The 57,671-nt window shown below is 66.8% G+C and carries 48 protein-coding genes (2 of these 48 only partly in view); 14 read left to right on the top strand and 34 right to left on the bottom strand.

The genetic code is table 11. The features are described 5' to 3' along the window. The 3 genes from AC1DYS_RS19650 to AC1DYS_RS19640 all read left to right on the top strand — a co-directional run. On the top strand, nt 1-424 hold the 3' portion of the coding sequence (locus tag AC1DYS_RS19650) for a hypothetical protein (RefSeq protein WP_477902217.1). Its footprint begins 263 nt before the window's first position; 424 of the gene's 687 nt are visible here — the last part of the coding sequence; the start codon falls outside the window, past its left edge; its stop codon occupies nt 422-424. Then, nucleotides 421-810: a putative quinol monooxygenase gene (locus AC1DYS_RS19645; RefSeq protein WP_477902215.1), complete on the top strand. Its 390-nt coding sequence runs from the start codon at nt 421-423 to the stop codon at nt 808-810. The genes AC1DYS_RS19650 and AC1DYS_RS19645 overlap by 4 nt, the downstream gene beginning before the upstream one ends. A 73-nt stretch (nt 811-883) precedes the next feature. Then, entirely contained in the window at nt 884-1,171 is a 288-nt protein-coding gene (locus tag AC1DYS_RS19640; protein WP_477902213.1) for an immunity protein Imm33 domain-containing protein, read from the top strand. A 54-nt stretch (nt 1,172-1,225) separates the two neighbouring features. On the opposite strand, the gene AC1DYS_RS19635 is transcribed toward AC1DYS_RS19640, so the two are convergent. The 5 genes from AC1DYS_RS19635 to AC1DYS_RS19615 all read right to left on the bottom strand — a co-directional run bounded on the left by AC1DYS_RS19635 (nt 1,226) and on the right by AC1DYS_RS19615 (nt 7,186). After that, entirely contained in the window at nt 1,226-1,894 is a 669-nt protein-coding gene (locus AC1DYS_RS19635; RefSeq protein ID WP_477902211.1) for a Type 1 glutamine amidotransferase-like domain-containing protein, read from the bottom strand. A 276-nt stretch (nt 1,895-2,170) separates the two neighbouring features. Continuing rightward, a complete protein-coding gene (locus AC1DYS_RS19630) occupies nt 2,171-4,300 on the bottom strand; it encodes an alpha/beta hydrolase domain-containing protein (RefSeq protein ID WP_477902698.1) in 2,130 nt (709 codons plus the stop codon). 128 nt (nt 4,301-4,428) lie between these two features. Then, nucleotides 4,429-5,403, bottom strand: a complete 975-nt coding sequence (locus AC1DYS_RS19625) for a Bug family tripartite tricarboxylate transporter substrate binding protein (RefSeq protein WP_477902209.1) — start codon at nt 5,401-5,403, stop codon at nt 4,429-4,431. 29 nt (nt 5,404-5,432) lie between these two features. Then, nucleotides 5,433-5,807, bottom strand: a complete 375-nt coding sequence (locus tag AC1DYS_RS19620; protein ID WP_477902207.1) for an AtuA-related protein — start codon at nt 5,805-5,807, stop codon at nt 5,433-5,435. A 20-nt stretch (nt 5,808-5,827) separates the two neighbouring features. Further along, nucleotides 5,828-7,186: an acyclic terpene utilization AtuA family protein gene (locus AC1DYS_RS19615; RefSeq protein ID WP_477902205.1), complete on the bottom strand. Its 1,359-nt coding sequence runs from the start codon at nt 7,184-7,186 to the stop codon at nt 5,828-5,830. A gap of 123 nt (nt 7,187-7,309) precedes the next feature. On the opposite strand from AC1DYS_RS19615, the gene AC1DYS_RS19610 reads away from it, so the two are divergent. Continuing rightward, a complete protein-coding gene (locus AC1DYS_RS19610) occupies nt 7,310-8,260 on the top strand; it encodes a LysR family transcriptional regulator (protein WP_477902203.1) in 951 nt (316 codons plus the stop codon). A 13-nt stretch (nt 8,261-8,273) separates the two neighbouring features. Here the strand turns inward: AC1DYS_RS19610 and AC1DYS_RS19605 are convergent, their stop codons facing one another. The 11 genes from AC1DYS_RS19605 to AC1DYS_RS19555 all read right to left on the bottom strand — a co-directional run bounded on the left by AC1DYS_RS19605 (nt 8,274) and on the right by AC1DYS_RS19555 (nt 20,657). Next, entirely contained in the window at nt 8,274-10,388 is a 2,115-nt protein-coding gene (locus AC1DYS_RS19605; RefSeq protein ID WP_477902201.1) for a DUF2868 domain-containing protein, read from the bottom strand. A 14-nt stretch (nt 10,389-10,402) separates the two neighbouring features. Further along, entirely contained in the window at nt 10,403-11,533 is a 1,131-nt protein-coding gene (locus AC1DYS_RS19600) for an acyl-CoA dehydrogenase family protein (RefSeq protein ID WP_477902199.1), read from the bottom strand. 11 nt (nt 11,534-11,544) lie between these two features. After that, nucleotides 11,545-12,615, bottom strand: coding sequence for a histidinol-phosphate transaminase (gene hisC, locus AC1DYS_RS19595; RefSeq protein WP_477902197.1), 1,071 nt, complete (start codon nt 12,613-12,615; stop codon nt 11,545-11,547). 3 nt (nt 12,616-12,618) lie between these two features. Then, nucleotides 12,619-13,284 (bottom strand): SDR family oxidoreductase, encoded by a 666-nt coding sequence (locus tag AC1DYS_RS19590; RefSeq protein WP_477902195.1) that lies wholly within the window; start codon nt 13,282-13,284, stop codon nt 12,619-12,621. Next, nucleotides 13,281-13,742 (bottom strand): MaoC family dehydratase, encoded by a 462-nt coding sequence (locus AC1DYS_RS19585; protein ID WP_477902193.1) that lies wholly within the window; start codon nt 13,740-13,742, stop codon nt 13,281-13,283. Before AC1DYS_RS19585 ends, AC1DYS_RS19590 begins: the two co-directional genes overlap by 4 nt. Further along, nucleotides 13,743-14,921: an acetyl-CoA C-acyltransferase gene (locus AC1DYS_RS19580; RefSeq protein WP_477902191.1), complete on the bottom strand. Its 1,179-nt coding sequence runs from the start codon at nt 14,919-14,921 to the stop codon at nt 13,743-13,745. It abuts the gene before it with no gap. Nucleotides 14,922-14,972: 51 nt separating this feature from the next. Further along, nucleotides 14,973-16,895, bottom strand: a complete 1,923-nt coding sequence (gene aceK / locus AC1DYS_RS19575; protein ID WP_477902696.1) for a bifunctional isocitrate dehydrogenase kinase/phosphatase — start codon at nt 16,893-16,895, stop codon at nt 14,973-14,975. Nucleotides 16,896-16,906: 11 nt separating this feature from the next. Continuing rightward, complete coding sequence (can, locus tag AC1DYS_RS19570) at nt 16,907-17,590, bottom strand: carbonate dehydratase (RefSeq protein ID WP_477902189.1); 684 nt, start codon at nt 17,588-17,590, stop codon at nt 16,907-16,909. 136 nt (nt 17,591-17,726) lie between these two features. Continuing rightward, a complete protein-coding gene (locus AC1DYS_RS19565; RefSeq protein ID WP_477902187.1) occupies nt 17,727-18,878 on the bottom strand; it encodes an ABC transporter substrate-binding protein in 1,152 nt (383 codons plus the stop codon). A gap of 162 nt (nt 18,879-19,040) precedes the next feature. Next, nucleotides 19,041-20,219, bottom strand: coding sequence for an isovaleryl-CoA dehydrogenase (locus AC1DYS_RS19560; protein ID WP_477902185.1), 1,179 nt, complete (start codon nt 20,217-20,219; stop codon nt 19,041-19,043). A gap of 12 nt (nt 20,220-20,231) precedes the next feature. After that, nucleotides 20,232-20,657: a MerR family transcriptional regulator gene (locus AC1DYS_RS19555; RefSeq protein ID WP_477902183.1), complete on the bottom strand. Its 426-nt coding sequence runs from the start codon at nt 20,655-20,657 to the stop codon at nt 20,232-20,234. 47 nt (nt 20,658-20,704) lie between these two features. Here AC1DYS_RS19555 and AC1DYS_RS19550 point away from each other — a divergent pair, with 47 nt between their 5' ends. Beyond that, on the top strand, nt 20,705-21,784 hold the full coding sequence (locus tag AC1DYS_RS19550) for an MBL fold metallo-hydrolase (RefSeq protein WP_477902181.1): 1,080 nt from the start codon (nt 20,705-20,707) through the stop codon (nt 21,782-21,784). Here the strand turns inward: AC1DYS_RS19550 and AC1DYS_RS19545 are convergent. The 11 genes from AC1DYS_RS19545 to AC1DYS_RS19495 form a co-directional block, all read right to left on the bottom strand. Then, nucleotides 21,763-23,193, bottom strand: coding sequence for an efflux transporter outer membrane subunit (locus tag AC1DYS_RS19545; RefSeq protein WP_477902179.1), 1,431 nt, complete (start codon nt 23,191-23,193; stop codon nt 21,763-21,765). The two genes, AC1DYS_RS19550 and AC1DYS_RS19545, sit on opposite strands and share 22 nt — an antisense overlap. Next, nucleotides 23,190-26,462: an efflux RND transporter permease subunit gene (locus AC1DYS_RS19540; RefSeq protein ID WP_477902177.1), complete on the bottom strand. Its 3,273-nt coding sequence runs from the start codon at nt 26,460-26,462 to the stop codon at nt 23,190-23,192. The genes AC1DYS_RS19545 and AC1DYS_RS19540 overlap by 4 nt, the downstream gene beginning before the upstream one ends. Nucleotides 26,463-26,610: 148 nt before the next feature. Continuing rightward, nucleotides 26,611-29,739, bottom strand: coding sequence for an efflux RND transporter permease subunit (locus AC1DYS_RS19535; protein ID WP_477902175.1), 3,129 nt, complete (start codon nt 29,737-29,739; stop codon nt 26,611-26,613). A gap of 2 nt (nt 29,740-29,741) precedes the next feature. After that, complete coding sequence (locus tag AC1DYS_RS19530) at nt 29,742-31,142, bottom strand: efflux RND transporter periplasmic adaptor subunit (RefSeq protein WP_477902173.1); 1,401 nt, start codon at nt 31,140-31,142, stop codon at nt 29,742-29,744. Nucleotides 31,143-31,277: 135 nt separating this feature from the next. Continuing rightward, a complete protein-coding gene (locus AC1DYS_RS19525) occupies nt 31,278-31,910 on the bottom strand; it encodes a flavin reductase family protein (RefSeq protein WP_477902171.1) in 633 nt (210 codons plus the stop codon). 635 nt (nt 31,911-32,545) lie between these two features. Continuing rightward, a complete protein-coding gene (locus tag AC1DYS_RS19520) occupies nt 32,546-33,451 on the bottom strand; it encodes a polysaccharide deacetylase family protein (RefSeq protein ID WP_477902169.1) in 906 nt (301 codons plus the stop codon). Beyond that, nucleotides 33,448-34,176: a GntR family transcriptional regulator gene (locus tag AC1DYS_RS19515; RefSeq protein WP_477902167.1), complete on the bottom strand. Its 729-nt coding sequence runs from the start codon at nt 34,174-34,176 to the stop codon at nt 33,448-33,450. The genes AC1DYS_RS19520 and AC1DYS_RS19515 overlap by 4 nt, the downstream gene beginning before the upstream one ends. A 34-nt stretch (nt 34,177-34,210) precedes the next feature. Next, nucleotides 34,211-35,092 (bottom strand): ABC transporter permease, encoded by an 882-nt coding sequence (locus AC1DYS_RS19510; RefSeq protein ID WP_477902165.1) that lies wholly within the window; start codon nt 35,090-35,092, stop codon nt 34,211-34,213. Between the two features lie 13 nt (nt 35,093-35,105). Then, nucleotides 35,106-35,987 (bottom strand): ABC transporter permease, encoded by an 882-nt coding sequence (locus tag AC1DYS_RS19505; protein ID WP_477902163.1) that lies wholly within the window; start codon nt 35,985-35,987, stop codon nt 35,106-35,108. A gap of 161 nt (nt 35,988-36,148) precedes the next feature. After that, on the bottom strand, nt 36,149-37,414 hold the full coding sequence (locus AC1DYS_RS19500) for an ABC transporter substrate-binding protein (protein WP_477902161.1): 1,266 nt from the start codon (nt 37,412-37,414) through the stop codon (nt 36,149-36,151). Nucleotides 37,415-37,473: 59 nt separating this feature from the next. Then, nucleotides 37,474-38,475, bottom strand: coding sequence for an ABC transporter ATP-binding protein (locus tag AC1DYS_RS19495; RefSeq protein WP_477902159.1), 1,002 nt, complete (start codon nt 38,473-38,475; stop codon nt 37,474-37,476). Between the two features lie 225 nt (nt 38,476-38,700). Here AC1DYS_RS19495 and AC1DYS_RS19490 point away from each other — a divergent pair, with 225 nt between their 5' ends. Beyond that, nucleotides 38,701-39,435: an aspartate/glutamate racemase family protein gene (locus AC1DYS_RS19490; RefSeq protein WP_477902157.1), complete on the top strand. Its 735-nt coding sequence runs from the start codon at nt 38,701-38,703 to the stop codon at nt 39,433-39,435. 19 nt (nt 39,436-39,454) lie between these two features. On the opposite strand, the gene AC1DYS_RS19485 is transcribed toward AC1DYS_RS19490, so the two are convergent. From AC1DYS_RS19485 to AC1DYS_RS19475, 3 genes are all read right to left on the bottom strand, one after another. Continuing rightward, complete coding sequence (locus tag AC1DYS_RS19485; protein ID WP_477902155.1) at nt 39,455-42,667, bottom strand: efflux RND transporter permease subunit; 3,213 nt, start codon at nt 42,665-42,667, stop codon at nt 39,455-39,457. 2 nt (nt 42,668-42,669) lie between these two features. Further along, nucleotides 42,670-43,836, bottom strand: coding sequence for an efflux RND transporter periplasmic adaptor subunit (locus tag AC1DYS_RS19480; protein WP_477902153.1), 1,167 nt, complete (start codon nt 43,834-43,836; stop codon nt 42,670-42,672). 118 nt (nt 43,837-43,954) lie between these two features. After that, entirely contained in the window at nt 43,955-45,370 is a 1,416-nt protein-coding gene (locus AC1DYS_RS19475; RefSeq protein ID WP_477902151.1) for a wax ester/triacylglycerol synthase family O-acyltransferase, read from the bottom strand. Between the two features lie 92 nt (nt 45,371-45,462). On the opposite strand from AC1DYS_RS19475, the gene AC1DYS_RS19470 reads away from it, so the two are divergent. Beyond that, nucleotides 45,463-45,720, top strand: a complete 258-nt coding sequence (locus AC1DYS_RS19470; RefSeq protein WP_477902149.1) for an acyl-CoA-binding protein — start codon at nt 45,463-45,465, stop codon at nt 45,718-45,720. A gap of 124 nt (nt 45,721-45,844) precedes the next feature. Here the strand turns inward: AC1DYS_RS19470 and AC1DYS_RS19465 are convergent, their stop codons facing one another. The 3 genes from AC1DYS_RS19465 to AC1DYS_RS19455 are packed head-to-tail and all read right to left on the bottom strand — an operon-like array spanning nt 45,845 to nt 49,310. Then, nucleotides 45,845-46,180, bottom strand: coding sequence for a polyhydroxyalkanoic acid system family protein (locus tag AC1DYS_RS19465; protein ID WP_477902147.1), 336 nt, complete (start codon nt 46,178-46,180; stop codon nt 45,845-45,847). Between the two features lie 17 nt (nt 46,181-46,197). Further along, the gene (locus tag AC1DYS_RS19460) at nt 46,198-47,259 is read right to left on the bottom strand and encodes an aminopeptidase (RefSeq protein WP_477902694.1); all 1,062 of its coding nucleotides are present in this window, start codon (nt 47,257-47,259) and stop codon (nt 46,198-46,200) included. A 20-nt stretch (nt 47,260-47,279) separates the two neighbouring features. Then, nucleotides 47,280-49,310 (bottom strand): molybdopterin-containing oxidoreductase family protein, encoded by a 2,031-nt coding sequence (locus tag AC1DYS_RS19455; protein ID WP_477902145.1) that lies wholly within the window; start codon nt 49,308-49,310, stop codon nt 47,280-47,282. A 131-nt stretch (nt 49,311-49,441) separates the two neighbouring features. Between AC1DYS_RS19455 and AC1DYS_RS19450 the strand changes: the two genes are divergently transcribed. The 7 genes from AC1DYS_RS19450 to AC1DYS_RS19420 all read left to right on the top strand — a co-directional run bounded on the left by AC1DYS_RS19450 (nt 49,442) and on the right by AC1DYS_RS19420 (nt 56,265). After that, nucleotides 49,442-50,566 carry an ABC transporter substrate-binding protein gene (locus AC1DYS_RS19450; RefSeq protein WP_477902143.1) on the top strand — a complete coding sequence of 375 codons (1,125 nt, stop codon included), beginning with the start codon at nt 49,442-49,444 and terminating at the stop codon, nt 50,564-50,566. 128 nt (nt 50,567-50,694) lie between these two features. Then, nucleotides 50,695-51,825, top strand: coding sequence for an ABC transporter substrate-binding protein (locus tag AC1DYS_RS19445; RefSeq protein ID WP_477902141.1), 1,131 nt, complete (start codon nt 50,695-50,697; stop codon nt 51,823-51,825). A 153-nt stretch (nt 51,826-51,978) separates the two neighbouring features. Then, nucleotides 51,979-53,187, top strand: a complete 1,209-nt coding sequence (locus AC1DYS_RS19440; protein ID WP_477902139.1) for a M20 aminoacylase family protein — start codon at nt 51,979-51,981, stop codon at nt 53,185-53,187. Nucleotides 53,188-53,197: 10 nt separating this feature from the next. Continuing rightward, the gene (locus tag AC1DYS_RS19435; RefSeq protein ID WP_477902137.1) at nt 53,198-54,301 is read left to right on the top strand and encodes a M14 family metallopeptidase; all 1,104 of its coding nucleotides are present in this window, start codon (nt 53,198-53,200) and stop codon (nt 54,299-54,301) included. Between the two features lie 82 nt (nt 54,302-54,383). Next, complete coding sequence (locus AC1DYS_RS19430) at nt 54,384-54,692, top strand: DUF1272 domain-containing protein (protein WP_477902135.1); 309 nt, start codon at nt 54,384-54,386, stop codon at nt 54,690-54,692. 3 nt (nt 54,693-54,695) lie between these two features. After that, entirely contained in the window at nt 54,696-55,250 is a 555-nt protein-coding gene (locus AC1DYS_RS19425) for a cysteine hydrolase family protein (protein WP_477902133.1), read from the top strand. Further along, entirely contained in the window at nt 55,228-56,265 is a 1,038-nt protein-coding gene (locus tag AC1DYS_RS19420; protein ID WP_477902132.1) for a GlxA family transcriptional regulator, read from the top strand. The genes AC1DYS_RS19425 and AC1DYS_RS19420 overlap by 23 nt, the downstream gene beginning before the upstream one ends. Before the next feature lie 26 nt (nt 56,266-56,291). Here AC1DYS_RS19420 and mdoH read toward each other — a convergent pair whose 3' ends face one another. Beyond that, nucleotides 56,292-57,671, bottom strand: the 3' portion of a protein-coding gene (gene mdoH, locus AC1DYS_RS19415; protein ID WP_477902130.1) for a glucans biosynthesis glucosyltransferase MdoH. 804 nt of this gene lie beyond the right edge of the window; the window shows 1,380 of its 2,184 coding nt (coding positions 805-2,184); the start codon falls outside the window, past its right edge — the gene reads right to left on this strand; it ends in the stop codon at nt 56,292-56,294.

The raw sequence follows: 57,671 nt of genomic DNA, 5'->3' as shown, positions 1-57,671 counted from the left end.
GGCATGGGCGTGCGCCGGCGCTGCAGGCGGTGAGCCCTCGGCGATTCAGTCGTACTACTACTTCGTGCACTGGATAAGCATGAGCCGCCCCGATCTGGCGCTGGAACAGTTCGCAGACAACGCCCTGGTCGTTGCGGGGCCGGCTTGCACGCCATCCAGCCCCTGCGTCGGGAAGGAGGCAATCCAGACGGGCTACTTCAAGGCATTGAAGAAAGGTCGCGTGTCCTTGCCTGTCTATGACCAGCGGTTCGACGGGCAGAAGCTGCGAGCACTCGGCGAGCTGACCGGTCAGGACGGCTACCCGCTTCGCCGCGCCTATGTGTTCGAGTTTCAGGGAGGGCGGATTGCATCGCTGAAAGCGGTACCTGATCCGCGCAATCCTGATACCGCGCTTGACTTGGTTCAACTCACGGAGAAGCCATGAAGCTCCCTAAATTTCCGATGGCGATCGCATTGCCTGCCGCGATGCTGTTTGCGGGCGCACAGTCCCCGGCCATAGCGGCCGAGGAGCCGATCACCGTCATCGCCCGGTACTGGATCACTCCCGGTAGAGAGGCGGAAGCCGAACCGCGATTTAGGCAAGCCCTCGAGTTCATGCGCAGGGTTGAGCCAGATTCATCGTTCAAGATGTACCGGTCCGAGAAGGACCCGACGCTGTTCGTGTATGTGGAGGTCTATCCCTCCCAGGCGGCGCTCGACGACCACAGAAGGATCACGAACCCCGCGAGAGCGAAGGAGCTCGGTCCGACACCCGCGGGGCTTCTGGCCAGACCGCCGGAGATTCAGGAGTTCCGGCCGATTGGAGACTAGGCATGGGTCTCGTGCATCGCTTCGGGATAATCTCTCCCTCCGGGCTCACTCGCCCCTCCTTGCGCCCACCTCCATGATCTCTCTCACCTGCGTTGCCACCGAGGTAATCACCACCCACCAGAAGCCTGTCGGCTACGCCTATCGCACCGCCCCGGCTACGCCCAGCGACAGCGGCTGGCGCTTCCTCAGCGGCAGCGAAAGCGAGAAGTACATGAACCAGCCCACGCACTACATCACCTGCGTGTTGGCGGAGTTCGCCGTCGAGCACCCCGAGGTAGCGCCACTGCTGGACCACCCGGCTGGCTCGGCCTTCGAGCGCGCCGGTGCGAGCGAGGCGTTCGAAGCGGTGCCGCTGGACTAGGAGCACAGCGAACGCGCAAGGCTGTGACGACGAGACGCTGAGCCCTTTTCGGTATCAGCGGTCAAAGCGCTTCCAGTGCCCCTCCGAGATGACCTCGACCTTGCCGTCGACCACCTTGATGGCAGTTTCGTCGTCGATCGCATATGCCGGGCCGGGGATACCGGCCGCCCATCGTTCTGCGTCGGCCAGGGTGTTCTCCGGCAGGGCTTCGTGGTCCAGGTGCGGAAAGATGCAGAAGTCGACGATGCCCAGCGTCTCGTCGCTTCCGGTGGGTGACTTCCAGCCGACGAAGTCCACCCCGATGCGGGGCGTCATCACCATGCTGCCGGCGCTCAGCCCCACCCAGACGGTGTCGGGCAGCGAGGGCAGCAGGTCGGCGAACCCAGACTGCTGCATCCAGTGGGACAGGTACAGGGCGTCGCCGCCGTTCACCAGCAGAACGTCGGCCTCACGCACCCAGCGCACCCAGCGTTCCTTGTCGATGCTGGGCAGGGCGGTGAGCTCCAGCACGCCCAAGGACTTCCACCCCAGCTCGCACATCGGAGTGGACTCATTGCCGCTGATGAAACGCCACGCGCTCTCGGGGCCGCACTGTGGGTGCCCGTATCCCGCGGTCGGGATGCACAGGGCCTTGCAGTCGGCAATGGGTTTGCCGAGAAGTTCGAGCAGCGCTTCGCGGATGCTCGCGTTCTTGATGCCGGCGGAAGTGAGAAGAAACTTCATGATGCCTCGCTGGTCCAGTGTAGAGATTCGAGCTGCGTTCAAGCGACCCGGTGAGGGTTGCTTGCCATCGCTTGCCTGGTGCTCGTCGTGGGTCTTGCACTCTGACAGAGTGCATCCACCACGACGAACGAACGGGCTCGAAATCGACACAAACGCTAGGCATATCCGGCGGGTGAGCGCGGCTTTGATACCTCAGCCTGAGCGGTTTCCTCTTTCCCGCTTCATGGATCAGCCGTCTATCTCACCCCGCTCCGGCGGCAATGCCCGAAGCAGCACCTACGGCAACACCGCCGCCGACGCAGCCTGCTGGATGCGCAAGTTCGCATCGCGCTGCAGCAGGAAGCGCTGTGCCACCAGGTCGTTGGCCGCGGTGGTCACCGCACTCACATACCCCGCCTGGTTTCCGTACAGCGATTCGAGCGATGGCCGTGTGTCGCCCGCCGCCACACGTGCCGCTTCGGTGGTGTGGAAGGGGAAGTAGCTGCCGGTCAGGCTGGTGAGGTCGACGATGCCGGGCGTGGCGACGTAGTTGAACTCGATGCTGGTGCCGAGCGGCGCCTGCACTTCCACACCGCGGATGCCTGAGGTCGTGAGGCCGGTAGAGGCGTCGACCTTCGGCACCATGATCGCGTAGTCCGCACCGACCAGCGGGGGCAGCTGCGTCGCGACGCCCGACTCGTCTTGCGGCACGTACTGCGGGCCGTAGTCGAGCACCTTGTAGCCGTTGAACCAGCCGCGGTAGCTGAAGTCGGGGATGGCAGTGGCGACGCCGCTCACGGGCCAGGTCAGGCCTTTGATCTGCGGGTAGACGAGCTGGTCTGGCCGCACCAGCGTGCCGGCGGCGATCGACGGCACCTGGCTCGCGGGCGGCGGCGTGTCATTCACCACCCAGTCTTCGAGCGCGATGAAGAGCGCGCGGAAGGTGTCGGTGTGGTGTGCCACCGTGCCGCGCGGGTAGACGCTGTTCGTCGGCGCGTAGAGGATGCTGGCCGTCCCGCCGTTGCCACCATGCTGCGTGCTGGCGTAGTAGTAGATGCGTGCGTTGGCGGGCTGGGCCAGGTCGCTGAAGCCGTAGGCATCGGTCAGCACCGGCGAGCCCTGCAACTGCCAGAACTCGGTGCCCGACAGGCCGAGGAAGAACTTGGGGCAGGTGTCGGTCGCGGCACAGCGCGTCATCACGCCGCCCTTGCGGCCGGTGATCGGGTCGACATAGTCCTTGTCGAGCGCACGCGGCGCCGTCTGGCCGAAGGCCGTGTGGTCGGTGCGGATCGCTCCGCCACCGCCTGGCACGGCGAAGCGGGTGTTGATGTTGGTCTGGCGTGCGGCCACGTGGGCATACAGGCCGTCGAACACCTTGCTGCCGTCGAGCGCCTGGTTGAAGCCTAGGTGCAGGAAGGTCTTCATCGCATTGCCCGACTGCGAGGTGCCCTGGCCGATGGTGTGCGTGATGCGGCCGGCCAGCGGGTTGGCCGTGCCGACCGAGTCGACGGCCTTGCTGCGGAAGAAGCTCACCGTGTCGCGAAGCGCGGCGAGGCCCACGCCCATGACCTTCGGGTCCTTGGCCACATAGACCAGCTCGTAGAGGTACTTCGGATCGAAGCCGCCCTTCAGGCAGATGTTCGCGCCATCAGCGGTACCGGGGAATGGGTTCGCAGCGGCATCGCAATTGGCGAACTTCCAGTCGCTCGGCGGGATGGCAACGCGCGCATCAGTGTCGTTGATGCGCCGCGTGAGCGAGTAGCCGGGCAGCGTGTTGTCGAGGCTCGCGGGCGCGTACGGGATCATCGTGCCGTTGAACACGCCACCGGGCAGCGACATCACCGGCGTGGCCGCCGCGGGGATCAGCTCGCTGCGGTAGGTGCCGGTGATCGAGCTGCCATCGGGGTTCTTCGCCACCGGCACGGTGAGCGTGAGACGCGCCGCGCTGCTCTTGGGCACATCGCCTTGCCAGGCCGAGTACAGCAGCACGTAGCCGCGCTCCAGGTAGACCGCGTCGCTCGGCGTTGCCGTGGGGTTCACCATCGTCAGGATGTTGCCGCGGTTGGGTGCGTCGTAACGCAGCACGCCGCTCGCCTTGCTCATGTCCTTGGGCTTGAGCATCACGAACTCGGCGGTGTACTCGACCATGCCGCGTGCGTTGACGGGGGCGAGCTGCAGGTCCTGGATCACCGCGTTCTTGGTGTCCTTCGGGTCGACCTCGCCAGCGATGCTGCCGCTGACTTTTTCGTAGGCGCCGACGCTGCCGTAGCTGCCGCTGAAGTCTTCCGTCGCGCTGATGGTGAGTCGCACCTCAGGTGTCTTCGGTGCCGCCGTGGGCGGTGGCGCAGGGTCGTCGCTGCCACCGCAGGCGGTCAAAGCCACTGTCAGCCACGCCGCAGCCATGCAGCGGCTCGATGTGAGTCTCATCATGTTTGTCTCCTGGTTTTAGTTGAGCAACGCGAAAACGCAGATCCAGCCACGACCCAGGATCCGGCTTTGCCGGGCCGAGGGTTGGCGCCCCTTGGGGGCAGGAGCGAGAGCGACTGGGGGGCTCTCTACTCAGCTTCGATGCCGGCCGCCTTGATCACGCGGCCCCACTTTTCCGTTTCGCTGGCCTGGAACTTGGCCAGGCCTTCGGGCGTGGTGGTGAACGGCACGGAGCCGCTGTTGGCAAAGAAGGTCTTGGCCGATTCGCTGGCGGTGCCCTTCACCAACAGCTCGCGCAGCTTTTGCACCACCGGCGCGGGCGTGCCGGCCGGCACATAGGCGGCGAACCAATAGCCCATGTCGTAGCCCTTCACGCCGGCTTCGTCGATGGTCGGCACGTCGGGCAGCAGCGCGGTGCGCTGCATGGTCGACACGCCGAGCGCACGCAGCTTGCCGCCCTTCACCTGCGGCACGCCGGTCGAGGTGTCGGTGATCATCAGGTCGATCTGGCCACCGAGCAGGTCGGTGATGGCGAGCGGGTTGCTCTTGTACGGCACGTGCAGCAGCTCCACGCCGGCCATCTGCTTGAAGAGCTCGCCTGCCACGCGGCTCGATGAACTGCCGCTGCCGAAGGCGAGCTTGCCCGGCTCGGCCTTGGCCTTGGCGAGCACGTCGCCCACGGTCTTGTACGGCGAGTTCACGTTCACCACCATCACCTGGCTGCCCTTGCCGAGCGCAGTGACGGGCGCGAAGTCTTTCACCGGGTCATAGGAGAGCTTCTTGTACAGGTGCTCGTTGGCCGCGTGCGTGGTGTTGGTGGTGATGAGCACGGTGTAGCCATCGGGCGCCGACTTGGCCACGTTCTGCGCGGCCAGCATGCCGCTGGCACCGGCCTTGTTGTCGACCACCACGGCCTGCTTGGTGTCGCTGGTGATCGACTGGCCGAGCGCACGCGCGAGCTGGTCGGTGGCGCTGCCGGCCGCGAAGGGCACGACGAAGGTGATGGGCTTGGCCGGGTAGGCCTGCGCCCATGCAGCGCCTGGCAGCGCGAGGGCCAGCAGCAGGCCGGTGGTGACTCGGCGTCGATGGGTGAATGTGTTCATGGTTCGGTCTCCGTTCGTTGTTTGAGAAATCAGGTCGAAAGGGAAGCACTGCGGCCGACGAGGCAATCGCCCAGCTCGACCGGCACCTCCAGCGAGAGGTCGAGCAGCAGGAAGGACAACGCCTTGCCGTGGCTGTCGAGGTTGAGCGCGTCGTTGACGCCACCGTCAAGCACGTCGTCGAGCACGAAGTTCATCGCGTGCAACTTGGGCAGCAGGTGGCGCACCACACGGCTCGGCCGGCGGTGCGCGAACTGACGAGCGACCACCGCTTCGGTCACCTGCTCGACCAACAGCTCCCACAGCCGCGGGTGCCACGCGATCAGGCTGATGTTGGAGCGGTTGCCCTTGTCGCCGGTGCGCGCATGTGCGGCGCGGTAGAGGGGTACGGTCAGCGTGGTGGGCATCGTGGCTCCTCGTCTCGGTATCAAGCGAGAAAGAAGTAGCGGCCGTGCACGCTGTCGCGCGGCACGGTGCAGCTCACGGTGCCCAAGCGGCGGCGCAGCGCCGTGCGCACACCGCCGCCACCGGCGGGGCCGCAGGTGTAGAGGGCAGTCACCTCGCGCGCAAGGCGCTCGGCCTGCTTCGGGTCGGCGTGGTGCAGCGCCACGCGCAGGCGCACGTCGCGCGCGCCGGTGTCTTCGTGTGATGCAGGCCAGTCGCCGGCGTCGTCTGCGAACACGCTGCTGACGCCGATGAGGTCGGCGCGCATCGGGCCCAGGCCCTTCAGCCGCTCGCGCAGCACCTCGGCCGCAAGGCGGGCGCGTGCCTCGGCGCGTGGCCCAGCGTACGAGATCTCGCCTTCGGCGAGCCAGCCGGTCTCGTGGCACACGTTGACCTTCAGCGTAGCCGGCCGCGTGTGCCCGCGCACGCCGCTCAGGCGCACGTGGTCGGCGCCGAGCTGCGTGACCTGCGCCTCGGTGATGTCGGCCACCACATCGGGCGTGAGGTAGGCGGCGGGGTCGTGCAGCTCATAAAGCAGCTGCTCCTTCACCGTGTGCTCGTCGATGCGGCCACCGGTGTCGGCGGGCTTGGTGACGACGCAGTGCCCGTCGGCATCGATCTCGGCGATCGGGTAGCCGAGTTGCGCCATGCCGGGCACGTCCTTGTAGCCGGGGTCGGCGTAGTAGCCGCCGGTGACCTGCGCGCCGCACTCGAGCAGGTGGCCGGCCATCGTGGCGCGGGCCAACCGGTCCCAATCGTCACGCGCCCAGCCGAAGTGTGCGAGTGCCGGGCCGACGGTGAGCGACGGGTCGGCCACGCGGCCCGCGACCACGATCTCGGCACCGGCCAGCAAGGCATCGGCAATCGCCTCGGCACCGAGGTAGGCATTGGCGGACACGATCTTCAGACCCTGCGCCTGCGGTCCGAGCGCGTCGGCCAGCAACGCGCGGTGAGCCTCGCCCGTCAGGTCGTCGCCCTCGATCACCGCGATGCGCGGCGCGCGCAGGCCGAGCTCTTGTGCAAGCGCGGCAATGCGCCGCGCGGCGCCAGCAGGGTTGGCCGCGCCGAAGTTGCTGACGATGCGCACACCGTGTTGAAGGCACCGCGCCAGCACCGGGCGCAGCAGCTCGTCGAGCAGCGGTTCGTAACCGGCCTCGGGGTCTGCGCGCCGCGCGAGTTGCGCAAGCGCCAGCGTGCGCTCGGCCAGCGTCTCGAAGATCAACACAGCCGGGCCGCCTGCGGCGATCAGCGCATCGACCACCGGCGCGGCCGCGTCGGTGCGGTCCCCCGAGAAGCCGGCGGCGCAGCCCACATGCAATGTCGGCGGGTGTTCGCGGTTCATGTGTCTCCTGTCCCGAGGGCTTGGCCGCGGGTATCTGTGGAACGCCTTCAGAGGCGGATTCAATGCAATGTAGGCACTGGCGATTAATATGAGAATTCGTAAGTTCAGATGAGTTGATTTGGAATGCAGATGAATGCCGCGAGCCGCCTGAACGTGTCGACCCGCCAGCTGCGCGCCTTCATCGCGCTGGCCGAGCAGCGCAACTTCACACGCGCCGCGGTGCAGTCGCATCTGTCGCAGCCGGCCTTCAGCGCGCTGATCCGCCAGCTGGAAGAAGCGCTCGGGCTGCGCCTGTTCGACCGCAGCACGCGCTCGGTGGAGCTGACGGTGGAAGGCCGCGAGTTCGAGGCCTCGGCGCGCCGCGTGCTCGACGAGTTCGACAACGCGCTGAGCGGTGTGCGTGACCAGGCCGCGCGCCGCCGCGGCCGCGTGTCGATCGCGCTGCTGCCTTCACTTGCCGCGGGCTGGCTGCCGCAGGTGCTGGCGGGTTTTCGCGCCGAGTACCCGGGCATCGAGATGCAGGTGGCCGATGTGCTGTCGGAGCCCTGCATCGAGCGCGTGCGCAGCGGCGAGGCCGACTTTGCGCTCGCGGCCACGCGCGCCGAGACGCCCGAGCTGCGCGCCGAGGCCTTCTGCAGCGACGACTTCCATCTCGTCTGCCCGGCCGACCATGCGCTTGCGCGGGTGAAGGACGTGCGCCCGCGCGACGTGGCGCCCTACCCCTTCATCCACCTGTCGCGCACGTCCAGCGTGCGCCAGTACCTCGACGCCGCCACGCAGCCGCAGATGATGAACACGGTGCTCGAAGTCGACCAGCTCGCCACCGTGATGGGCATGGTGCGCGCCGGCCTCGGCATCAGCGTCGTGCCCTGGCTGACCTTATTCCACTTCCAGGTGCCCGGGCTGGTGACACGACGGCTCTCGTGGCCGGGGCTCGTGCGCCACCTCTACCTGGTGCGGCGGCGCGACCGCGGCCTCTCAGTCGCGGCGCAGGGCTTCTATGAGTGGGTGATGGCGCGGCGGCCCGAAGACACGACACCTCGCGTGGGGGCACGGCGACGCTCGACGCGCTGAACGTGTCCGCTGTTCAGCGCCCGCCGGATGATGGCGGCGCGCTGGGGTGGCCGAGCGCCTGCATCAGCGCCGCAGACAGCGGAGCCCGCAGCGCGGCGGCGGTTTTCTGACGTGCCTCGTCCGATGCGCCACGCAGCGCCCAGGCGCGTGCCAGTTCGGCGCGTCGATCCTCGACCGCCTTGGTAAGCACAGCAGCGCTCGCTTCATCGTGCGGAAGGCCCGTCAGCAACGCGGCCCAGCGTTGCAGCAGCGCGGTGGCAATGGCTTGCATCGCCACCTCGTCCCAGGCCACGTGGCTGCGGTCGGTGCCACGCAGCACGTTCAATCCGCGCGCAGCTCCCGCGGCACCCAGGGCGCCCAGCAGGCCACCGGCCAGCGCACCGGCGCCCATCGTGAGTCCGCCGCTCAGCACATCGGCTTTCAGGCCAGCCGCGGCACCGCTGAGCAGGCCGCCGACCACGGCCGCTCGGCCTTCGCCGACACGGCCGCGCAGCGCCACTTCGGCGCCCGGCACGCCAGGGGCATCGGCGCTGTCGGATGCAGGGCGGCCCAGCAGCGCGAGCAAGCGGGTGCGGTGCGTCACCAGCTCCTGATCGAGCGACGCCAGCAGCGAGGCACGCGCAAGCTCGCGCGCCGCCTCGGCCTCGGCGCGGTTGCTGCTGAGCAGGCCAGCGCCGGGGCCTGTCACCGGCTGGCGTGCACCGGCCACGCGGGCCAGGGTCTGCGCGATCTCGTCGACACCTGCGTCGAGCACTGCTCGTTGGCGCGCCGTCCAGGCTGCGGCCAGGCGCACGAGGCGCGGGTCGCCATCGAACAGCTGAAGCAGCGCCCGCCACAGGCGGCCTTCGGGCAGCCAGCCTTCGGCCAGGCGCCGCAGCGGGAGCGCCGGCGGCTCGGCGATGTCGGCGTCGCGCAGCACCAGCACCGGCCGCTGCAGCGCCGACACGCGGTCGGGTTGCGACACGCCGGGCGTGTTGACCAGCAGCACGGCATCGACCTCGGGCGGCGTCGGTTCGTGCGGCGCGCGCCATCGATTCCACCAGCGCGTGGCCGGTGCTGCGGGCACTTGGTTGGCGGGCACCAGTTGCAGCTCGTCGCCCTCGTCGCTGCTGAGCAGCGTGAGCGGAGCCTCCAGCTCGGCTGGCACCACGTGGCCGAGCAGCGTCACCGGCCCGAAGCTGGGCGGCGTGACCCACATCAACCTCACCACGCGCGAGAGGCCGGGGCGCATCAGCGGATGCAGGGCCTCGAAATACGGCGTGTCCAGCGGCAGCGGAAAGCGGCGCGACAGCGCGTCAGCGCGCCACGCGCTCCACCACGCCAGCAGCAAGCGGGGCACCACGACCCACAGCATCAAGGTGCCGGCATACAGATGGATCCACGGTGCGGCCGTGGCCTGCGCTGGCGCACCCGGCCCCACGCGCAGCGGCGCGACGTCGGGCACGCCGATGCCGGTGAGCAAACTGGCGGGCGCGAGCAACGTGTTCAGCAGCGTCTGGACCGCAGACACGTCGAGGAAGGTGCTCTGCCAACCCGCGCGGTAGTCCAGCACCAGGCCGCGCAGGTACAAGCCCGCCACGAGCCCCGACGCCAACGCCGCAGCCGCCACGTGCAGCACGAGGGCAGCGCGCTTCATCGACAACGGTGCCGCGTGGCGCGCCCAGAGCAGCGAGGCCCCGAGGTCTGTGCCTTGGCCGCGGCGCGCGAACCACGGCCCCAGTTGGCTGCCCACACCGCCATGCCAGGGCATCAGTGCGGCGACATAGACGCACAGGTTCCACAGCACCACCACCCACACAGCAGGTGCTAGCAGGTTGACGTGCTCGGGCGGGCCGAGGCGGTCGGCAGCCACGCCGGCGATGAAGCCCAGCACTGCCCCCAGCCACACCCAGGCCGGGTGCCAAGCGCGGCGTTCCAGCCAACGCCGCGCCGACGCGTCGCGAGGCAGCAGCCGCTGCATGGCCACCATCGCGCGCGCGACCACGAAGCGCTCTGGCGAGGCCTCATCGCCCGCCACCGCCGCGGCCTGGCGCGTGGCCCACAGGCGGTCTTCGCTCGACCAGTGCTTGCCGCCCTCGCCTTCGTGCGCCTGCAGCAGCAAGACCTGGCGTGCCTCCTGTTCGGTCATGCCTGCTCGCGCGTTCAGGCCAGCGCGCGTCCGATGAGAATCTTCTGCACGTCGCTCGTGCCTTCGTAGATCTGGCACACGCGCACGTCGCGGTAGATGCGTTCGACCGGAAAGTCGCTCAGGTAGCCGTAGCCGCCGTGCACCTGAATGGCATCGGAGCACACGCGCTCGGCCATCTCGCTCGCGAACAGCTTGGCCATCGCGGCTTCCTTCAGGCAGGGCTTGCCGGCATCCTTCAGGCTCGCGGCATGGTGGATCAGCTGGCGCGCGGCCTCGATCTGCGTTGCCATCTCGCCGAGACGGAACTGCACGGCCTGGTGTTCGAAGATCGGCTTGCCGAACGCGACACGCTCCTTGGAATAACGCAGCGCCGCCTCGAAGGCCGCACGCGCCATGCCCACGGCCTGCGACGCGATGCCGATGCGCCCGCCTTCGAGTCCCGAGAGCGCGATCTTCAGGCCCTGCCCTTCTTCGCCGAGCAGGTTGGCCACCGGCACGCGGCAATTCTCGAACACGATCTGCGCGGTGTCGCTCGCATGCTGGCCGAGCTTGTCTTCGAGACGTGCCACCGTGTAGCCGGGCGTCTGGGTCGGCACGATGAACGCGCTGATGCCCTTCTTGCCGGCGGCCTTGTCGGTCACCGCCATCACGATGGCGACGTCGCCGTTCTTGCCGCTGGTGATGAACTGCTTCACGCCGTTGATCACGTAGTGGTCGCCATCTTTCGTGGCTGTTGTCTTCAATCCATCGGCCTGCGAACCGACGTGCGGCTCGGTCAGGCAGAAGGCGCCGAGCATGTCGCCACGCGCCAGCGGCTTGAGCCACTGCTCTTTCTGCGCATCGTTCGCCCAGGCCATCAGAATCGAACACACCGGGCAGTTGTTGACGCTCACGACGGTGGAGGTGGCGCCATCGCCGGCGGCAATCTCTTCGAGGATCAACGACAGGCTCAGGTAGTCGAGCCCCGCGCCGTCCCACTCGGTGGGCACGGCCACGCCATAACAACCCAATGCCGCCAGCCCCTTCAACTCGGCCGCAGGGAAGTGGTGCGTCTTGTCCCACTGCGCGGACTGCGGTGCGATGTGGTCTTGCACATAGGCGCGCACGGCGTCTTGGATGGCGATGTGGTCTTCGGACAGCAGCATGCGTTGTTCCCTCAGTGACTCGTCAGCTCGGTCAGGGCTTTGACCAGGGCATCGCATTGCGCATCGGTCCCGATGCTGATGCGCAGGTGCTCGGCAATGCGCGCCGGCTCGTCGAAGCGGCGCACCAGGATGCCGCGCTCGCGCAGGGCGGCCGCGAGATCAGCGCCACGGTACGCGGAGTGGCGCACGAAAAGAAAATTCGCTTGCGAGGGCAGCACCTCGAACTGCAAGGCGCGCAGCGCCTCGGCCAGTCGTTCGCGGCTCTCGATCACCGCGCGGCGTGTGCGCTCGAAGTACGGTGCGTCTTCCATCGCCGCCACCGCGCCGGCCGTGGCCAGGCGGTCAAGCGGGTAGGAGTTGAAGCTGTCTTTCACCCGCGTGAGGCCTTCGATCAAGGGTGCCTGGCCGAGTGCATAGCCCACGCGCAAGCCGGCCAGCGAGCGCGACTTCGACAGGGTCTGCACCACCAGCAGGTTGGCATGCCGATCGATCAAGGGCACGGCCGATTCGGCGCCGAAGTCCACATACGCTTCATCGATCACGACCAGGGTGTCGGGGCAGGCGGCGAGCAGGCGTTCGATCTCCGTGCGAGGCAGCGCACGGCCGGTCGGCGCATTCGGGTTCGGGAAGATGATCGCGCCCGCATCGGGCTGCACGTAGTCGTCGACCCGCAAGCCCAACTGCGCATCCAGCGGCACCGTGCGGTGCGTGATGCCGTAGAGGCGGCAGTACACCGGGTAGAAGGCGTAGCTGATGTCGGGGAACAGCAGTGGCCGCGAGCCATGCTGCAGCAAGGCCATGAAGGCATGGGCCAGCACCTCGTCGGAGCTGTTGCCCACGAACACCTGCTCGGGCTTCAGCTTCATCTGCTGCGCCACGGTGGCACGCAACGCCTTGCCCGTGGGCTCGGGGTAGAGGCGCAGCGTGTCGCCCACTTCCATGCGCAAGGCTTCGAGCACGCGCGGGCTCGGCGGGTACGGGTTCTCGTTGGTGTTGAGCTTGATCAGCCCGGCAATCTGCGGCTGCTCGCCCGGCACATAGGGCGTGAGGTGGTGAACAACGTCGCTCCAGAACTGGCTCATTGCTTACCAGTCGATGGGGGTGCCGTCGTGGTCGAAGAAGCGGCCGTTGTCGGCCGGCGCGAGGCCCGCGATCACGCGCCGCATCTGCGCCACGCTGTCGCTCACCTCGATGTCGGCCCCGGAGCCGCCCATGTCGGTGCGCACCCAGCCCGGGTGGAAGCTCACGCAGGTGGCGCGGCCTTTCAACACCAGCGACGCATCCTTCAGCACGGAGTTCACCGCGGCCTTCGAGGCCCGGTAGAGCCAGCCGCTGGCGGAGACCCGCGGGCCGATGGCGCCCATGCGCGACGACAGCACGACCAGCTTCGCGGCCGGTGCCAGGTACTCGGCAATCTGCGGGATCACGCGCATCGGGCCCAGCACGTTGGTGTGCATCACGGCGTCGAAGTCGGCCTCGGTGGGTGGCTGCAGGCCGCTGGAGTCGGGGCCGTAGACGCCGGCGCAGACCACGGCGACGTCGAAGGCCGAGCCGTCGATCTGCCAGGCGAGGCCCGAGGCGCTTGCGGCATCGGCCACGTCGAGTGCGAGCGCCTTGGCACCGAGTTCGCGCAACGTGGCCAAGGCATCTTCACTGCGTGCGGTGGCGGTGACCGAGGCGCCCGCCGCGCGATACTGCCGGACGAATTCGAGGCCGATGCCGCGCGAGGCGCCGATGACGAAAACTTTCACGCCGGTGAACTCACGAGAATGGTGCCGCGCGCGACCACCGACGGCTTGCCAGGGACCACCGATGCGTGGCCGTCGAGCAAGCCGACCAGGCCCTTGAGCTTGGCGTTGGGCGTGACCGACGACACCTGCCACTGCAGCACGATCTCCTGCTCGGCGAAGACCGGCGCCTTGAACGCGAAGTTCATGTTCAGGCAGATCATCTGCCGCGCCACGCCATCGTCGCTGCGCGAGTAGTGGGTCGCCAGCATGCCCATCAGAATGGCCGAGGTCTGCTGGCCGCTCGCGACGATCTCGCCAAAGCGCGCTCGTTGCGCGACCATCGAGTCGAGATGCAGCGGGTTCTCGTCCAGCGTCATGTGCGAGAACCGGGCGATGTCGTCACGCGAATAGCGCATGCGCCGCGTGACCTTCTCGCCGACGGCAATCAGCCGCGTGTCCAGTTTGTCCAGTTTGTCCATTCAGAGCAGTTCCACGGCCAACGCCGTCGCTTCGCCACCGCCGATGCACAGCGCCGCCACGCCCTTTTTCTTGCCGTACTTGCGCAAGGCGCCCAGCAAGGTAACGACGATGCGCGCCCCGCTCGCGCCGATGGGGTGGCCCAGCGCGCAGGCGCCGCCGTGCACGTTCACGATCTCGTGCGGCAGCTTGAACTCGGCCATCGCGGCCATGGTGACCGCAGCAAAGGCTTCGTTGACCTCCCACAGATCGACGTCGCCCGCCGCCCAGCCACTCTTCTTCAGCACCTTCTGGATGGCACCGACCGGCGCGGTGGTGAACCAGTCGGGCGCTTGCGCATGCACGCTGTGCGCGACGATGCGAGCGATTGGCTGGGCGCCCATCTGCTTGGCGGTGGACTCAAGCATCAGCACCAGCGCCGCCGCGCCGTCGGAAATGCTGGACGAAGTGGCTGCGGTGATCGCGCCGTCTTTCTTGAACGCGGGCTTGAGGCCGGGGATCTTGTCGAGCTTGGCCTTGAAGGGCTGCTCGTCGAACTTGACCACGGTGTCGCCCGCTTTGCCGGGCAGGGTGACGGGTGCCATTTCCCAGTCGAAGCTGCCGTCTTCGTTGGCCTTCTTGCTGCGTTGCGTTGAAGCGATCGCGAACTGGTCCATCGCCTCGCGGGTGAAGCTGTACTTGCTCACGCACTGCTCGGCGAACACACCCATGGCCTTGCCGCGCTCGTAGGCGTCTTCCAGGCCGTCGATCGCCATGTGGTCGTACATGGCGGTGGCACCGTACTTCACGCCCTTGCGCGCGAACATCAGGTGCGGCGCGTTGGTCATGCTCTCCATGCCGCCGGCCAGCATCACGTTGGCCGAGCCGGCCGCCAGCATGTCGTGCGCGAACATCATGGCGCGCATGCCGGAGCCGCACATCTTGCTCATCGTGACGGCGCCGGTCGAATCCGGCAAACCGGCCTTGCGCATGGCCTGGCGTGCAGGCGCCTGGCCTTGCCCCGCCATCAGGCAGTTGCCGAACAACACCTCGTCGACGGCATCGCCCGGCACGCCGGCGCGCTCGACTGCGGCCTTGATGGCCACGGCGCCCAGCTCCCAGGCAGCGAGCGTGGAAAAGTCACCCAGCAAGCCGCCGATGGGCGTGCGGGCCGCAGAGACGATGACGATGGAATCTGACATGGTGAACTCCTTCAGGTAGACAGAGAACGGGACAAACAGCGACGCCGACGATTACGCGAGGCTGTTGTCGATGAAAGAACTGTGAGGCGAGCGGGGCGATGCGCGGCGCTCGCTGCCCGAGGGCGATGTGCCGTCGCGCAGGCGCCGCTGGTTCTTGAAGCGCTTGGCTGGCTCATAGGGAAATACATCATGCACATGACCGGCGAGGATGCGCTCCTTGTGGCCTTGCCAGAACGCCGGGTCGAGCAAATCGGCGTGGTGCTTCATGAACACCTCGCGCACCCCTGCGTTGCCAAGCAGGAAGGGCTCGAAGGTCTCGGGGAACACATCGCGCGGGCCGACGCGGTACCAGATCTCGCCCGACATCTCTTCCTCTTCGTTGCGCGGTTCGGGCACCTTGCGGAAGTTGCAGTCGGTGAGGTATTCGATCTCGTCGTAGTCATAGAACACGACCTTGCCGTTGCGCGTGACGCCGAAGTTCTTCCACAGCATGTCGCCGGGGAAGATGTTGGCGGCGACCAGGTCCTTGATGGCATTGCCGTATTCGACGACGGCATGCGCCAGGCCTTCAGGGCTGGCCTCCTGCAGGTAGATGTTGAGCGGGATCATGCGCCGCTCGATGTAGACATGGCGGATCACCAGGTCATTGCCGTCTTCTTCCAGCAGGCTGGGGCAGAAATGCTTCAGCTCGGCCACGAGTTCGTCTTCGAAGCGGTGGCGCGGAAAGGCCACGTTGCTGTACTCGAGCGTGTCGGCCATGCGGCCCACGCGGTCGTGCGTCTTCACCAGCAGGTACTTGCTCTTGATGATCTCGCGCGTCGTTTCCTTCTGCGGCGGGTAGAAGTCCTTGATCACCTTGAACACGAAGGGAAACGACGGCAGGTCGAACACCAACATCACCATGCCCTTGATGCCGGGCGCGATGCGGAAGTTGTCGCTGCTGTGCCGCAGGTGGGCCAGGAAGTCGCGGTAGAACAGGTTCTTGCCCTGCTTCTGCAGGCCGAGCGCGTTGTAGATTTCCGAGCGCGGCTTGCGCGGCATCAGCGAACGCAAGAACTGCACGTAAGCCGACGGGATCTCCATGTTCACGAGGAAGTAGGCGCGTGCAAAGCTGAACAGCATCTGCAGCTCGTCTTCGCCGAAGAGCACGGTGTCGATGACCAGGAACTCGCCGCTAGAAGACGACGACCCCGAGGCACCTTCGGCGCCGGCCCCCGAGGGGCGCGCCGCCGTCTTGGGGCGGCCCGGCGACGGCGGCGTGTGAAGAATGGGCAACGCGAACGGCGTCTCCTTGAAGCCGTTGATAATCTTGCCGACGACGTACGCACCCTTGTTGCGGAAGAAGAGCGAGCTCAGCACCTGGATCTGGAAGTTCGCTCGCGGGCGAAAGTCGCCCAGCTCATTGGCCACCGCCGACATCACGTGGTCGACGTCGCGGCCCAGGTCTTCGAACTCGCACTGCAGCTGGAAGTTGTAGATCAGCCGCAGCCAGCTGTCACGCAGGCTTTCTTTCGTCGGGTAGTAGGCGCGGTAGGTCGGCAGCGCCGCGGGCTCTTCGTTCTCGATGTACTCGGTCGACACCGCTGGCCGCAGAAAGATGAAGTCGTTGTGGAAGTAGCTGCGGTGCAGGATCTTGGTGGTGACCGAATTGAAGAAGGTCTCGGCCAGCTCGGGCTGATGGTGGTTGGTCAGCAGGCCGATGTAGTGCAGCTTGATCTGCTGCCACACGTTCATCGACAGCGTGGCCGCCTTGAACTCGGTCTGCAGGCGCTCGGCGGCCTCTTCGACGCGTTTGTCGTAGAACTCGATGCGCTCGCGCTGCGCTCGCTGCTGGCCGTGCCAGTCGGCGCGCTCGAAGCGCTCCTTCGCTTCGGTGCTCGCCTGGCGGAACAAGGTGTAGTGGCGGTCAAACCCATCAAGCATCGCGTTCGCGATGTCGAACGCCCTCAGGTCGTTCAGTTCCTGGGGGAACACCGCCATGCGCATCAGCGGGCCTCGTTGGCGGCGGTGCTCGGGATGTAGCGCGAGCGAACGGAGGCGATGGCCTTTTCGTACGCGGGCACGGTTTCTTCGGCGCTCGTCACGGTCATGTGCAGGTCTTGCAGCAGCCCGTTGTGCAGGCCGTAGACCCAGCCGTGGATCACCAGCTCCTGGTTGCGATGCCAGGCGTCTTGCACGATGGTGGTCTGGCAGGCATTGAGCGCCTGCTCGACGACATTGAGCTCGCACAGGGCGTTGACGCGCTGCGACTCGTCGATCGTCTCGAGCCAGGCCTGGTGGCGGTTGCGCACGTCCTGCACGTGGCGGATCCAGTTGTCGGCCAGACCGATGCGGGTGTCATGCAGGGCTGCCGCCACACCGCCGCAGCCCGAGTGGCCGACGATGATGATGTGCTTGACCTTGAGCAGGTCGGTCGCGAACTGGATCACCGACAGGCAATTGAGGTCCGAATGGACCACCACGTTGGCCACGTTGCGGTGCACGAACAGCTCACCCGGCAGCAGGCCCACCAGGTCGTTCGCCGGCACGCGGCTGTCGGCGCAGCCGATCCACAGGTACTGCGGCGCCTGCTGCTTGAGCAGGCTGGTGAAGAAACCAGGCGTGCGGGCTTCGGTCTGCCGAGCCCAGAGGCGGTTGCTGTCGAGCAGTTCTTCGAGTTGGGTGGTCATGACATCGGTGCGCCGGGAGAGAGTGGCACCAGTGTATCGGCCCCCCTCTTGTCACCCGGCTCACCGCGCCGGAAACCCGGCGCCCGACTCACCTGAAATGGCCGGCCGGGAGACCGGCTCCGCCCCTGCAGGCGGCTTACTGAACCACTTTGCCGTTGGCGCCGAACATGGCGAAGTCGACGTAGCGCGAGCCGGTGCGGTCTTTCGAGGTGAAATCGAGCACATAGCCACCCACGTCCACCGACTTGGCGGCTTCGATCGCCGCCGTCACGCCGGCCGCGTTGAGGCTGCGGGCGTCTTCGAGGACCTTCACCAGCGCCTTGGCGGCGATGAAGCCTTCGATCGAGCGGGCCGACAAGTTGGCGTTCGGCGAGGCTTGCTTGAGCTGCAGGTACTCGCGCACCACGGCGCGGTTGGTCTGCTGGGCCAGCGGCATCACCACCGAGAAGGCATAGCCGCGCGAGAGCAGCGGGCCCAGCGCCTTCAGCAGTGCGTCGGTGTCGATGATCGACATGCCGTACAGCGTGGCCGAGCCGCCGGCGGCGCGGTACTGCTTGACGAACTCGATGCCGGCCGCGGTGGTGGCACCCAGGAAGACCACCTGCACGTTGGACGCGATCACCTCGCTCACCGATTTTTCGACCGCCGTGGTGTTGCGCGGGTAGCCCGAGCGCACCGCCAGCTCGATGCCCGAGCGCTTGGCTGCCTCTTCGGCGCCGACGAGCACATCGCGGCCCAGGCCGTCGTCCTGGTAGACCAGGCCGGCGCGCTTGACGCCGAGCGAGGCGAGCTGGCTGAACAGGCGGTCCACTTCGTCGTGGTAGCTGGCCTTCACCACATGCATGCCATCGGCGTGGGCCACCGAGGCCGCGCCCGACACTGCGCCGAGCATGGACACCTGCTGGCGCACCAGCACGCCGTCCTTGGCCAGCGCTTCGAGGTTGGTGGTGCCCACGGTGCCCAGCAGCGCCACGGGGGATTCGGCCGCGATCAGTTCCTTGACCAGGCGCACGCTCTCGTCGGGCTTCTGCGCGTCGTCGCGCGTCACGAGCTTGATCTGGCGGCCCCGCACGCCACCGCGCTGGTTGACGGAGTCGAAATAGAGCTTGGCGCCGGCGTTGATCGCCTGGCCCGTCACGGCTTGGGGGCCGCTGAACGGCGCCACCTGGCCCACGACGATGGGCTCGGCGGCCATGGCCAGAGTCTGGATCCCGAACAAGGCGCCGAGTGCGAACACGCGACGGCTCAACTGCCAACCCTGTCGGCCGGCTTGTGATGTGGATGACATCTTGAATTCCAAAATTGACGCCGGTTGGCGCAACTGGAAATTGTCGGGTCGACCAAAGGGTTTTCCCTAAGTAGTTCCCGCAGCCGCATCTTTCAGACCGTGCAAAGCCGCACAGTCGGCCGCCTTCGTTCGAGCAACCTGCGCCGAAGCGCAGGCGGCGCCTCACATCGTTTCGGCGAACAGCTCCCGACCGATCAGCATGCGGCGGATCTCGCTGGTGCCGGCGCCGATCTCGTACAGCTTGGCATCGCGCCACAACCGGCCGAGCGGGTACTCGTTGATGTAGCCGTTGCCGCCGAAGATCTGGATGCCTTCGCCCGCCATCCAGGTGGCCTTCTCGGCGCACCAGAGGATCACGCTCGCGCAGTCCTTGCGCACCTGGCGCACGTGCTCGGAGCCGAGCGCATCGAGGTTCTTGCCGACGGTGTAGCAATAGGCGCGTGCCGCCTGCAGCACGGTGTACATGTCAGCCACCTTGCCCTGGATGAGCTGGAATTCGCCGATGCTCTGCCCGAACTGCTTGCGGTCGTGGATGTAGGGCACCACGTTGTCCATCACCGATTGCATGATGCCCACCGGCCCCGCGGCGAGCACGGCGCGCTCGTAGTCGAGCCCACTCATCAGCACGCGGGCGCCGCCGTTCAGCGTGCCGAGCACGTTCTCGGCGGGCACCTCGACGTTGTTGAACACCAGCTCGCCGGTGTGGCTGCCGCGCATGCCCAGCTTGTCGAGCTTCTGCGCGATGCTGAAACCCTTCATGCCCTTCTCGATCAGGAAGGCGGTGACGCCGCGCGCCCCCAGCTCAGGTTCGGTCTTGGCGTAGACCACCAAGGTGTCGGCATCCGGCCCGTTGGTGATCCAGAACTTGGTGCCGTTCAATACGTACACACCACCACGCTCTTCGGCCTTGAGCTTCATGCTGATGACGTCGGAGCCCGCGCCGGGCTCACTCATCGCGAGCGCCCCCACGTGCTCGCCGCTGATCAGCTTGGGCAGGTATTTCTGCTTCTGCGCTTCGTTGCCGTTGCGCTTGATCTGGTTGACGCACAGGTTGCTGTGCGCGCCGTAACTCAGGCCCACGCTGGCCGAGGCGCGGCTGATCTCTTCCATCGCGATCATGTGGGCCAGGTAGCCGAGGCCCGCGCCGCCGTACTCTTCGCCCACCGTCACGCCCAGCACGCCGAGCTCGCCCATCTTGCGCCACAGGTCCATCGGGAACTGGTCGCTCTTGTCGATCTCGGCCGCGCGCGGCGCGATCTCGGCCTGCGCGAATTCACGCACCGCATCGCGCAGCGCGTCGATGTCTTCACCGAGTTGAAAGTTCAGGCCAGGCAGGTTCATGGTTGTCTCCAATCAGGCGGTCTTTTTGTCACCGTCGGCCAACAGGCGTCGAGCTTCTTTCTCGTGGGATCGCACTTCGTCGAGCGTCACGTTCAAATCGGTCATCTGCTGCTCGAGCTGCGCGCGGTGCAGCGCCAGCACGGTCAGGAATTTCTTCAACTGCGCCTGCGTGTCCCGCGGCGACTCGTACATGTCGACCAGCTCCTTTACCTCGGACAGCGTGAGCCCGAGGCGCTTGCCACGCAGCGTGAGCTTCAGCCGTATGCGGTCGCGCGGCGTGTAGACGCGGTTGCGGCCGCTGCGCTGCGGCTGCAGCAGGCCGCAGTCTTCATAGAAGCGGATGGCCCGGGTCGTGAGGTCGAATTCGCGTGCCAGCTCGCCAATGGTGAAAGTGGTGCCGGGCGCGGGTGAAACCTGGGTGACAGCGGGGGCGGGCATGGCTACCTACAATGACGATCAATTGACGTATACGTAAAGTGTAGCGAATGAACGCACTCGAGCATCAGCTGACTTACCCCCTCGGCGACACGCTGCCCGAAACCGGCCGCACGCTGGAGGTGGCGCCCGGCGTGCGCTGGGTGCGCATGGCGCTGCCCTTCGCGCTGGACCACATCAACCTGTGGCTGTTGCGCGATCAGATCGACGGCCCGAACGGGAAAAGAGAAGGCTGGACCATCGTCGACTGCGGCATCAGCAACGAGAGCACGCGCGCCGCCTGGGAGCAGGTGTTCGAGAACGAGCTCGATGGTTTGCCGGTGCTGCGCGTGATCGTCACCCACATGCACCCGGACCACGTCGGCCTGGCTTCGTGGCTCACGAAGCGGTGGTCGACTCCCGACGACGAATGCCGGCTGTGGATGAGCGCCACCGACTTCAACGCCGCCCGCATGGCCAGCAGCGCGACCGCGGGCACCGGCGTGATCTCGGCGTCGTTCGCCGCCGCTCACGGCATCACCGACGCCGACACGCTGGAAAAGCTCAAGGCCCGCAGCGGCCACTACTCGAGCCTCGTGCCCGAAGTGCCGGACCAGTTTCGCCGCCTGATCGCCGGTGACGTGCTGCGCATCGGTGGCCAGGACTGGACCTGCCACGCCGGCTATGGCCACGCCCCCGAGCACATTTCACTGCATTCGGCCAGCCGGGGCGTGCTGATCTCGGGCGACATGGTGCTGCCGCGCATCTCCACCAACGTCGGCGTGAGCGAATCCGAGCCCGAGGGCAACCCGCTGCTGCGCTATCTGGACTCGGTGGAGCGCATGCGTGCCCTGCCCGCTGACACGCTTGTGCTGCCGTCGCACGGCAAGCCGTTCCGCGGTCTGCACACGCGCATTGACCAGCTCAAATCACACCACGACGAGCGCTTCGCCGACGTAATCGCCGCCTGCAAGGAAGCGCCGCAAACCGCCGCCGTCCTGCTCGGTGTGCTGTTCAAGCGCAAGCTCGACCTGCACCAGACCACCTTCGCGATGGGCGAGTCGATCGCCCACCTGAATGCGCTGTGGCACGCCGGCAAGCTGGTGCGGCGCCTGGGCGCCGATGGCGTTTACCGCTTCTCGTCCACCTGAGTCATCTCGCTGGCCTGCCAGCCGCCGCCCAGCGCCTGGATCAGCGCCACGCTGGTGGTCTGCCGGCTTGCCAGCAGCTGCAGCAACGCACGCCGTGCGCTGAGCGCCGAGACCTGGGCAGTGACCACGTCGGTGTAGCTCACCTGGCCTGAACGGTAGCGGTTGAGCACCTGCCGTTCCACGTCGTCGGCCGCGGTCGAGGCTTCGCGCCGCAGCGTTTCTTGGGCGGCCAGCGTGCGGGTGGTCGAGAGCTGGTCTTCGATGGACTGGAAGGCGGCGAGCACGGTCTGCCGATAGCGGGCGACGGCCGAGTCGCGGCTCGCCTTGGCGCTGTCGACGCGGGCTGCGATGGCCCCGCCATCGAACAGCGCCTGCGTCACCGACACACCGAGCGACCACAGCGCGTTCGGCGCGTTGAACAGGTTGCTGACACCGGAGCTGCTGCGGCCGTACGACCCGCTCAGGCTGAGGCTCGGGAAGTACGCACTGCGCTCGATGCCGATCTGTGCGTTGGCAGCGGCCAGGTCGCGCTCGCTGGCAGCAATGTCGGGGCGGCGCTCCAGCAACGTCGAAGGCAGCAGCAGCGGCACGTCCAGCGCCGTGGGCTTCCACTCGGCGGTTGGCGGTACGCTGAAATCAGCCGGCGCCTTGCCGACGAGCAGCGCGATCGCGTGCTCGAGCTGGGCGCGCTGGTTCTCCAGCGTGAGCAAATCGGCCCGGGTGTTGGCCAGCTGAGTCTGCGCCTGCAGCACGTCGCTCTTGGTCGCGATGCCCTGGTCGTAGCGGTTCTGCGCGATCTGCTGGCTTCGCTCATAGCCTTCGACGGTGGTGCGCAAGAGCGCGAGTTCGGCGTCGGACGCGCGCAGCGAGAAGTAGTTGGTCGCCAGTTCGCCCTGCGCCGCCAGCCGCGCCGAAGCGAGGTCGGCCTCGGTCGCCTGCGCCGTGGCACTGGCGGCCGACACGTTGTTGCTGATGCGCCCCCACACATCGGGCTCCCAGCTCGTGCCGAGCGCCACCTGCACGCTGTTCGACACGCCGCCATCGCGGCCGGTGCGCGTCACGCCACCGCTGACACCGAGCGTCGGGAAGTACGACGCACGTTGCACCCGCACCAGCGCCCTCGCCTGCGCGTAGTTCGCCACAGCTGCGGCCACGTTCTGGTTCGAGACCTCGACCTGGTCGACCAGCGCATCGAGCTGCGAGTCACCAAAGGCCTTCCACCACGCCGTGCCATCGACAGTCGATGGTGCCGCGGGCTGCCAGCCGGCAGGCGCCTCCTTGTAGCCGGCGGGCAAGGCCATGTCGGGCCGCTGGTAGGCGGGGCCGGTGGCGCACGCCGCCAGCACAAGCGGCAGCAGAACGAACGGAAGTCGGACGAGATGTCGAAAGAGAAGGCGGCGTGAAATCATGTCGATGCAATCGGTGGGGTGCCACCTTCGCCCGAGCGGCTCAGGTGTTTCTCGTCGGGTGAGCGGCGGCGCAGCTTGTCGAGCAGCACGTAGACGACCGGCGTGGTCAGCAAGGTCAGCAGCTGGCTTGCGATGAGCCCGCCGATGATGGCGATGCCCAGCGGTTGGCGCAGCTCCGAGCCTTCGCCGAAGCCGATGGCCAGCGGCAGTGCACCGAGCGCCGCTGCGAGCGTGGTCATCAGGATCGGGCGGAAGCGCAGCAGGCAGGCCTCGCGTACCGCCTGCGTCGCGGTGAGGCCGCGCGCACGCTCGGCCTCGAGCGCGAAGTCGATGATGAGGATGGCGTTCTTCTTCACGATGCCGATCAGCAAAAAGACGCCGATCAGCGCAATGATCGAGAACTCCATGCGGAACAGCAGCAGCGCCAGCACCGCGCCCACACCGGCCGAGGGCAGCGTGGACAGCACGGTGATCGGGTGGATCAGGCTCTCGTACAACACCCCGAGCACGATGTAGATCACCACCAGCGCGGCGGCAATCAGCAAGACCTGCTGGCTGTTCGATTGCTGGAAAGCCAGTGCCGTGCCGGCGAAGCTGCCACGCACGTTGATCGGCATCGCGATGTCGGCCTGCGCCTGCATGATGGCCTCTTGCGCCTGGCTCAGCGTCGTGCCTTCGGGCAGGTTGAACGACACCGTGGTCGCGAGCTCCGTGCCCTGGTGGTTGATGGATGTGGCCGCGGCATCGTCGCTGAACTTGGCCACCGCCGACAGCGGCACCATGATGCGCGCGCTGGTGCTGATGGTCGCGCCGGTCGACGCGCCGCGCAGGCCGGGGTTGGCCGAGACGGCGGTGCTGTCGGTCGTGGACGTCGCGGATGTCGTGGACGAGGTGCCCGTTCCGGTCGTGCTGCTGGAGGTGTTGCTGGAGGTGTTGCTGGAGGCCACGTACAGGTCGTTCAAGGCCTGTGGCCCCTTCGTGTAGCCGGGCGCCCACTCCATGATCACCTTGTACTGGTTGAGCTCGTCGTAGATGGTGGCCACCGAGCGCTGGCCGAAGGCGTCATACAGCGCCGCATCGATGTCGGACGAGACCAGGCCCAGCCGCGCCGCGCTCTCGCGGTCAACCTTGACCATGGTCTCGACGCCGTTCTCGGCCTGGTCGGTGTCCACGTCGGTCAGCTCGGGGCGCGTCTTCAGCTCGTCGGCCAGCTTGGTGGCCCAGGTGCGCAGGTCCTGCAGGTTGTCGCTCTTCAGCGTGTACTGGTAAGTCGAGTTGCTGCTGCGCCCGCCCATGCGCAGGTCTTGCACCGGGTTCAGGAACACCTGCAGGCCGGTGACCTGCGCGAGCTGCGGCCGCAGCCGCGCAATCACGGCCTGGCCGGCGCCAGTGCCTTCCTTGGCGCGTTGCGAGGCCGGCTTGAGGTTGACGAACATGAAGCCGCCGCCCGAGCGGCTGCCGCCGGTGAAGCCCACCACCGTGTCGACCGCAGGGTCTGCACGCACGATGTCGACCACCTGGCGCATCTTCGCGCCCATGGCCTGCGTGGAGATGCTCTGGTCGGCACGCAAGCCGCCGTTGAGCTGGCCGTTGTCTTGTTGCGGAAAGAAGCCCTTGGGCGCCGCCTTGAACAGGTAGACGTTGAGGCCCACCACGGCCAGCAGGATCAGCATCACCAGCAGCTTGCTGTCGAGCGCCCAGTCGAGGCTGCGCTCGTAGGTGTGCAGCACCACCTTCCAGCCGCGGTCGACAGCGCGCGAGATGCGGCCCGGCGGGTTGGCCTCGGCACCGCCCGGCTTGAGCCACCACGCACACATCATCGGCGTGGTGGTGAGCGAGATGACGAGCGAGATCATCACCGCGGCACTCAGCGTCACGGCGAACTCGCGGAACAGGCGCCCTACCTGCCCTTCCATGAACAGCAGCGGAATGAACACTGCCACCAGCGAGACGCTGATCGACAGCACCGTGAAGCCCACCTCGCGCGCACCCAGCAGCGCCGCCTCGAAGCGGCCCATGCCTTGCTCGATGTGGCGGCTGGTGTTCTCGAGCACGACGATGGCGTCGTCGACCACGAAGCCGGTAGCCACCGTGAGCGCCATCAGGCTCAGGTTGTTGAGGCTGAAGCCCAGGAAGTACATGACGCCGAAAGTACCCAGCAGCGACACGACGGTCGCCACCGCCGGCACCACCGTGGCCCGCAGGCTGCGCAGGAAGAGGCCCACCACGATCACCACCAGCACGACGGAGATGATCAGCGTGCCCTCGATCTCGCGCAGCGAGGCGCGGATGGAGTTGGTGCTGTCGGAGGCCACCTGCAGTTTCACGTCTTGCGGCAACTGCGCCTGCAGCTCGGGCAGCAGCGCACGCACGCCGTCGACCGTGTCGATCACGTTGGCGCCTGGCTGGCGTGTGATGAGCACGATGATCGCCGGCTCGCCGTTGAAGAGCCCCAACGTGCGCGTGTTCTCCACGCCGTCGCTCACTTCCGCCACATCCGACAGGCGCACCGCCGAGCCGTCACGCCACGCGACCACCAGGCCGCGGTACTCGGCCGCGCTGCGCGTCGGGCTGGGCGTGTAGATCTGCATGCGGTGGCCGTTGCCCTCCACCTCGCCCTTCGGCCGGTTGGCGTTGAACGACTGGATGGCCGCGCGCACGTCGGCGCTGCTCACGCCCAGGCGGTTCAGCGCGAAGGGCAGCAGCTCGACGCGCACCGCCGGCAGCGAGCCGCCGCCGATCTCCACGTCGCCCACGCCGTCGACCTGCGCCAGCTTCTGGCTCACGATGTTGGACACCGCGTCGTAGACCTGCCCGGGGCTGCGCGTGCTCGAGGTGAGCGCGAGGATGATCACCGGCGCATCGGCCGGGTTGGCCTTGCGGTAGGTCGGGTTGCTGCGCAGCGTGGCCGGGAGGTCGGCGCGCGCGGCGTTGATGGCCGCCTGCACCTCGCGCGCAGCACCGTCGATCTTGCGGTTGAGGTCGAACTGCAGGTTGATGCGCGCCGAGCCGCTCGAGCTCGACGAGGTCATCTCGTTGACGCCAGGGATCACGCCCAGCCGCCGCTCCAGCGGCGTGGCCACGCTGGTGGCCATCGTCTCGGGGCTGCCGCCGGGCAGGCTCGCGCTGACCGAGATGGTCGGGTAGTCGACCTGCGGCAGCGGCGAGACAGGCAGCGCGAAGAACGCACCGATGCCGGCCAGCGCCACGCCAATGGTCAGCAGCACCGTGGCGATCGGCCGCTCGACGAAGGGGCGCGAGAGGTTCATGCGCTGCCCACCCTGGTCACAATCTCCGTTCGCCCTGWGGTATCGAAGGGCACCGCCGTTCGCTGCGGTTCATCTGCCTCAGGTTTGGAGATGCTCGCGCAAGCCCTTCGATACCTCAGGGCGAACGGGGACGGAGCGAGCGTGAGGTTCATGCCGCGGTGCTCCCGGCCGGTGTGGGCGGCGCCGAGGGCTTCTTGCCCCAGCGCTTGCCGAGCCGGTCAAAGCCGAGGTAAATCACCGGCGTGGTGAAGAGCGTGAGCAGCTGGCTGACCACCAGACCACCGAAGATCGCGAGGCCCAGCGGGCGGCGCAACTCGGCGCCTTCACCCCAGCCGAACATGAGCGGCAGCGCGGCGAAGAGCGCGGCCAGCGTCGTCATCAGGATCGGGCGGAAGCGCAGCAACGCCGCCTGGTGGATGGCCTCGTGCGCCGGCTTGCCCTGGTTGCGCTCGGCGTCGATGGCGAAGTCGATCATCATGATCGCGTTCTTCTTCACGATGCCGATCAGCAGGATGATGCCGATGATGCCGATCACCCCGAGGTCGTTGCCGCTCAGCATCAGCGCGAGCAACGCGCCCACGCCGGCCGAGGGCAGCGTGGAGAGGATCGTCAGCGGGTGGATGTAGCTCTCGTACAGCACGCCCAACACGATGTAGACGCAGATCACCGCCGCAAGAATCAGCCACAGCTGGTTCGACAGCGAGTTCTCGTACGCACCCGCGGCACCCAGGAAGGTGAGCGTCACGCTGGCCGGCAGCGCGATGTCTTTTGCCGCCTGGCGGATCGCATCGACCGACTTGCCCAGCGCCACGCCGGGCGCGGTGTCGAAGCCCAGCGTGGTGGCCGGGTACTGCGCCACGTGCGTCACCTGCAGCGGCGCCGGCCGCTCGCGGATGGTGGCGATGGCTGACAGCGGCGTGGCCGCGCCCGAGCCGGTCTTCAGGTGCAGCAGGCCGAGCGATTCGGCGGTGGTCAGCAGGCCCGGCTTGGCCTCGAGGATCACGCGGTACTGGTCGGTCTCGGTGAAGATGGTCGAGACGATGCGCTGGCCGAAGGCGCTGTACAGCGCGTCGTCGACCGTGCTCGCGCTGATGGACAGGCGCGAGGCGGTGTCGCGGTCGATGTCGATATAGGCCGACAGGCCCTGCGCGTTGGCATCGTTCACCACGTTGCGCACCTGGGGCAGCGTCTGCATCTGCTGCGAGAGCTTGTTGGCCCACTGCGTGACCGTGGCCGTGTCGGCGCCTTCGAGCGAGACGCGGAATTCGGTCGGGCCGGTCTCGGCGTCGATGGTCAGGTCTTGCGTGGGCTGCAGGTACAGCGTGAGGCCGGCCACGCCGCGCACGCTGTCGCGCAGGCGCTGCATCACGTCGGCCTGCTTGTCGTGCGACTTCTTCAGGTTGATCAGCATGCTGCCGGTGTGCAGCATGGTGTTGTTGGCTCCGTCCACGCCGACGAAGGAGCTGAGGCTCTCGACGTCCGGGTCTTGCATGATGACCCGCGCCGCGGCCTGTTGCAGCTCGGCCATGCGGGCATACGACACGTCTTGCGCCGCCTGCACACGCGCCTGCAGCTGGCCGGTGTCTTGTGTCGGGAACAGGCCCTTGGGAATCCACAGGTAGAGCAGCACGGTGAGCGCGAGCGTGCCCAGCGCCACCCACAGCGTGGCGCCCTGGTGGCGCAGCACCCACTGCAGCCAGGTGTCGTAGTGCGTGATCACGCGGTCGAACCCGCGCTGCACCTTGGCGCCGAAGCCCTTGCCGTCCTTGGGCTCGGGGCGAATCCAGCGGCCCGACATCATCGGCACCAAGGTCAGAGAGACGACAGCAGAAATGAGGATGGTGATGGCCAGCGTGACCGCGAATTCGCGGAACAAACGCCCCACCACATCGCCCATGAAGAGCAGCGGAATGAGCACTGCAATCAGCGACACCGTGAGTGAGATTATCGTGAAGCCGATCTGCGTGGCGCCCTTCAGCGCCGCGGCCATCGGCGGCTCGCCTTCTTCGATATAGCGCGAGATGTTCTCGATCATCACGATGGCGTCGTCGACGACGAATCCGGTGGCAATCGTCAGCGCCATCAGGCTCAGGTTGTTCAGGCTGTAGCCGAGCAGGTACATCACGCCGCAGGTGCCGATCAGCGAGATGGGCACGGCCAGGCTCGCGATCACCGTGGCGCGCACGCTGTGCAAGAAGAAGAAGATCACCAGCACCACCATCACCACCGCCATGACCAGCTCGAGCTCCACGTGCTGTACTGACGCACGGATGCCGGTGGTGCGGTCGCTCAGCACGTCGACCTGCAAGGCGCTGGGCAGCGAGGCGGTGAGCTCGGGCAGCTGCTTCTTGATGGCATCGACGGTGGCGATCACGTTGGCGCCCGGCTGGCGCTGCACGTTCAGCACGATGGCCGGCACCAGCTCGCCCTTGGAGGCGGCGCTGCGCGAGGCCGCCCAGGCGCCGAGCTTCGTGTTCTCGGCACTGTCGACGGCCTTGGCCACGTCGGAGATGCGCACCGGCGCGCCGTTCTTGTAGGCGACGATGAGGTTGGTGTAGTCAGCCACCGTCAGCAGCTGATCGTTCGAGTTGATCGTGTAGGCACGCTTCGGGCCGTCGAAGCTGCCCTTGGCACTGTTGGAGTTGGCCGACGAGATGGCGGTGCGCAAGGTGTCGAGACCGATGCCGTACGAGGCCAGCGCCTGCGTATCGGCCTGGATGCGGATGGCCGGCCGCTGCCCGCCACTCAGCGTAACCAGGCCCACGCCCGAGACCTGGCTGATCTTCTGCGCCAAGCGCGTGTTCACCAGGTTCTGCACCTGCGTGAGCGGCATGCTGGTGGAGCTGATGGCCAGCGTGAGCACCGGCGCATCGGCCGGGTTGACCTTGGCGTAGACGGGCGGCGCCGGCAGGTCGGCGGGCAGCGTGGAGCTGCCGGCATTGATGGCGGCCTGCACCTCCTGCTCGGCCACGTCCAGCGTCTCGCCGAGCGAGAACTGCAGCGTGATGATGGAGACGCTCGCCGCGCTGGTCGAGCTCATGCGCGCGAGACCCGACATCTGACCGAACTGGCGCTCCAGCGGCGCGGTGACGGTGCGGCTCATCACCTCGGGGCTGGCGCCGGGGTACAAGGTCTGCACCTGGATGGTCGGGTAGTCGACCTGCGGCAGCGCCGACAGCGGCAGAAACCTGAAGCCCACCAGGCCCGCCAGCACGATGGCGATCATCAGCAGCGCGGTGGCCACCGGCCTTTCAATAAAGGGACGAGACGGGCTCATTCTTATGGACGCCCGTCGCCCTGCGCTCCGCTGGCCGCTCTGCGCTGCGCCCAATCGCCTCCACCTGCCGCGTCACTGGCACGGCGGCGTGGCCCGCTGGCGCCGCCGAAGGCACCCGAGGCACGCCGGCCCGGTGCCGAGGCGCCCGATGCGGCACTCGCTGCGCGGTCGGCCGCCAGCTGCACGCGGGCGCCGTCCTTCAGGCGGTCGGCCCCTTCGGTGACCACACGCTCGCCAGCCTGCAAGCCATCGGTGATGGCGATGTATTCGTTGGTGGCCTCGCCGCGCTTCACATTGCGCAGCGAGACGGTGCGGTCTTCGTTCAGCACATAGACGAAGTCGCCCTGGCTGCCGGTGCGAATAGCCGTGACGGGCACGACCACGGCACCTTCGATGGTGCGCAGCCGCAGTCTGAGGTTGACGAACTGGCTGGGGAAGAGCGTGCCCGTGCTGTTGGGAAAGCGCGCCTTGGCCTTCACCGTGCCGGTGGTGGTGTCGATCTGGTTGTCGAGCGTGGAGAAGACGCCGGCATCAAGCTGGGTGACGCGCGTGCGGTCGAGCGCGGTGGCCGGCAGCTTCACGCCTTCGGCCATGCGCGCCTGCAACTCCGGCACACGGTCTTGCGGCAGCGCGAACGACACGTCGATGGGCGACATTTGCGTGATCACCGCCACGCCGTTAGTGTCGCCTGCACTGATGTAGTTGCCCGTGTCGACCACACGCAGGCCGACCCTGCCTGCCACGGGTGCGACGATGCGGCTGTAACCGAGGTTGAGCCGTGCCGTGGCCTCGTTCGCGCGGTCGATGGTGACCGTGCCTTCGAGCTGCTTGACCAGCGAGGCCTGGGTGTCCACGTCCTGCCGGGCGATGGAGTCCTGCGACAGCAGCGTGCGGTAGCGCTCGAGCGTGAGCTTGGCGTTCTCGAGCTGCGCTTCGTCGCGGATGCGGGCGCCGGTGGCCTGCGTCAGCGCAATCTGGAAAGGCTGCGGGTCGATGACCGCCAGCACCTGGCCCTGCTTGACCATCTGGCCTTCGGTGAACAGCACCTGCTTCAGCACGCCCGACACCTGCGGCCGCACGGTGGCGGTGACCATGGGCATCACGGTGCCCAGCGCCTCGACCATCACCGGGATGTCGGCCTTGCGCGCCGTGAACTCGCCCACCGTGGTGGCTCCACCACCACCGCGTCCGGCACGGCCACCACCCGCTCCACCAGGCCCTCCGGGTCCACCAGGACCCGGTTGCGCCGCCGACGTGGCCGCCGGCCGATGCGTCAGGTACCAGGCCCCGCCGCCCAGTGCCGCCAGGCCGACGATCGCCACCAGGGTGCCGACCCATCGGCGACGCGGTCTAACGCCGGGTTGTGAGGGAGAGATCGAACGCTCGTCGGGCTGGCTGTCCATGGGTGCTTCGTGGTGAGTGCCGGCCGCCGGTGCAGGAAACACCGGGGTCGTGGCGCTGGAATCGGGGCATGGTAGTCCGGCTCCCTGAAGCCTTCGTTGTCTTCGTATGAAGTCTTGTAAAGCAACTTGAGGAGCTCACAGCTCGTCGATGGGGTTGGCCTGCGGCGGCGCCTCGGCTCCGTCGAGCGAGAAGCGATCTCGCGTGGTGACGTAGTAGCTGGCACCAAAGCGCGCCACCGGAAAGTAGTCTTGCAGGCGCACCCGCCAGCGCTCGGTGTCGATCAGCCCGTCACGCGCGTGCAGCCAGCGCACCTGGCCGATGAAGATCTGCCGGCTGGCGGTCTCCAGCGTTTCCCACAGCGTGCACTCGAACGCGACAGGCGCCTCGGCGATGCGCGGCGGCTTCACCGCCTGCGACGGCAGCGGCGTGAGGCCGACGTGAGCCAGCTCGCTCACGTCCGACGGCAGGCGCTCGCCACAGCGGTGCATCTTCTCGGCCATGGCTTCATCGCTGATGTGGACGACGAACTCCTTCTCTCTCATGATGTTGGCGGCGGTGTCCTTGAGCTGGCCGTCGCCCAGGCGGTTGATGCTGACCATCACGATGGGGGGTTCTTCGCCGAGCATGTTGAACATGCTGAAGGGGGCGGCGTTGATGACGCCGGTTTCGCTCAGCGTCGTGATGAGCGCGATGGGCCTCGGGACGATGAGGCTGGCCATCAGTTTGTAGCGTTGGTATTCGGTTAGGGTGGAGAAGTCGATGTTCATGTTCGTTTCTCTTGGTTCGCCCGGGGGCTGCGGCTGCATTCGCATGCAGCTTGTGTTCACTGCGTGAGGCCGAGTCGGGATGTCGTCCCGACAGCCGACTCACTTTCTTTCGCTTCCCCGAAAGAAAGTAAGCAAAGAAAGGGGGACCCGACGGTGGCGGTCGGCCTGAGGCCGACTGCTCTGCGGTGCTCGGTGTTTGGGGCCTCGCGCCGAACTCGCTACGCGGCCTGTGGCCGCTGCGCTCAAACAGCCGCGCGAAGTCAGTTGACGAAGCGCGCTGTCGCGCGCGGCCCCAAACCCCTGCGCTCCTCGACGCCACCCACGGGGCCCAAGAGCAATGCAGTCGTTGCTTCGCAACTTCCCCAACACGCCTCGCTTCGCCTTGACGCCAGGGCGCGTAGCAGCCCGAAGCGTCATCGAGACGATGCGCAGCGAGCCGAGAGGTGGGGTACTTTGAACAGGTGTTCCGTGGTCCGATGTACTTCTCGGGTGACAAGTCGCGGAAGGAAGCAGCCGAAGCGGTACAGCAAAGTGGAGAGCGTCTTTGCTTTGGTTACCTTCATTTGACGCGACAAATGAAAGTGACTCGCCCGCCGGGGCGGATTCCCGGCGCACCCGCCGGCAGGCAGGAGAACTCAACACGCGAAGCGGGCAAAACCACATCGCCCACCCGCAACAGCATCAACAATCCCCCCAGGCGTCGTCACCCAAACCTCATCCCGACGAGAAACGATATGCGCCAGCGCCCGCCTCAAATGCCGCAGCCGATAAGGCTGCCCCACGATGTACGGATGCAGCGCAATCCCCATCACCAGCGACTGCTTCTCAGACTGCAACAACATCTCGTCAAACTGGTCGATGATCATCTGCGCGAAGTCCTTCGCGTCCATCTGCCGCCCCATGATCATCGGGATGTCGTTCAACTCCTGCGGATAAGGCACCGCCCACAGCGGCCCCGAGCGCGTGTCCATGAGCATCGGCTGGTCGTCGTGGCACCAGTTGAGCGTGTAGCGGAAGCCGGCTTCCTTCAGCAGGTCGGGCGTGTGGAAGCTCTCCGAGATCCATGGAGACAGCCAGCCCGACGGCGCCACGCCATGCGCCTGCTGCATGCGCTCGCGGCAGTGCAGGATCAGCGCGCGCTCTTCGGCCTCAGGCAGCACGCCCTGCCGCTCGGCATTGCTGTGGCCGTGGCCGATGAGTTCGTCACCCCGTGCGGAAAACGCCTCGATGACCTCGGGGCAATGGTCGTACAGCGCGGTGTTGATCAACGCGCCGGTAGGCAGGGCCAGTTCATCGAAGAGGTCCAGGCAACGCCACACGCCGACGCGGTTGCCGTATTCGCGCCAGCTGTAGTTCAGCACGTCGGGTTGCGGCGACACCGGCCCGATGCCGGCGCCCAGGCCTTCGCCGAAGGCGAAGTGCTCGATGTTGAAGCCGATATAAACCGCAAGCCGCTTGCCGCTGGGCCAGCGCAGCGCCGGACGGCGGGTGATGGCGGAGTAGGCGAAACGCTCGTGGGAGCGCAGCGGTGCACGCGTCACGGCGCGCTCCGGTACGACTTGAACACGTCGCGCAAGGGCGCCACGACGCGCGGCGTGGGCTGCGACAGCGAGCGTTCGATCTCGTTCAAGTGGCGTTTCATCTCGGTGCCGGCTGCGGTGCCGGTGCCGCCCTTGGCGATCGCCTGCAGCAGCGTGCGGTGGCTGTGCGCCACGCACATCGGCTCGCCGGGCGCCTTGTACAGCGCCATCAGCAGCGAGGTGGTCGGCAAGAGCTCTTCCAGCAACCTCACGAAGATCGGGTTGCCGCTCATCTGCGCCAGCTTCAGGTGGAACTCGCCGGACAGGCGGATCGCCTCCTGCTTGTTCTGCGACTTGGTGGCGCGGGCCTCGGCCTCGACCAGTTGCTTCAGCTCAACCATCTGCGCCGCGCTCAGCTTGCCGGCCAGGCGGCGTGCCACCTCGCACTCGACCACGCGGCGCGCGTCGAACACGTGCTCGCCATCGCGGCGCGTGGGCTCGGGCACCTGGGCACCGCGGTTGGGCCGCAGCAGGATCACGCCGTCTTGCGCGAGCTTGTGCAGCGCTTGGCGCACCAGCGTGCGCGACACGGCAAAGGTCTCGGCCAGCTCTTCTTCGCGCAAGCGGGAGCCGGGCGCGAGGCGATGGTCGATCACGGCCGCGTAGATGGCCTCGTAGACGCGGTCGGCGGCCATCACCGGCGCGGGTCCGGGTTCTTCGACAGAGGCTGTTTTGCGTGTGGCCATGGGCGCTGTCAGCGCGCGGAGTCGACGCGCCGGATCACCTGGCCTGCGCAGGCTTGCGCTGGAGCAGCTTCATCAGCGCCAGCGTGCCGCCCATCACCGCGAACGACACCACCGTGGTCACCGTGCCGAGGGCATAGATGGCCGGCGTGGTGACGGTGCTGGTGAGGCCCTGCAGTTCCAGCGGCAGTGTGTTCACGTCGCCGATAGCCTGCGAGGTGCGCGCGATCTCGTCCCAGCTGAGCGTGAAGCCGAACATGCCCACGCCCACCAGGCTGGGCGCGATCAGCGGCAGCACCACATGGCCGAAGCTCTGCCACGGCGTGGCGCCGAGGTCGGCGGCCGCTTCTTCGAACGCCGGGTTGAAGCGGTTGAACACCGCCAGCATGATGAGCAGGCCGAAAGGCAGCGTCCACGTGAGGTGCGCGCCCAGCGCCGAGGAGTAGAGGCCCATGGCCGTGCCGTAGCCTTCGAGCCAGTCGCCAAGGCCCACGCTTTCGAGTACGGCCTTCAGCGAGGTGTCGATCAGGCGGAACTGCAGCCCGATGCCCAGCGACACCACGATCGACGGCATGATCAAACTCGCCACCGAGGTGTAGAACAGCAGCCCCGAGCCCGAGAACTTCTTGCGGAAGGCCAGGCCGGCGCCCAGCGCCAGCAGCACGGTGAGCACCATCACCACGGCGCCCAGCCCCACCGAGCGGCGGAAGGCCGCGGCGATGTCGACGACGCCCATGCCCTCCCACAGCTTGCCGAACCAGTGCAGCGAGGCGCCGCGCATCGGAAACGTGAGCCCGCCCTCGGGGCCCTGGAAGCTGAGCACGAAGATGGCCAGCATCGGCCCGTAGAGGAACAGCACGAACAGGCCGAAGACGACGGCCAGCGCGTAGAAGCTGCGGGGGCGCTTTTCTTTTGTCATAGCGCTTCGTTCATCAGAGTTCCTTGCGGATATCGACGAGCCGGGTCAGGCCCCAGATCATCATCAGCGTGATCGCGAGCAGGATGACCGCGTTGGCCGCAGCCATCGGGAACTGCAGGTACGAGGTCTGCACCTGGATGATCTTGCCGACCGAGGCGATCTGCTGCCCGCCCATCACGCCGATGGTGACGAAGTCGCCCATCACGATGGTGATGACGAAGATCGAGCCGATGATGATGCCGGTGCGCGAAAGCGGCACCACCACGTTCCACACCGTCTGCCAGCCCGAGGCGCCGCTGTCACGCGCTGCCTCGATCAGCGCACGGTCGATGCGCATCATCGAGTTGAAGATCGGCACGATCATGAACATCGTGTAGAGGTGCACGAAGGCCAGCACCACCGAGAAGTTGCTGAACAGCAGCCACTCGATCGGCGTGTCGATCAGGCCCACGGCCTGCAGCGTCTGGTTGACGACCCCGTTGCGCCCCAGCAGCGGCACCCACGAGATCATGCGGATGACGTTCGACGTCCAGAACGGCACGGTGCACAGGATGAAGAGCAGCGTCTGCGCGCCCACCGAGCGGATGTGGAACGCCAGAAAGTACGCCACCATGAAGCCGATCAACAGCGTGAACAGCCAGACGAGAAAGCAGAACTTGAACGTCGACAGATACGTCTTGAGCGTGGTGCACAGCTCCTCGGTGTTCGAGCAACCGGTGAACACGTCGATGTAGTTCTGGCCCGTGAACGCCGGGATCAGTTCGTAGTCGGTGGCCTGCCAGAAACTCACCGCGGCCACCAACAGCAGCGGCAGCACGAGAAAAAGCACAAAGACCAACGTGAACGGCGTGGCTTGCAGCCATGCGCCGATTCGGAGGGTCTTGGTGCTACTCATCGTTCAGCCCGTCACATCGACGCAGTGGGTCCCAGCGTTCGCCGGGATGACAGCTAACGCAAGCGAAGCGACGCGTCCATCAAGCAACGCCCGCGGATCCGGCTTTGCCGGTCCGCAGGGTGGCGTCCCTTGGGGGCAGGAGCGAAGCGACTGGGGGGCCGTCATGCCGCCACGAACTCATTCCACTTCTGGACCATGTACGCGTTCTCATCCATGATCGCGTTCCAGCAAGCGATGCCGCCCATGCGCGCCTCATAGCTGCCGCCGTCGCGCACGCTGCCGGCCTTGGCGAGCAGGTCGCCATTGGGCGACTTGATGTCGGAGGTGGCGGCCTTGCCTTCCATCCAGTAGGCCCACTCGTAGGCTTCCATCTTGGCCTTGGCCGTCTCGAGCACGGCGCTGTAGTAACCCTGGCGATTCAGGTAGGCCCCGGCCCAGCCGTCGAGGAACCAGTTGATGAACTCATAGACGCCATCGGCCTTCTTGCCAGTGACGCTCTTGGGCACGCCGAAGCCGGCGGCCCAGGCGCGATAGCCTTCCTTCAGCGGCTGGAAGGTGCAGTCGATGCCCTTGGTGCGCACGGCGGTGACGGCCGGCGACCACATCGACTGGATCACCACTTCGCCCGAGGCCATCAGGTTCACGCTCTCGTTGAAGTCTTTCCACAGCGCGCGGAACTGGCCGGCCTTCTTGGCGTCGATCAAGGTCTTGATCGTGAGGTCGATCTCCTTCTTGGTCATGTTGCCCTTGTCGGGGTACTTGTAGATGCCCGAGGCCTCGACCACCATCGCGGCATCCATGATGCCGATCGACGGGATGTTGAGGATGGCGGTCTTGCCCTTGAACTCGGGGTTCAAGAGCTCTTTCCAACTTTCAATCGGACGCTTGATCAGGTCGGGGCGAATGCCCAGCGTGTCGGCGTTGTAGGTGGTCGGGATCAGCGTCATGAACTGCGTCGGCGTGGCCGAGAAGGTCTTCGAGTCGGGCTTCTCGAGGTACATCACCTTCTTGGGCGCGGTGCCCTGGTCGCCAACTTTCTTGCCGGCCACCTCACCCTTGGTGAAGAGCGAGGTGATCTTGTCCGCGTTCTTGATGCGCTTGGTGTCGATGCCGAGCAGGTTGCCGGTCGGGATGATCTTCTTCAGCGAGAAGTACTCGGTGTCGATCAGGTCGAAGCTGTTCGGTGCGGTGACGGCGCGCTTGGTCACGTCGTCGGTGGTGACCGGGATGTACTGGATGGTGATGCCGGTGTCAGCCTTGAACTTCTCGGCGATGGCCTTGTCTTGGTTGACCGCGGTGCCCAGGTAGCGCAGCGTGATCTTCTCTTGCGCATGCACGAACGGGAAGGCGAGTGCGCCACTGGCCGCGGCAGCGCCTTTGAGCAGGGTACGGCGCGAGGTGCCGGACTTGACGTTGTCGTCGGACATGGGGTTCTCCTTCTTGGGTAGATGAAACAGGAACTGAAACAAGGGGACAGGATTAGGGATCAGGGAGCCGAGGCCAGCGAATGGGCCTCGTGCGGCAGCCACGAGACATGCACTGTTTCGCCAGGCTGCAAGGGCGAGGCATCGAACGCGTCATCGGCCACAGTGGCCGTCCACTGCGCATCGGCCGCCTCGCCTTGCGGCGCGAGGTTGACCTGCACGTAGGTGCCCTGGTATTCGATGGCCTTCACCGCCGCGCTGCGCGAGCCGCTGTGGGCTTCGCGCTGCAGGCGCATGCGGTCGGAGCGCACGGCGATCGACCCGCCCTCGGCGGCGATGACGTTGTGCGCACCCATGAAGCGAGCGACGAACTCCGAGCGCGGTGAATTGAACACCTCGCGCGGCGAACCGGTCTGCTCGATGCGACCATGGTTCATCACCACCACCTGGTCGGCCAGGGCCATGGCTTCTTCTTGCGAGTGGGTGACGTGGACGAAGGTGAAGCCCAGCTCCTGCTGCCAGCGCTTGAGCTCAGCGCGCATCTGCACGCGCAGGAAGGGGTCAAGCGCCGAGAGCGGCTCGTCGAGCAACAGCACGCGCGGCTCGGTCATCAGGGCGCGGGCGAGCGCCACGCGCTGCTGCTGGCCGCCCGACAGCTCGCTGGGCAGGCGTGCAAGGTAGGGCGTCATCGCGACCAGTTGCAGCAACTCCTTGGCGCGGGCGTGGCGCTCGGCCACCGGCTTGCCGCGCATCTTCCAGCTGAAGGCCACGTTGTCGAGCACCGAGAGGTGCGGGAACAGCGCGTAGCTCTGGAACATCATGGCCGTGCCCCGGTCCGCCGCGGCGCTGTGGGTGATGTACTTGCCACCGAGCAGGATCTGCCCGTCGCTTGCCAGTTCGTGGCCCGCAATCATGCGCAGCGTGGAGGTCTTGCCGCAGCCCGAGGGGCCGAGCAGGCAGCAGTAGCTGCCCGAAGGAATGGTGAGGTTGATGCCGTCGACGGCGACCGTGTTGCCGTAGCGTTTGACGAGCGAGGTCAGCACCAGCGTCGAGTCGACTTTCATGCCGAGCGTGTATGCAATGCATGTGCCAGCAAACATTCACCGAAACGGCGCGCAAACATCACTCGGCCGGCGGAACCATGCACCACATCCCTCTGGAAAACGTTTGCTCCGCCCGCGTTTGGGGCAGCCGACACGCCGGCTTATGGGCGCACGACTTGCACAAGCCTCGTCGCATTGCTCGCCCCTTTGTATACAAAATGGCGGCGTGACCTCAAGGAAACCAGCATGAAGATTCGCGTCATCAACCCCAACACCAGCGCCGCGATGACGGCCAAGATCGGCAGCGCAGCCGCAGCCGTCGCGTCACCCGGCACGCTCATCGAGGCGGTGCAGCCGAGCTTCGGCGCCCCGTCGATCGAGGGGCACCACGACGACGTGTGGGCCGCCGCCGGTGTGTCGGAACAGGTGCGGCTGGGTGAGGTGGCCGGTGCCGATGCGCATGTGATCGCCTGCTTCGGCGACCCGGGCCTGCATGCTGCCCGTGAACTGGCGCGCGGCCCGGTGATCGGCATCGCCGAAGCGGCATTCCACTGCGCCTCGCTGCTGGCCACTGGCTTCTCGGTGGTGACCACGCTCACACGCACCTGCGTGATCGCCGAGCACCTGGTGCTGCAGTACGGCTTCGAGCGGCGCTGCCGCGGCATCCACGGCACCGACATCGCGGTGCTCGAACTGGACGACCCGGCGAGCGACGCTTACGCCCGCATCCTCGCGAGCTCGCGCGCCGCGCTGCGGCAAGACCGCTCAGGCGCCATCGTGCTGGGCTGCGCCGGCATGGCGGATCTGTGCCTGCGCCTGCAGACCGAACTCGGCGTGCCGGTCGTCGACGGTGTGGCCGCTGCCGTCAAGCTGGCCGAGAGCCTGGTCAGCCTGGGGCTGGGCACCAGCAAGCAAGGCGACTACGCGCTGCCTTTACCGAAGGCCTACTCAGGCCTGGCTCGCCCTTACTCGCCCGAATAGCGCGGTCGGCGCAGGGGACCTACCGAACGCTCGCCTCGTCCAGTGGCGCTCCGGGCCGCACCAGGCGCACCGCCCGAGCGAGCAGGCGCCACACGAAGCGCAACAACAAGAGCGTCAGCACGGCCTCGATGAGCGTCATCGCGAAAGCGAGCGCAGCGCCGCGCTTCTCTGCGCGACGAGAGAACTTTGCCAGCGCGCGATCGCGCGCGATCTCGATGCTGTCGTAGAAGCTCGGCACCACGAGCAGGGTCAGCAAGGTCGAGGTGATGGTGCCGCCGATGATCGCGATCGCCATCGGCCGGTAGAACTCGCCACCCTCGCCCAGGCCCAGGGCCACCGGGAACATGCCGGCGATCAACGCGAAGGTGGTCATCAGAATCGGGCGCAGGCGCTGGCGGCCGGCAGCCATCAGTGCGTCCTCACGCTGCATGCCGCGTGCCTCGCCGGCGCGTGTCGCGTCGAGCAGCAGGATGGCGTTCTTGGCGACCAGGCCCACCAGCATGATGATGCCGATGAAGCTCATCAGGTTGAGCGTCGAGCGCGCTGCCAGCAGTGCCAGCACCACGCCGATCAGGCTCAGCGGCAGCGAGATCATCACCGGCAGCGGCGCGGTGAACGAGCCGAACTGGATCACCAGCACCATGTACATCAGCGCGATGCCGCTGAAGAGCGCAACGCCCATGTCGCCGAACACCTGCTGCTGGTCTTTCGACGCGCCAGCCAGTTCCAGGCCGTAGCCTTCGGGGTAGTTGATGGCCTTGGCGATCTTGACGGCATCGGCCGTCACCTCACCCGGCGAGCGGCCTTGCACGTTGGCCGAGACCGCCACCATGCGCTTGCCATTGGCATGCTGGATCTGTGCCGGGCTCTTGCCCAGCGTGACGTGTGCGATCTGGTCGAGCGGCACCATGCGGTTGGTGCCGGTCACGGTGATCGGCAGGCGCTCGATGTTGCTGAGGTCGACGCGGTCATCGGGGTGCAGGCGCACGGCCACGTCGCGCGTCTCGCCGGTCGGGTCGATCCAGTCGCCCACTTCCAGCCCCGCGAAAGCAACGCGCAGAGCCTGCGCCGCGTCGTTGACCGAGATGCCGAGCGAGTTGGCGAGACCGCGGTCAAGCTCGATCTTCAGTTCGTCCTGCGGGTCCTGTTCAGACAGGCCCACGTCGACGGCACCCGGCACCGCGCGCAGCTTCTCCATGAAACCGTTGGTGATGGCCAGCAGCTGGCGCGAATCAGCACCGTGGAAGCGGATCTGCACGGGCTTCTGCGCGCCGTTGTTCAGGTCATCGAGCACCACGTATTCCGCACCCACCAGCCGAGCGACCTTCGTGCGCAGCTCGCGCGCGATCTCGATGGTGGAACGCTTTCGCTGCGTGCTCTTGCCCACGTCCACATAGATGCGCCCGCCGCTGCTGCTGATGTAGCTGTTGGTGGCCTTGGTTTCAGGAAGCGTGCGCGCGAGCGAGGCCGCGCTTTCCATCTTGAGCCGCGCGTACTCGAGGCTGCTGCTCGACGGCGTGCGCACCTCGATCGCCAGCGTTCCGTAGTCGGACGTCGGCAGGAAGCTCGACCCGCCGACGGTGGCCTGCAGCACGATCGCCAACACGAAGCTGCCGATTGCGAAAGCGCCCATCCAGATGCGGTGGTGCAAGGCCCACGCGATGACCTGGCCGTAGCGGTCGGCCTGGTGGTCGAACCAGGTGTTGAAGCGCGCGAGCAGCTTGCTGATGCCTTTCTTCGGCGCATGGTGGTGCCCGGGCGGGTCGCCCCAGTAGGCCGAGAGCATCGGGTCGAGCGTGAATGAGATGAACAGGCTCACGATCACCGATGCCACCACCGTCAGCGCGAAGGGCCGGAACCATTCGCCCGACACCCCCGGCATGAACGCGACCGGCACGAACACCGCCACGATCGAGAAGGTGGTGGCCATGACTGCGAGGCCGATCTCGGCCGTGCCGTTGAGGGCGGCATCACGCCGGTTCTCGCCGCGCTCCATGTGGCGCACGATGTTCTCTCGCACCACGATCGCATCGTCGATGAGCACCCCGATGGCGAGCGACAGGCCGAGCAGGCTCATGAAGTTGAGGCTGAAGCCGCACAGCCACACCGCAATGAACGCGGCAATCACTGAGGTCGGCAGGCTGAGCGCGGTGATCAGCGTCGAGCGCCACGAATTGAGAAACACGTAGACGACGAAGATGGTGAGCCCCGCACCGAATACCAGCGCGTGGACCACGTTGTTGAGGCTGTTCTGCGCGTCTTTGCCGCCGTCTTGCGTGACCTCGAGCTTGGTGCCCGCGGGCAAGGTCTTGCCGTACTCATTGACCAGCTTGCGCACCTCGTCGGCCACCGACACGGTGCTCGCGTCGCGCGCGCGCGTGACCGACAGGCCCACGTTCGGGCTGCCGCTGCGCACGCTGAAGCTGTTGAGTTCGGCGAACCCGTCCTTCACCTCGGCCACTTGACCGAGCCGCACGGTGTCGCTGCCGCGCCGCGCGATCACGATCTGCTCGAAGTCGGAAGGCGCCTCGATGCGGCCGACCAGGCGGATGCTCTGGTCGGTGAGGCTGCCGCGCACCTTACCGACCGGTGCGGTGGCGTTCTGGTTGCGCAGCGCCGCCACCACCTCGGTCACCGAGACGTTGTACTCGCGCAGCTTCTCGGCACGCAGCAGCACGCTGAGCTCGCGGCTGAGTGCGCCGTTGACGGTGACGGTGGCCACACCCGAGATGCCGCGCACGCGATCAGCCAGCTGGTCTTCGGCCAAACGTGAGATCTCGGCATGCGTCTGCGAGGTGGACGACAGCGCCAGCTGCATGATGGGTTGGGCGGCAGGGTCCACGCGCTGCAGCACCGGCTCGCGCATCTCGACCGGCATCTTGTAGCGCACCGTGCCGATGGCGTTGCGCACCTCGTCGGCGGCCTCGATCATGTTCTTGCCGAACTGGAACACGAGCACGATCTTCGCGTTGCTCTCGCTGGCCGTGGAGCGCACCTCGTCGACGCCGGAGATGCTTTGCAGCGCCTTCTCCACCCGGTCGATGATCTCGCGCTCCACCGTTTCAGGCGACGCGCCGGGGTAGTTGATGCTGACCACCATCACCGGCTGCTCCACGTCGGGGATCTGGTTCACGCGCAGCTTCTTGAGCGCGAGCAGGCCCAGGCACATGAGCGCGATGATGATCACGATGGTCGCGATCGGCCGCTTGATGCTGAAGTCGGAGAGGAACATGACTAACCCCCTTTGGCCGCGGATGCGGACGCCGCGCCTTCCTTCAGATCGGCCGGCATGGCAGGCGCGCTGGCGGGCGCCGCCGCCATCTCCACCACTTGGCCGTCGACCAGCGAGTTGCCGGGCTGGCGCAAGACCTGGTCGCCGTCGGCCAGGCCGCTTTTGATCACGTACTCCCCACGCCGCGGGTCCCGATCGCCCAACTGCACGGCCACCTTGTGCAGCGCCTTGCCCTGCAGGCGCCACACATGCGCGCTGTCACCCACCTTCACGATCGACGATTCGGGCAGCACCAGGGCCTGTGTGCTGCGCGTGGCGATGCGCCCCTCGGCGTAGAGCCCGGCCATGCGCGGCGAATTGCCCGCCGCGAACTCCACCAGCACCTCGACCTGCCGCGTCGTCGAGTTGGCGGCTGCGCTCACGCGCTTGACCTTGCCGATGAACTCGGTCTGCGGGTAGCCGTTGACCTTGAAGCTGACGTCCTGCCCGGCACGCACCTCAGCCAGGTGATCGGCCGAGATCAGCCCTTGCAGCCGCATGCTCGACGGGTCCATCACCTTGACGAGCTCCTTGCCCACCTGCGCCGTGTCGCCGGCAGACACCTTGCGTTCGCTGACGATGCCGTCGAACGGCGCGCGGATCTCGGTGCGGGTGAGCTGCTGCCTTGCCGCCACCAGACGCGACTTGGCGGCGGCCAGGTCGCTCTGGGCGTTGTTGCGGCGGATCTCCGCATCTTCTGCCGCCTGCATCGAGCTCATGCCCTGCGTCTGCAAGGTCTTGAGCCGCTGGAACTGGCGCTCGGCCTGCTCGAAGGCCTGGCCGCTCGCGCGGGCCGACTCTTCGGCGGAGTTGAGGCTGTCGCGGATGGAGGTGTCGTCCAGCCGTACCAGCAGGTCGCCGCGTTTGACCGCCTCGCCGTTCTCGCGCAGCACCTGCAGCACCACGGCCGAGATCTCGGCACGGAGGTCGGCGCGCCGCTCGGGCTCGATGGTGCCGGTGATGACGGCCCCCTGGGTCTGGCTGGACAGACGCACGGTGCGCAAATCCTCGCGCGCCAGCAAGAGCTGCGGCGCAGAAGCAGCCGTGGCAGCGGGTGAAGCCCCGCCCGGTTTCTGGCAGGCCGACAAGGCACTGCACACACAAAGAACGACGAGAAGATGAACACGCATGAGTGAACGCCCTGAGCTCCCTGGAAGATGGGATTATTGGGGCAGTTCGGTCCGCCGGGTTGCGTTCCTGATGCGAGATTGATGTGTCATCCGCGATCGGCGCATTGACAAGCCCGGGTTACTCCCAGGGCAGCATCAAGGTCACCATCAAGAGGTTCTCGAACTCCGGCTCGAAGCGGTCGATGATCTTCTGCGGGTCGGGGCACAGCTGCGCATCGGTGATCAGCCCGAACTGCACGCCGCCGCCATAGCTGAGGATGGACACGCCCACGCCGATCTCACCCGACTGCGGCACCCAGAACATCACCTGCCGCAGCGTCGACCCGCACACCTTGAGCGCCACCGCCGGGCCCGGCACATTGGTCATCACGGCGGTGGTCTTCTTCGCGAAGAGGTTCAGCAGCGCATCCTGCATCGGCTTGATCAAGAGACCGGACACCGCCAGCACCGCGAACGCCAGCAAGGGCTGGTAACTGCCCTTCAACTCGGCCATGCGCGCACGCACCGCATACACCCGCTCGACCGGGTTGACGACGCCGATCGGCAGCACGAGCGGCACCAGGCCGAACTGATTGCCGAGCTTGTAGGCCTTCTCGAGCGGACGCAGGTTCACCGGCACCATTGCGCGGATTTCCTGGCCCGTGGTGTCGTCACCCTGGTCACGCAGGTAGCCGCCGATGGCGCCGGCCACGCAGGCGAGCAGCACGTCGTTGATCGAGCAGTTGAGCGCCTTGCCGATGGCCTTCACCTGGTCGAGCGGCAGCGGCTCGCCCCAGGCCACGCGCTTGGCGCCGATGGGCTTGCCTTTGAGGCGCGTGGGCGAGTCATCGGGCATCAGCAGCATGGCCGCGGCGTCGGACACGACCTGGTAGCCCACGCGCGCCACGTCGATCGAACCCTGCAAGGGCTGTGGCTTCGACAGCAGTTCCATCGACTTGACGATCCCGCCGCCATACAGGCCGATGGCCTTCACGGCCACGTCGGTCAGCGGCCGCATCACCGCGTCGGTGAGCCAGTCGGCGCCTTCGTCGTCGACCGCGCGGCGCTTGCGCGGCGGCGGTTCGGTGCCGCCGTCGGTAATCGACAGCATCACCGAGATCAGCGCAATGCCGTCGGCAATACAGTGGTGCACGCGCGCAATCAAGGCGCTGCCGCCTTCGTAGTCGTCGATCAGCTGGAACTGCCACAGCGGGCGACTGCGGTCGAGCGGTGTCATCGACAACTCGCCGACCCGCGCCTGCAGGGCCGCACGCTCGCTCTGCTTGGGCAGGCGCACCAGCGCTTCGTGGCGCACATGGTGGTGGATGTCGAAGTCGGCGTCGTCGACCCAGTTCGCGCCCATCGCGTCTTCGACCACCCGCTGGCGAAAGCGCCCGTACTTGAGCAGCTTGGTGGCCACGCGCTCGCACAGCGCTTCGTAGGAGATGCCGGGCTCGATCAGCCAGACGCCGACGATCGACATCAGGTTGACGTCGTTGTCCATGCGCAGCCAGGCGGTGTCGACGCGTGACATGCGTTGCGTGGCTTGGGCCATTTTTGTGGGTTCCCTCGTCTGTGAGGCCTGCAAGATGCTGGGTAACATGCAGCTCGTCAATGCCGACTTTCACCCACAACGGAGACAGAACCATGGCCGACCTCACCGCCCAGTTCGAACAGGCACGCGCAGACTCGAAGAACCTGCCCGAGAAGCCCGACAACATGACGCTGCTGCAGCTCTATGCGCTCTACAAGCAGGGCAGCGTTGGCGACGTGGACACCAAGCGCCCCGGCTTCACCGACATGGTCGAGCGCGCGAAGTGGGACGCGTGGAATGGGGTGAAGGGGAAGTCAAAAGAAGAAGCGATGCAGGGCTACATCGACTTGATCGAGTCCCTGAAAGAGTAGGTAGACAGCCCCCCAGTCGCTATCGCTCCTGCCCCCGAGGGGCGCCTCGCCTGCAGCCGGGGAACCCGTCCGCGGCGAGTGGCTCTGTGGGCTTTGCGCTATGCGCTTGCCCGTTGGGTCTCAGCTACTTCTTCGATGTCTTGGTCGCGGCCTTTTTTGCGACGGTCTTGCTCTTGGCGAGCAGGTCGTCGAGGTTCTTCTCGATCTCGCTCTCGATGGTCTTGCTGAAGGCACCGAGCAGGAAGCCGAGCTTGGCGTCGAGTTCGAAGTGATCGGGAGCGACGACCAGGGTGCCGTTCACGCCGATGCGCTTGAACTCTAGCGTGTCGCTGGTGTCGCCTTCGAGGATCGTGCAGGCCATGTCGAACTTCTTCTCGGCGTCTTCGGCCCACTGCAACGCGATCTTGCGGGCCTTGGCCAGGCCGAGGCTGTGCTCGCGGCGAATGTGGATGTCGGGCATGTTCTTGGTCTCCGTTGTCAGCCGCCGAGTGTCGCGCGGCGTTCGGCCATGGGCAAGGCGGCGATGCGCTTCACCTCGGCATAGAAGCGCGTGAAGTCGCGCCCCTCTCGTTCGTAGAGGCGCTCGAATTGAGGCACCAGTTCGTTGTAAGCGGCCAGCACCCCGATCGACGCGTTGTTGGCATTCGCGAACCAGGCGTCGTAGCCGGCAAAGCCGTTCCACGGCCCGGCCTTCAGCGCGGCGTGCTCGGCCCGCAATTGCGCCATGCGCTCGGCCTTGGCGGCGCGTTTCGCGTCATCGCTCAACGAGGCGTTGCGGTAGATCGCATCCAGGTCGGCGCGCGCCTGCATCGTGATGCGGCGAAAGTCTTTGCGGCGGTGCTCGAGCTTGTCGTACTCGTCGCGCGCTTCGGGGGTCGCGTGCTCCTGCAACCAGCGCTGACCGCCGATGCGTTCCACCGCCGTGGCAAACGATTCGTTGAACATGGTGTCGCCGGCGGCATAGGCCACTTGGTGCGCCAGCTCGTGAAAGATCAGCCTGGCCAGCTCGCCTTCGGTCCAGCGGATGAAGGTGTTGAGCAGCGGGTCGCTGAAGTAGCCGCCGGGCAACTGGCCGAGCGTCGAATAGGCGGGGATGGCTTGCACCGTGGCCTCGAGCCCCGCCGCACGCTGCTCTGCAGCGAAGGCATTCGCGTCGGCCTGGTCGTAGTAGCCGCGGTAGCCCACGCAGCCCACCACCGGGAAGCACCATGTCTTCAGGGTGAGGCTCAGCTCGGGGGCGGCCACCACGTTCCACACCGCGGCGGGGCGGCCGAGGTCGGCATAACGTCGATAGCTCGCGTTGTCCGGCAGCTTCAATTCGCTGACGGCGAAGTCACGCATGTGCTGGCTGAGCGCCAGCCGCTCGCGCACGTTCTGGGGCGTGCCGTCGTCGGCCAGCCAGTCGGACACCGGTTTGGCCTTGTTGAGCAGCGACAGGTGGCCCGTCGCCGCCTGCGCGTAGTAGCCGATGCTGCTGCAGCCGCTGGTCAGGCACGCTGTGCCGAGCGCGAGCGCCACCATCCCCACGACGCCAGCCATCGCCATCAGCAGCCAGCGCCTCAAACCGCACGCACTTCCACCAGGCAGTCGTAGAACGAGGGCGCGCGGCCGAGGTCCGTGAGCTGCTGGTGGGTGAGTTCGTTGACGTTGGTGCCGTCCACACCGAGCTTGCGCCACCAGACGCCGAGCCCGTTGACCACGCCGGGCCGCGCACGCGCGTTGACGGCCAGCTTGCAGCGGTATTCGCCGCGCCCGTTGAACACGCGCACCATCTCGCCGCCGTGCAGGCCGCGCGCCGCAGCATCGCTCTCGTGCATCTCGACCAGCGGCTCGCCTTCGATGTCGCGCAGGCTCTTCACGTTGACGAAAGTGGAATTGAGGAAGTTGCGTGCCGGCGGCGAGATCATCGCCAGCGGAAAGCGTTGTGCCAATTCAGGCGACGACTGCGCCGACTCGTAGTTGGGCACGTGGTCGGGCACACCCAGACCGGGCGCATCGATCATGCATTTGCCGCTATGCGACGGGAAGCCGCCTTCCGCGAACGGCGCATCGGGCACCGGCAGCTTGACCCAGCCGTGCTCGCGCAGCGCATCGAAGCTCACGTCCTCGCTGAACGCGGCGCGGGCCATGGTTTCGTCGCTGTCGGAGAAACACGGGTCGTCGAAGCCCATCAGCGCTGCCAACTCGCGAAAGACCTGAGTGTTGGGCTTGGCCTCGCCGATCGGCGCGATGGCTTGCTCGTTGATCAGTGCGTAGGTGTGGCCGTAGCTGGTGTGCACATCCAGGTGTTCGAGCTGCGTGGTGGCGGGCAGCACGTAGTCGGCCAGGTCGGCGGTGTCGGTCATGAAGTGTTCGAGCACCACCGTGAACAGGTCTTCGCGCGCAAAGCCCTTCACCACTTTTGGCGACTCGGGCGCCACGGCCACCGGGTTGCTGTTGTAGACGACCACCGCCTCGATCTTCGGACCGAAGCCGGGCGAACTCTCGCGCAGCAGGTCGTCGCCGATGGTGCTCATGTTGATGGTGCGCGGCGTGCGGCCGGCCAGGAGCTCCGGCCGCTGCAGGGCCTTGCCATCCTTCGGGAACCAGCCCGATGCCGACAGCAACAGGCCACCGGCGCGGTGCCGCCACGCGCCCACCAGGCACGGCAGGATGGCGATCAGCCGCACGGCATTGCCGCCGCCGCGCACGCGCTGCATGCCGTAATTGAGGCGGATGGCCGCAGGTTTCGTGGTGGCGTAGTCGTGCGCCAGCGCGCGCACTTCGTCGGCGGTGATGCCGCAGGCGGCGGCGGTGCGCTCGGGCGTCCACTGCAGGGCACGTTCGCGCAAGGCGGGCCAGCCGTGGGTGTGGCGCTCGATGTAGTCGTGGTCGAGCCAGTCGTTCTGGATCAGCTCGTGCATGAGGCCGAGTGCCAGCGCGCCGTCGGTGCCGGGCAGCAAGGCGATGTGCTGGTGGCACTTGTCCGCGGTCTCGGTCTTGCGCGGGTCGATGCAGATCAGCTTGGCCCCGTCGCGCTTGGCCTTCTGCGCGAAGGTCCAGAAGTGCAAGTTGGAGGCGATCGAGTTGCTGCCCCAGATGAGGATCAGCTTGCTCTCGGCGTAGTGCTCCAGGTGCATGCCGACCTTGCCGCCGTAGGTGGCGGTCAACGCATCGGCGCCGGCCGATGCACAGATGGTGCGGTCGAGCAGCGACGCGCCCAGCTTGTGGAAGAAGCGCCGGTCCATGCTCTCGCCCTGCAGCAGGCCCATGGTGCCGGCGTAGCTGTAAGGCAGGATGGCCTCGGGGTTGCGAGCAGCAATTTCCTTGAAGCGCGCGGCGATGTCGGCCAGCGCTTCGGCCCAGCTCACGCGGACGAACTGGCCGCTTCCCTTGGGGCCGCTGCGCTTCATCGGGTGCAGCACGCGCTCGGCGTGGTAGCTCCGCTCGGTGTAGCGCGAGACCTTGGTGCACAGCGCGCCATGCGTCGGCGGGTGGTTGGGGTCACCCTGCACACGAACAGCACGCCCGTCTTCAACGGTCACGCGGATGGCACAGGTATCGGGGCAGTCGTGCGGGCAGGCCGCTCGGACGATGGTATTGATCATCATTTGGGCAACTATTGCACAGGAGTGCGTCATGCTTTCGTAGCAAAACGATCGCGAGAAAAGCTTAGGGGTTTACACTCGTTTTCTACGTTACGCGACGCTCAAATCGCGCTTGCTAAACCTGACGCCCCCTCATGAAACGACGCATTCTGCTCCAGCACATGGCCGCCACGAGCGCCGCCCTGGCACTGCCATCGATCGCTCAAACCGGCCGCATCGTGCTGGGTCAGTCGGCAGCCTTCAGCGGGCCGGCAGCGCAGCTGGGCATCCAGATGAACCGCGGCGCCAAGGTCTACTTCGACGCACTGAATGCAGCGGGTGGCGTCAACGGCCAGACCATCGAGCTGCGCACGCTGGACGACGGTTACGAGCCCGACCGCTGCAAGGCCAACACCGACCGCTTCATCAAGGACAACGTCTTCGCACTGTTCGGCTACGTGGGCACGCCCACCTGCCTGGCGGCCCTGCCCCAGGTCAACGAGAGCCGCGCCGTGTTCTTCGGCCCCTTCACAGGCGCCGAATCGCTGCGCGACCCGTTCAGCAAGAACATCTTTCACCTTCGCGCGTCGTACTTCGACGAGACGGCGCTGATCGTCAAGCAGCTGACCTCGCTGAACCTCAACAAGATCGCGGTCTTCTATCAGAACGACGCCTATGGCAAGGCCGGCCTGGACGGCGTGACGCGCGCCCTCAAGCCGCTGAACCTGGCGCCCGTGGCCACCGGCACGGTCGAGCGCAACACCGTCGCCGTGTCCCAGGCGGTCAAGGACATCGTCGCCGCCCGGCCCGACGCCGTGGTGCAGATCGGCGCCTATAAATCATGCGCGGCTTTCATCCGCGAAGCGCGCAAGGCCGGCTACGGCGGCACGTTCTACAACGTGTCGTTCGTCGGCACGCAGGCGCTGGCCGATGAGCTCGGCAAGGAAGGCCGCGGCATCATGATCAGCCAGGTGATGCCCTTCCCCTTCTCGACCACGACCGCCATCTCGCGCGAGTACCTGGACGCCGTGGCCAAGGCCGGCGGTGATGCCTCGGCCAACTACTCGAGCATGGAAGGCTACCTGGCCGCCAAGGTGTTCAGCGAAGGCCTCAAGCGCGCTGGCAAAAACGCGACGCGTGACAGCTTCATCACCGCGATGGAGTCGATCAACAGCACCAACTTCGGCGGCTTCAACGTGAACTTCGGCGCGAAGGATCACGTGGCATCGAAGTTCGTCGAGATCTCGATGCTGACCGAAGAAGGCAAGGTCCGCCGCTAACGAATCACCCGTGAAGGCGCCAGACGCCTTCCTTGAAGGAACACCAGTCAGCCCCCGGCACAGTCCGTCCAGGGGCTCGCTGGTTGTTCCAGTTTTCAGTCACCGTTTTCAGCCCCTTGGGAGTTTTCATGAATCGACGCCATCTTTTGCGCCTCGGCGCGGCAGCGCCGGCCTGCCTGGCTTTCCCCAAGCTGGTGACGGCTGCCTCCGGCAAGATCCTGCTCGGCCAGTCGGCCGCGTTTTCAGGACCGGCGAGCGCGCTGGGTGAGCGCTTCAAGGAAGGCGCGCTGCTCGCATTCGACCGCGTCAACGCGCGCGGCGGCATCAACGGCCGCACCATCGAGCTGCGCAGCATGGACGACGGCTACGAGCCCGAGCGCTGCGCCGAAAACACCCAGAAGCTCCTGCGCGAAGACGTGTTCGCGCTGTTTGGCTACGTCGGCACGCCGACCAGCTTGGCCGCCCTGCCCCTGGCCACCACGGCGCGCGTGCCCTTCTTTGCACCCTTCAGCGGCGCCGAAGCGCTGCGTGCGCCATTCAACCGCCATGCCTTCCACGTGCGCGCCTCTTACTTCGACGAGACGGCCGAGATCGTCAAGCAGATCACCTCGATCGGCATGAAGCGGATCGGCGTTTTCTACCAGAACGACAGCTACGGCAAGACCGGGCTCGAGGGCGTGACCACCGCGCTGAAGTCGCACAACCTCACGCCCACCGGCCAGGGTACGGTCGAGCGCAACACCGTGAACGTGGACGCCGCGGTGCAGGCCATCCTGGCCCAGAAGCCCGACGCCATCGTGCAGATCAGCGCCTACAAGTCCTGCGCGGCCTTCATCCGTGCAGCGCGCACGGCGGGCTTCAGCGGCGGCTTCTACAACGTCTCTTTCGTTGGCACGCAGGCCCTCGCGGCCGAGCTGGGCCACGACGCCCGCGGCGTGGTCATCAGCCAGGTGATGCCGCTGCCCTTCAGCGCCACGGTGCCGGTGTCGTCCGACTACCTGTCGGCGGGCAAGGCACTGGGCGACAAGTTCGAACCCAACTACGGCGGCATCGAGGGCTTCGTCGCGGCGCGCACGCTGATCGAAGGTCTGCGCCAGTCCGGCAACAACCCGACGCCCGAGTCCCTGATCACCGGGCTGGAGAACATGCGCGAGCTGAACCTCGGCGGGTTCTACATCGACTTCACGCCGCAGTCGCATGCCGGGTCGAAGTACGTGGAAATGACCATCCTCACCGCCGAAGGCAAAGTAAGGCACTGAGCGGCAGCGCGGAGCCCACCGGACCGTTCAATCCGGGCCCTCGCGTCGGACTCTTCCCAGCCTGGCCTCGGGGCGATGGATCTCTCTGTAAACTGAAACGCTTCTGCCCGAGCCGCCGCCACGAGCGAGTGGCTCTTCGCTCCAGGAGCCTCCATGCAGCTGATCGAATCCATCCTGGCCGATGTGGCCGCTGTCACCGCCATCCGACGTGACATCCATGCCCACCCGGAGCTGTGCTTCGAAGAGAAGCGCACCTCCGACGTGATCGCCAAGGCGCTCACCGACTGGGGTATTCCGATCCACCGCGGCCTGGCCACCACAGGCGTGATCGGCATCGTCAAGGGCACCGCCGGCAACAGCGCTCGCGCCGTGGGCCTGCGCGCCGACATCGACGCCCTGCCGATCACCGAGCACAACACCTTTGCGCACGCCAGCCAGCACGCCGGCCGCATGCATGCCTGCGGACACGATGGCCACACCGCGATGCTGCTGGCCGCGGCCAAGCACTTCTCGAACGCGAAGAACCGCAACTTCGATGGCACCGTGTACCTGATCTTCCAGCCGGCCGAAGAAGGCGGCGGCGGTGCGCGCGAGATGATCAAGGAAGGCATCTTCGATCTCTTCCCGATGGAAGCCGTGTTCGGCGCGCACAACTGGCCCGGCATGCAGGTCGGCCAGTTCGCGCTGAAGAACGGGCCCTGCTTCGCGTCGAGCAACGAGTTCAAGATCGTCATTCGCGGCAAGGGCTCGCATGCGGCCATGCCGCACCTCGGCATCGACCCGGTGCCGGTGGCCTGCCAGATGGTGCAGGGCTTCCAGACCATCGTCTCGCGCAACAAGCGGCCCATCGACCCGGGCGTGATCTCGGTGACGATGATCCACACCGGCGAGGCCACGAACGTGGTGCCCGACAGCTGCGAGATCCAGGGCACCGTGCGCACCTTCACGCTCGAGCTGCTCGACCTGATCGAGACCCGCATGAAGGAGATGGCCGAGCACACCTGCGCCGCCTTCGGCGCGGAGTGCGAGTTCGAGTTCGTGCGCAACTACCCGCCCACGATCAACCACCCGGCCGAAACCGAGTTCGTGCGCGGCGTGATGACCGATGTGGTCGGCGCCGACAACGTTCAGGAGTTCGAGCCCACGATGGGCGCCGAAGACTTCAGCTACTTCCTGCTCGAGAAACCCGGCTGCTACTTCCTCATCGGCAACGGCGACGGCAGCCACCGCATCGGCGGCCACGGCATGGGCCCGTGCATGCTGCACAACCCGAGCTACGACTTCAACGACGACCTCATTCCGCTCGGTGCCACGCTGTGGGCGCGGCTCGCGGAGAAGTGGTTGGCCGAGCCCCGTCGCTGACACGCCGCGTATGGGCGACGACATCGCCGCCTGCTTCGCGCAGACCTACGCGACGGCGCGAGTCAAGTTCCTGGCCGCGGCCGAATCGGCGCACCTCGACGTTCAAAGCCACATGCACCCCTTGCGAGGGCGCGATGGCGAGCCGCTCGCGATGGACGTGGTGCGCGACGGCCCGGCCGACGCCCGGCGCGTGCTCTTCATCAGCAGCGCCTGCCATGGCGTCGAGGGCTTCTGCGGCTCCGGCATTCAGGTCGCGCTGCTGCACGACGCAGGTTGGCGTGCCCAGGCGCACGAGGCGGGCGTGGCGGTCGTCTACATCCACGCGCTCAACCCCTATGGCTTCTCGTGGTGGCGCCGCACGACACACGAGAACATCGACCTGAACCGCAACTTCCAGGACTTTCAGCAGCCCCTGCCGGCGAACCCCGGCTACGAGGAGATCGCGCAGTTGCTGGTGCCGCCGACCTGGCCGCCGAGTTGGCGCGATCAGCTGTCCATCCTGTCCTTTGTGCTGCGCCGCGGTGTGCGGGCGATGCAGACTGCCGTGTCGGCCGGCCAGTACGAGCACCCGCAAGGCCTCTTCTTCGGCGGCCGCAGCCCGAGCTGGAGCCACGTGACGTTGCGCCAGGTGCTTCGCGAGCACGGCTCGCGTGCCGGGCGCGTGGCCTGGATCGACCTGCACACCGGCCTCGGGCCGAGCAGCGTCGGCGAGCGCATCTACGCCGGCCGCAAGGACGAAGCCGCCGTGGCACGCGCGCGCGCCTGGTGGGGCGACAAGATCACCTCGATCTACGACGGCAGCTCGAGCTCCGCGCCACTCACCGGCCTGATGTGGAACGCCGTCTATGACGAGTGCCCACAGGCCGAATACACCGGCATCGCGTTGGAGTACGGCACGCTGCCGCTCCTGCAGACCTTGCGGGCGCTGCGTGCCGACCAGTGGCTTGAGAACCACCCCGAGCACCTGAGCACCCGCGGTGCGCAGATCAAGCAGCAAATTCGCGACGCGTTCTACACCGACACCGACGTGTGGAAGCGCAGCGTCGTGCGCCAGGCGGCCGAGGCGGTGCGACAAGCGGTCGCCGGATTGAGCGGAGAGGCTGTCCGGAACTGATCGGTTCTCGTCGTGTATTGTCGCGACGGAGTTGCTCGTTGTGCCTATCGTTCAGGCCATCGATCACCCCCCGGAGAAACACATGCTCGAACTGCGACCCGCTTGCGAGAATTGCCAGCGGCTGCTTCCACCCCAGGCCACCGACGCCATGATCTGCAGTTTCGAGTGCACCTTCTGCACCGACTGCGTGAACGGCGTTCTCGGCAACGTCTGTCCCAACTGCGCGGGTGGATTTGCGCCGCGCCCGATTCGCCCGGCGCATGACTGGAAGGGCGGCAACTACCTGGGCCAGTACGCGGCCAGCACCAAGGTCAAACACCGCCCGGTCGACCCGACCACGCACGCGGCATTCGCCGCCTCCATCCGCCACATCGCACCCCAGGAACGCTAGACCATGAACACCACTGCCTTGATCCTCATCGACGTCCAGCAATCGTTTCGCCACAGCCCGTACTGGAGCGATCGCGAAACGCCCGCCTTCCTGTCGCGCACCAATGCGTTGATCGACGGCGCCACCCGTGCAGGCGTACCGATCGTGCGCATCTTCCATGTGGACGGCGACAAGGCCTTCTCGCTGGCCTCGGGCCATGTTCGGCCGCTCGACGGATTGGCGCCCTTCGATGCAGCCGTCGAGTTCCACAAGACCCGCCACAGCGCACTGGTCGGTACGGGGCTCATGGTCTGGCTGCACAAGCAGCGCATCAGCCGCTTGATCGTGGCCGGCATCCGCACCGAGCAATGCTGCGAGACCAGCACGCGCCACGCCAGCGACGAAGGCTTCGAGGTCGACTTCGTGCCCGAGGCCACGCTCACCTTCGATATGAAGCATCTCGACGGCTCGCTGCTGGCCAGCAAAGACATCGTGGCGCGCACCACCGCCGTCCTGACCGGCCGCTTCGCCACCATCTGCAGCGTGGAGCAGGCGCTTGAGCGAGCACAGCAAAGATAAGGGCACCGACGCGGCGACTGGCGACGAGGCGATCGACGTCCTCTTCGTCGTGCCGCCGCGCACGCTGCTGCTCGACGTGGCCGGGCCGGCCGAGGCGTTTCGGCTGGCCAACCAGCAGCTCGTCCGCACCGGTGGGCAGGCGCGCTTTCATCTTCGCTACTGCGGGCCGCAAGCACACACAGAAAGCTCTGTAGGTCTGCAAGTGGCCGGGCTCGAGCCGCTGCCATCCACACTCGATCGAACGACGTGGCTGATGCTGGTCGGCCAGGCGAGCGAAGCGCTGAAGCAGCCCGACGCGACGTCGCAAGACACTGTCGCCTGGCTGCATCGCGACATGCGGCCGCTGCTGCAGGCCGGCACACCGCACCGCCTGGTGACGGTGTGTGCCGGCACGCTGATGGCCGCGCGTGCCGACCTCATCGGATCACAGCACTGCACCACGCACCACGAGTACCTCGACACCCTTCGTGGCCTTGCGCCCCAGGCGCAGGTGGTGGACAACCGCGTGTTCGTGATCGACGGGGCCATGGCATCGAGCGCCGGCGTCACCGCCGGCATCGATCTGGCGCTGCACCTCATTGCGCAAACCTGCGGCGATGCGGTGGCCGCGGCCACCGCGAAGACGATGGTGGTCTACCTGCGCCGCACGCCGAACGACCCTGAGCTGTCACCGATGCTCGCCCACCGCCACCACCTGCACCCGGCCCTGCACCGCGCACAGGACGCCGTCTGCGAACGGCCCGACGCCGGCTGGACGCTGGACAGCTTGGCCGCCGCGGCGCACGTGACCAGCCGCCACCTGCTGCGGCTGTTCGCCGACCACGCCGAGGTGTCGCCGATGACGTATGTGGAGAAGATTCGCCTGGAGCGGGCGCGCCAGGCACTGACACGCGGCGCCACCGTCACGCTGGCAGCAGAAGCGGCCGGCTTCGCGTCGGACCTGCAACTGCGCCGCGCCTGGGGCCGCCACCTGAGCGGCACGCCCCGCAGTGCGCGGGGCGGGTCGGCGGCTTAGAGCGACGCTAAGCCGCCGGAGTCACCTCACGCGCTGAGACGGACTTCGCGGCCCGCTTCGTCGGACCAGTTGGCCCGCATCAGGTTGGCGTTGGCGGCCAGCTGATCGCGCACGCGCACGATGCTTTGCGGCTCGCTCAGCAGGCGCATGCGGTCCGAAGCACTCAGGCGTTCGGTGTCCTGGTCCACGAGCAGGCCGCGCACCAGCAGGCGACGCGCCTTGCCGCGGCTGCCCCAGCTGGTGTTGCGCGGTCCCATGGCGGAGCGCACGACGTCGAACAGCCACGGGTCAGTGAAGGTGTCGCGCCACTGCAGTGTGGGCGCAGCACGGCGCGCATGTGCCCAGGCCCGACGCAGCACGCTGGGCGCGCTGTGCTCTTCGGGCGTCATCAGCAGGCGGCCGGCGAGCAGGCGCTGGCCGAGGTTGGAGCGGCTGGTCAGCACCGTGAGTGGCACGGCCAGCAGGAGCGGCAGGCCCATCGGCATCAGCCACAGCGTGGCTTGCGGTTGCAGCCACAGCACCAGCATCACGATGCAGGCCACAACAGCGCTGACGGAACCGAAGCGGCGCAGCGCATCGGCCCAGCCGATGTCGTTGGCTTCGCGAGGAGGCGACTTCCAGTCGAGCTTGAGGCCGGTGAGCGCCACCACAACGAACAGCGTGTGCGCCATCATGCGCACGGGTGCCTGCAGCACCGACAAGCCGCCTTCGAGCAGGGCCCCACGCACCAGCGCCGAGGTGCCGCCGTAGCGGCGTTGTTGGTGCGTCATCACGATGGCCAGCACGCCCATCACACGCGGCATGGCGAGCATCGTTGCCGTGGCCAACCACAGGCCTGCGACTTCGAGCGGCACGGCTTGGTGGGTGTCGAACAAGGTGCGGTCACCGAACATCCACATGCCCGCGCCGAGCAGCACGAAGGCCAGCCACAGCGGTGCCGAGAGATAGGCCAGCGCGCCGGTCAGCAGCATGGCGCGGTGCACGCCGTGCAGGCCGGGCTCGGCGATCAGGCGGGCGTTCTGGAGATTGCCCTGGCACCAGCGGCGGTCGCGTTGCAGTTCTTCAAGCAAGTTGGGCGGCTGCTGTTCGTAGCTGCCGTGCAGGTCGTGCACCAGCCACACGTGGTAGCCGGCGCGGCGCATCAGCGCGGCTTCGACGAAGTCGTGCGAGAGGATTTCGCCGGCGAGGCCACCGTGGCCCGGCAGCGGCGCGAGCGCGCAGTGCTTCATGAAAGGCTCGACGCGGATGATCGCGTTGTGGCCCCAGTAGTGCGACTCACCCAGCTGCCAGTACTGCATGCCGGCGGTGAACAAGCGCCCGTGCACACGGCCGGCGAATTGTTGCGAGCGGGCATGCACGGTGTCGAGGCCGCAGGCCTGCGGCGCGGTCTGCATGATGCCGGCGTC

Source organism: Rhizobacter sp. P2_G4, from assembly GCF_056403575.1.
The sequence above is the reverse complement of the archived record's forward strand: the minus strand, read 5'-3'. Positions and strand labels throughout refer to the sequence as shown.

Coding starts and splice junctions, on each gene's coding strand:
- AC1DYS_RS19530 (WP_477902173.1), bottom strand. CDS start 31,142: ATGGACAGCCAGCCCGACGAGCGTTCGATCTCTCCCTCACAACCCGGC.
- AC1DYS_RS19505 (WP_477902163.1), bottom strand. CDS start 35,987: ATGAGTAGCACCAAGACCCTCCGAATCGGCGCATGGCTGCAAGCCACG.
- can (WP_477902189.1), bottom strand. CDS start 17,590: ATGACCACCCAACTCGAAGAACTGCTCGACAGCAACCGCCTCTGGGCT.
- AC1DYS_RS19535 (WP_477902175.1), bottom strand. CDS start 29,739: ATGAGCCCGTCTCGTCCCTTTATTGAAAGGCCGGTGGCCACCGCGCTG.
- AC1DYS_RS19455 (WP_477902145.1), bottom strand. CDS start 49,310: ATGATGATCAATACCATCGTCCGAGCGGCCTGCCCGCACGACTGCCCC.
- AC1DYS_RS19585 (WP_477902193.1), bottom strand. CDS start 13,742: ATGGACAAACTGGACAAACTGGACACGCGGCTGATTGCCGTCGGCGAG.
- AC1DYS_RS19610 (WP_477902203.1), top strand. CDS start 7,310: ATGCAGATGAATGCCGCGAGCCGCCTGAACGTGTCGACCCGCCAGCTG.
- AC1DYS_RS19635 (WP_477902211.1), bottom strand. CDS start 1,894: ATGAAGTTTCTTCTCACTTCCGCCGGCATCAAGAACGCGAGCATCCGC.
- AC1DYS_RS19490 (WP_477902157.1), top strand. CDS start 38,701: ATGAAGATTCGCGTCATCAACCCCAACACCAGCGCCGCGATGACGGCC.
- AC1DYS_RS19485 (WP_477902155.1), bottom strand. CDS start 42,667: ATGTTCCTCTCCGACTTCAGCATCAAGCGGCCGATCGCGACCATCGTG.
- AC1DYS_RS19630 (WP_477902698.1), bottom strand. CDS start 4,300: ATGAGACTCACATCGAGCCGCTGCATGGCTGCGGCGTGGCTGACAGTG.
- AC1DYS_RS19625 (WP_477902209.1), bottom strand. CDS start 5,403: ATGAACACATTCACCCATCGACGCCGAGTCACCACCGGCCTGCTGCTG.
- AC1DYS_RS19545 (WP_477902179.1), bottom strand. CDS start 23,193: ATGATTTCACGCCGCCTTCTCTTTCGACATCTCGTCCGACTTCCGTTC.
- AC1DYS_RS19480 (WP_477902153.1), bottom strand. CDS start 43,836: ATGCGTGTTCATCTTCTCGTCGTTCTTTGTGTGTGCAGTGCCTTGTCG.
- AC1DYS_RS19500 (WP_477902161.1), bottom strand. CDS start 37,414: ATGTCCGACGACAACGTCAAGTCCGGCACCTCGCGCCGTACCCTGCTC.
- AC1DYS_RS19430 (WP_477902135.1), top strand. CDS start 54,384: ATGCTCGAACTGCGACCCGCTTGCGAGAATTGCCAGCGGCTGCTTCCA.
- AC1DYS_RS19425 (WP_477902133.1), top strand. CDS start 54,696: ATGAACACCACTGCCTTGATCCTCATCGACGTCCAGCAATCGTTTCGC.
- AC1DYS_RS19465 (WP_477902147.1), bottom strand. CDS start 46,180: ATGCCCGACATCCACATTCGCCGCGAGCACAGCCTCGGCCTGGCCAAG.
- AC1DYS_RS19565 (WP_477902187.1), bottom strand. CDS start 18,878: ATGTCATCCACATCACAAGCCGGCCGACAGGGTTGGCAGTTGAGCCGT.
- AC1DYS_RS19580 (WP_477902191.1), bottom strand. CDS start 14,921: ATGTCAGATTCCATCGTCATCGTCTCTGCGGCCCGCACGCCCATCGGC.
- AC1DYS_RS19525 (WP_477902171.1), bottom strand. CDS start 31,910: ATGAACATCGACTTCTCCACCCTAACCGAATACCAACGCTACAAACTG.
- AC1DYS_RS19640 (WP_477902213.1), top strand. CDS start 884: ATGATCTCTCTCACCTGCGTTGCCACCGAGGTAATCACCACCCACCAG.
- AC1DYS_RS19550 (WP_477902181.1), top strand. CDS start 20,705: ATGAACGCACTCGAGCATCAGCTGACTTACCCCCTCGGCGACACGCTG.
- AC1DYS_RS19645 (WP_477902215.1), top strand. CDS start 421: ATGAAGCTCCCTAAATTTCCGATGGCGATCGCATTGCCTGCCGCGATG.
- AC1DYS_RS19555 (WP_477902183.1), bottom strand. CDS start 20,657: ATGCCCGCCCCCGCTGTCACCCAGGTTTCACCCGCGCCCGGCACCACT.
- AC1DYS_RS19510 (WP_477902165.1), bottom strand. CDS start 35,092: ATGACAAAAGAAAAGCGCCCCCGCAGCTTCTACGCGCTGGCCGTCGTC.
- AC1DYS_RS19605 (WP_477902201.1), bottom strand. CDS start 10,388: ATGACCGAACAGGAGGCACGCCAGGTCTTGCTGCTGCAGGCGCACGAA.
- AC1DYS_RS19460 (WP_477902694.1), bottom strand. CDS start 47,259: ATGGCTGGCGTCGTGGGGATGGTGGCGCTCGCGCTCGGCACAGCGTGC.
- AC1DYS_RS19495 (WP_477902159.1), bottom strand. CDS start 38,475: ATGAAAGTCGACTCGACGCTGGTGCTGACCTCGCTCGTCAAACGCTAC.
- AC1DYS_RS19600 (WP_477902199.1), bottom strand. CDS start 11,533: ATGCTGCTGTCCGAAGACCACATCGCCATCCAAGACGCCGTGCGCGCC.
- AC1DYS_RS19450 (WP_477902143.1), top strand. CDS start 49,442: ATGAAACGACGCATTCTGCTCCAGCACATGGCCGCCACGAGCGCCGCC.
- AC1DYS_RS19540 (WP_477902177.1), bottom strand. CDS start 26,462: ATGAACCTCTCGCGCCCCTTCGTCGAGCGGCCGATCGCCACGGTGCTG.
- AC1DYS_RS19560 (WP_477902185.1), bottom strand. CDS start 20,219: ATGAACCTGCCTGGCCTGAACTTTCAACTCGGTGAAGACATCGACGCG.
- AC1DYS_RS19475 (WP_477902151.1), bottom strand. CDS start 45,370: ATGGCCCAAGCCACGCAACGCATGTCACGCGTCGACACCGCCTGGCTG.
- AC1DYS_RS19435 (WP_477902137.1), top strand. CDS start 53,198: ATGGGCGACGACATCGCCGCCTGCTTCGCGCAGACCTACGCGACGGCG.
- AC1DYS_RS19445 (WP_477902141.1), top strand. CDS start 50,695: ATGAATCGACGCCATCTTTTGCGCCTCGGCGCGGCAGCGCCGGCCTGC.
- hisC (WP_477902197.1), bottom strand. CDS start 12,615: ATGAGCCAGTTCTGGAGCGACGTTGTTCACCACCTCACGCCCTATGTG.
- AC1DYS_RS19620 (WP_477902207.1), bottom strand. CDS start 5,807: ATGCCCACCACGCTGACCGTACCCCTCTACCGCGCCGCACATGCGCGC.
- AC1DYS_RS19615 (WP_477902205.1), bottom strand. CDS start 7,186: ATGAACCGCGAACACCCGCCGACATTGCATGTGGGCTGCGCCGCCGGC.
- AC1DYS_RS19470 (WP_477902149.1), top strand. CDS start 45,463: ATGGCCGACCTCACCGCCCAGTTCGAACAGGCACGCGCAGACTCGAAG.
- AC1DYS_RS19440 (WP_477902139.1), top strand. CDS start 51,979: ATGCAGCTGATCGAATCCATCCTGGCCGATGTGGCCGCTGTCACCGCC.
- AC1DYS_RS19515 (WP_477902167.1), bottom strand. CDS start 34,176: ATGGCCACACGCAAAACAGCCTCTGTCGAAGAACCCGGACCCGCGCCG.